A 57,671-nucleotide genomic window follows, 5' to 3' on the forward strand; every position below is an offset into this window, starting at 1 on the left:
TCGAACTCATGGAGACTCACCACAACCGCAAAGTCGACGCCCCGTCGGGAACGGCCAGCAGCATCCTCGACGTAATTCAGGAAGAGCGCGACGTGGAACCAGTGTACGGCCGCGAAGGGCACGCCCCCCGTGAAGACGACGAAATCGGCGTGTTCGCTCGCCGGGCCGGCGACGTTCGCGGGGAGCACGAACTCGTACTGGCCGGCAATGACGAAGTCCTCTCGCTCTCACACCGGGCCGAAGACCGCGGCGTGTTCTCCGCCGGCGCACTCGATGCGGCGGCGTGGCTCGTCGGCCGTGGCGCTGGCTGGTACGAGTTCGGCGACGTTGTCGACGCGTAGCACGGTTGACGCTGTGATCTTCATACCCGATTATACAGCCTAGTACACTACGATAAATATTAGAATTACCCTTATACGTCGCTCTCTGCAACAATCTGGTATGGCTACGAACCAATCCGTCCGACTCCCCGCGTCCGACTGTCCCCGATGTGCAACCTCGTTCGAAGCAACGGCCCCGCGAATCAGTATGTGCCCGGAGTGTGGCTACATTCCCGGTCACGGGGCCGACTGAAGCGGTACTAGCTGCCGCCGGAGCACTGGTGTCTGACTGCGAACCGTTTCGGTCGCAGTACTCGCGGTCGACCGCATTGAGGCATCACCCGGAACAGTGGGGCTTCATGCGGATGGGACGGCGATACGAAGGCTACAGCCGCTCGAACGTCCACTTCTGGTTGTCGCCACCGACGTAGCTGTACTGCTGGACGTTCGCGCCGCTGGTAGACACTCTGAGTCGAAACCCCGACAAGTAATACCATCCGCGAAATAGTGAACCCCATGAGCCTCAAAGCGGACATCGACGACCTCTGGGAGCGGAAACAGGACGGCCTCTCAGCGACCGACGCGACTGACGACCATCTCGACGTACTTGCGGAGTTCCTCACGGCGCTGGAAGCCGGTGAGGTCCGCGCCGCGGAGAAGTCCGGCGGCGAGTGGGAGGCAAACGCCTGGGTCAAACAGGGGATTCTGCTGAACTTCGGCCTCCGCGAGACCGTCGCTCGCGAGTACGGCGGCGTTGACTACCACGATGTACTCCCGCTGCGAGAGACCGCGGACCTCGGCGAGCGCGGGACTCGCAACACGCCGGACGGGACGACCATCCGCCGGGGCGCGTACCTCGGCGAGGACTGTATCATGATGTCGCCCTCCTTCGTCAACATCGGGGCGCACGTCGGCGACGGCACGCTCGTCGACTCCTGTGATACCGTCGGCTCCTGCGCACAGATCGGCGAGAACGTCAAACTCGGCGCAAATACGCTTATCGGCGGCGTGCTCGAACCGGTCGAAAACGCGCCGGTTATCGTCGAGGACGAGGTGTCGCTGGGCGCTGGCTGCCGTGTCACCAGCGGGTTCGTCGTCGGCGAAGGGTCTATTGTCGGCGAGAACACGCTCCTGACACCCCGGATTCCGGTGTACGACCTCGTCGAGGATGAAGTACTGTACGGCGAACTGCCGCCGGAGCGGCGCGCGTTCCAGCGCTTCGTCGACTCCTCGGTCGGTGAGAACGACCTGATCCCCGGCGGGGCGTACAAGCCTGCTGTCGTGGCGACCGATGTGGAGAAGGAGACGCTGGAAGCGACAGAGAGAGAAGACGCGCTTCGGGAGTAGCGAGGCGCGAGCGCCTCGAACAACGAGCGGGGAACGGAGTGACCCGCGAGTAGCGGGGTTCTGAGCGAAGCGAAGAACCTCGGCGGAACGGCGACCGGGGGGAGCCGTGGAGCAGCGAGGGGTACGCGAACCGCGGCTCTCGACAGAGCAACCGTCGTGAGCCGTGAAGTATCGTCTCCGGGTGACGGTGGGCATCGTCACCGGATGTGTTGCTATGGCCGCGCGAACAAGCACTCGTTACCGCGGCGTGAACAATCGTCTGTATATTTGTTACCATACTACAAACCATGTCGCATGAGCCAGAGACATACCGTCTCTCGCCTCTCTGCGGTGACGAAGTACAGATGGGTCGCTGGCGGTGTGAGCGGGCTGGTCGCTGGCGTCGGCATGGGCGTCGTGTTCCACGCCGGAGCGAACCTCATGCCGTTTATCGGGGCGCTGTACGGCTGGCCGACCGTGGTCGGCGGATGGGTCGTCCACCTGTTGAACAGCGCCCTCGCCGGCCTGCTGTTCGCGTTCGTCGTTTCCCGGCCGGTGTTTCACAGCCAGATCGAGTCCGTCGGGGAGAGCGTCGCGGCCGGCGTGGTCTTCGCAGCCGCGATTGGTCTGCTCTCGACAGGGTTCTTGCTCCCAGTCTCGATGAGTGCGCTGGGGGTCCAGTCGTTCCCGGAGCCGCTGGTCCCGCTGCCAGGTATGCTCGGGAGCGTCCTCGTCGTGGCGTCGGTCGGCGTCGCCCACCTCGCCTACGGGCTGCTCCTCGGCTGGACCTACGCCGCGGCCAGGGGTCGCAGGGCTCCCGACAGCGTGGCGAGCGAGGCGTGACCGTCGTCGCAACTCCGTCAGCCGGCGTTCACGCCGCAGCGGTGTCGCCGGCGCTCTCATCAAGCGTCGTTTGCCGGCCTCCAGATGGCTCCGCGCCGCGGTTTCGGTATGACTCTCGGAGCGTGAGCGCCAGGGCACCGAGGCCGAGCAGGAACGCGACCAGTTCGAGCAGGCCGCCAAGGACTGGAATCGCGCCGAGGAGAGCGAAGCCGACGAGGCCGACGACGAGCGCGAGCCAGCGGTTTTCCCGGTCGGCGAGCGAGAGCGCCCACGACCCGATGGCGAACTGGCCGTAGACGACCGCGACCCACGCCGTGACCCCGAAGGCGACGGCACCGACGAGCGAGAGCGGGATGCCGACGATGGTGAACAGGAGGACAACGAGGACGACGGGAACGGCGACGAGTGCCAGCAGGCCGACGCCGCCGGACTTGGCCGGGCGCTCCGCGACGTGGCCGGCGACGCGCGCCGAGAACGACGGGAAGATAGCCAGTAGGATCACGCCCAGCAGGAGGTTCACGAACAGGCCGTAGACGACGCCGACCCACGACGGCAGCGCGAACTCACCGAACTCCGGACCGGCGCTGGCGCCGATGCTTTCGTCCCGGACCACACTTCCACCGACCGCGGCCTCGGGGGCGCGGGTGAACGTTGCGGCGTCGTAGCGGACATCGCCGCCGACCGACGCCGTCGGCCCGAGGACAAACTCCTCCGCGCCGGCTTGGACGGTCCCGTCGACTGTCCCGCGAAGCGCGAGGTAGCTCGCGCCCACATCGAGGTTTCCGTCGATCTGTGCCGTCTCACCGATCTCGACTGTGCCGCCGGCGACGCTCACGTCGCCGCCGACGGTGCCGTCGATGCGGACGGTCCCCGCTGCAGCTTCGATGTTGCCGCCCACCTCGCCGGTCTCGGTGACGTGGACGGTTCCCGCTGCGGTTGCGATGTCGCCGGTCACCGTCCCGCGGACGATGACCGTTCCGGCGACCCCCTCGACACTGTCGTACGTCTCGTCAGGTCCGATGACTATCGTTCCACTTGCTCCCTGATACGACTGCGCGGCGACGGTACCAGTCACAGCTGAGAGCAAAACGAGCGAGACGACCGCGAGCGTCGCGACCCGGATGCCACCGCTTGAAAGTCTGGAAGACATACGGCCCAATTATATTGGAAAGATAATAAATATAGGTTGATATTATCGGGCAACGAGAATACTACCCAAGGAGTGTGAATCGGGCTGTACCCGTCCGATCCAAGCGGTCGGTTCGAAACGCGGCGGTGTCGTCGCCAGTGGAGGAGATGACGCTGGAAACGACGAGGACAGGAGCCACACTCAAAGTGTGGCGGAAGCGCGCGAAGCACCGGAACTCAGAACGTGGGCATCGGCTGCTGGGGCTGGACCCGAGCGAGTATTTCTGTATTGACTATCCGACATTTGGGGATAGGTCGACAGTGGTTCCCGACGACGTTCTTCGGGGGTATCCCGGGCGACAGGTCGATTGTAATTTAGCACTGTGTTTGGCACAGCGAAACCAATACTAGTTTCACTACTTCTAAAAACCAGCATTTTGTAATTGCTACTGGCTACACCACCATGCAGATTTAAGTGTTAACGGCATGGAATATTGGTCGTAGATATGTCTAGTGACAGCAAGCAACAAAGCGCCACAGAGCGGAAGTCAGCGATAAAGAAGCGGCACGAACAGGCGGCAAACGAGGTGCTGCCGGATCGGCGGGAACTGTACATCGGTGGCGAATGGGTCCAGAGCAGCGGCGGGGAGACATTCGAAACAATAGACCCGACAACCGGTGAAACGCTTGCAGAAGTGCAAGCCGGCACAGCCGAGGATATTGATAGCGCGGTTGCGGCCGCGTGGAACGCATACGATGAGACGTATAGCGAGCTATCCACAGGCGAACGTCAGGCGATGCTGGACGGTATCGCAGACGCCATTGCGGAGCGAAGCGAGGAGTTCGCAAAGCTCGAAAGTTTAGATAACGGGAAACCGATTACCGAGGCTCGGATCGATATTGACCTCGTTATCGACCACTTCCGGTATTTCGCAGGTCTCGCCCGGTCGGGCGAGGGACGGACTATTGAAACCGACGATAGCCGCCACGTCCAGACACTCCGGGAGCCGTACGGGGTTGTCGGACAGATAATCCCGTGGAACTTCCCGCTCCTGATGGCGGCCTGGAAGCTCGCGCCGGCGTTGTCGGCTGGGAACACGGTCGTACTGAAGCCCGCTGAGGAGACGCCGCTGAGTATTCTCAAACTGATGGAAATCACGGAGGACGTGATTCCAGACGGCGTCGTTAACGTCGTCACCGGGTTCGGCCCGGAAGCAGGAGAGCCACTCTCGAAACACCCTGACATCCGGAAACTAGCATTCACTGGATCGACAGAAATCGGGAGTAAAGTAATGCAAAGCGCCGCCGAAAGCATCACCGACGTGACGCTGGAGCTGGGCGGAAAAAGTCCGCTCGTTGTGTTCCCTGATGCAGACCTGGAACAGGCCGTCCAGACGACGATTACGTCGATCTTCTTTAATACTGGTGAGTGCTGCTGTGCCGGGTCACGGTTGTTCGTGCACGAAGATATCAAAGACGAGTTCCTGGATGAGCTTGCGGCTGCAGCTGAGGACCTGACTGTTGACGACCCACTGCTTGAGTCGACAGACCTCGGCCCGAAAGTGACCGCGGAGCAGGTCGAGCGGACGCTGGGCTACATCGAGGAGGCAGAACGAGAGGGGGCAGCCTTCGTCACTGGGGGAAGTCAGCCGGACGACGAGGCCCTTTCGGATGGGTGCTTCGTCGCGCCGACGCTCATTGACGAGATTGACCACGACAGCAAAGCGGTCCAGGAGGAAATATTCGGCCCGGTTCAGGAAGTATTCAGCTGGAGCGAGTACGATGAGATGATCGAACTGGCTAACGATGTCGACTACGGCCTCGCAGCAGGAGTCCTCACAGAAGACCTCTCGAAGGCACACCAGTGTGCAAAAGACATCGAGGCGGGGAACATCTGGGTCAACACCTACAACGACTTCCCGGCAGGCCAGCCGTTCGGCGGATACAAACAGTCGGGAATCGGTCGAGAGATCGGGCAGGAGACAATCGACCACTACACGCAGACGAAGACGGTGAATATCTCACTCGATTGATGTGACCGTCCCGTTCCCGCATGTCCCGCCCGGACAGATCGAGGCCACCAACGTGTCCATCGCCCCCGACGGGACGAAATACATCGTCCCGTCAGGGATGCACGAGCGACTGTACCGGGCGGTGGTGCCCGACGCTGCTGAGGGAACACTGGACCCCAAAACCGAACTGGCGCTGGCGGGGTGGGTGTCACTGCACACGGATGGGCTGACCAGACGGGTGTACATCGACGCTCCGGATGACTTCGCCGAAGCTGCCGTCGTAAAGCGGTTCGCCCGGTCACACGACGCCGAATCGATTGTCATGGCACGCCACCCAAGCGGCGACGTGACCCGCTGGCAGTCGCCAGGCGCTGTGTCCGTTACCGAACAGTGAACTCGGCAGTCAGCAGTCTGTGCTGTCGCTCAGGGTCAGTCCACCTTACTTAGTACGGCCTTGGATGGACGCTCGCGGCTGGCAACAACGTTGTTTTCAGTCCAGCTACCGACCTGTGGCTATGGATGAGCGAATCGACCCGGACGAACTGCTCGCTGCTGTCGGCTTTGATGCGGACGAGAGCGTGCTAACGCGTCGTCAGGCGGAGGTGCTTGCGCTCCGCGAACATGATATTCGTCAGAGTGATATCGGGGAGTTGCTCGGCACGTCACGTGCGAATATTTCAAGTATCGAGCGCAATGCGAGAGAAAACGTCGAAAAAGCACGCCAGACGGTCGCCTTCGCAAACACCCTGACCGCACCCGTTTGTGTTGACATCGAGGCCGGGACCGATATCTACGATATTCCACCGACGGTGTATGCCGCCTGTGATGAGGCCGGTGTGGAGGTCAATTACGGCTCCTCGAATCTGTTGCAACTCATCGATGACGCCGTCGATGGGGCGATTCAGCAAGACACGGTGCAGGTGCCACTCCGCATCGATGTGACAAACGACGGTGTCGTACACGTTCGAGGGCAGTCGGCAGAACGCACAGAGTGACCGGGGATAGCGTCCGGCAACAGTACTGTTTGCGTGAATCGAAGTACATGGCGCACGTACCAACGCATCGTTGAGTCCCGACAGACGATTGTTGCGTGCAGCGCCGGCCCCAGCTAGGCGTCAGCCAATAGCGAGATGGCCAGTTGGGGCGCTCCGTGTATCGAAACGGAACCCTTGTTAGCCGCCGACACCGTGGTTTCCCCAATGAGCCACGACTCGCCGCCGGTCCGCCGCCTCGCGGACTGGGACCACGAGCGTCTGGAGGCGGTAGCTGCCGAGCACGGCACGCCGCTGTACGTCGTTGACCTCGACCGCGTCGCCGAGAACTACGAGCGGTTCGCCGCGGCGTTTCCCGACGCCCACGTCATGTACGCCGCGAAGGCCCACACCGGTCAGGCCGTCCTGTCGAAACTGCTTGAGACAGGCGCTGACATCGAGTGTGCCGCCTGGGGGGAACTCCAGCGGGCTATCGACGCCGGCGCAGACCCGAACACGCTCCAGTACACGGCCGTCAATCCGCCGGACCGCGACCTCGACCGTGCCGTCGAACTGGCGGCAGAGCACCCCGGGCTGACGATTACGGGGGGCGCGCGGGACACCTTCGACCGCCTCGAAGAGCGGGGCTACGACGGCCGGGTCGCCATCCGCATCAATCCCGGTATCGGGACGGGCCACCACGAGAAGGTCGCGACGGGGAAAGACGCTAAGTTCGGCATTCCCTACGACGAGGTGCCCGAGGTCGCGGCCGACGTGCGCGAGCGGTTCGACCTCGTCGGCCTGCACGCCCACGCCGGCAGCGGCGTCCTTCACGACGACCTCGACGACCACTGTCGGGCCATCGGGAAGGTCGCCGACATGGGCCGAGAAGTCATCGCCGACGGCGCGGAACTGGACTTCGTCGACTTCGGCGGCGGCTTCGGCGTGCCGTACCGAGAAGACGTCGAGCCACTGGACATGGAGGTCGTGGGCGAGAAGGTCCGCGAGGCGGTCGGGGACCTCGACGCGCAGGTCAAACTCGAACCCGGCCGCTACGTCGTCGCCGACGCCGAGTGCATCCTCACCGAGGTCAACACGGTCAAGGAGACGCCGGCGGCGACGGTCGTCGGCGTCGACGCCTCGCTGGCGACGCTCATCCGGCCAGCGATGTTCGGTTCCTACCACCCGATTCGGAACGTCACCGCGCCGGACCGGGAAGCCGAACCGGTGTCCGTTGGTGGTCCGTGCTGTACGAGCGCCGACGTGTTCTGCACTGACCGACCGCTCGCTCGACCCGAGCGAACTGACCTGCTGGCAATCGGCAACGCCGGTGCGTACGGCTACGAACTGGCGAACCAGTTCCACTCCCAGCCACGGCCGGCAGAAGTTGCCTTCGAGGGCGGCGAGACGCGAGTCGTGCGGGAACGCGAGACGCTGGCGGACGTGACCCGCATGGAACGGTAATGGCGTTCGACATCCCATCGTTCCACCGGCGGGCCGTCGAAACGCGGTCAGACGAGCACGTCGACGACATGCGCTCGCTGCTGGTCGACACGCTGGAAGACGCCGGCGAGTACCCGGAGATAGACGACCTCGGGAACGTCGTCGTCTCGCGGGGCGACGACGACGGAACGCATATCCTGCTCAATACGCACATCGACACCGTGCCGCCGCATCTGCCCTACGAGCGGCGGACGGAGCCGCCGGGGCCAGACGAGAGTATTGATGGCTCTGGCGGTGACGGGGACGGCGACATCGTCTGTGGCCGCGGAGCCTGCGACGCGAAAGGGCCGCTCGCGGCACTCCTCGATGCGTTCCTCACCGTGACGCCCGACGACGGCCGGGTCACACTGGCGATTTCTACCGACGAGGAGACGACACAGACCGGCGGCGCACACCTCGCTGACACCATCGACGCTGACGGCTACATCGTCGGCGAGCCGACTGGCCTCGATGTGTGTACGGCCGCCCGCGGCCAGTTCGAGGGGACGGTCACCATCCACGGCGAGAGTGCCCACGCCGCCGACCCCGGCAGCGGCCACAACGCGATTCGGGCTGCCGCGCCGATACTGCAGGCGATGGAGAGTTACGAGGAAAAGAAAGGGCCGGGCGAACACGAAACGCTCGGTTACCCCATTCTCACCCCGTCGATGGTGGAGGGCGGCGAGGCGACCAATCAGGTCCCAGCCGAATGCACTATCACGTTCGACCGGCGGAGCGTCCCGCCGGAGACCAGCGAGTCATTCTGTGCGGACCTGCAGGCCCACCTCGAACAGTGGCTCCCGGAATCGATGGGCCTCACCGTGGACCTCATCCGCCCGGATACGCCGTTTCCCGAGGCGTTTGCGACCGACACCGACGCCGAACTGGTCCGCACACTGCAGGAAGCTAGCGGCGGCGCGGTCCGGCAGTTCGGGGCCGCGACAGAAGCCTCGTATTTTGCAAACAACGGGCCGACTGTGGTGTTCGGCCCCGGCGACCTGAGCGACGAAACAGGTGCTGTCGCGCACTCGAAACGCGAGTACGTCCGGCTCTCGGAAGTTCGAACCGCCGCACGAGCTGTGCGGGAGACAGTCGAACGGCTGGTCTAAGCCACGGCCTCGCCGACGGACTGGCCTACGCTGACCGCCGCTGAACGAGGTCAGAGAGCGCCGTGGTCGCGTCTTCGTCTGTCACGCTGTCGAACTCCTCGTAGTAGTCCGAAGTCGCCTGAAACGCCGCCGGTTTTAGCGGGACGACGACGTCGTCGGCCCACCGCCGCACCTCATCAAGCACGTCCGGCGGTGCGACGGGGGCAGCGGCGATAACCTCGTTCGCACCTGCCTTTCGCAGACGCTGAATTGCGACACGCATCGCCGCCCCCGTCGGAATCCCATCATCGACCAGCAGAACCCGTTTGCCGGCCACGTCAAGCGGCCCCCACGTCTCGCCGTAGTTGACCGCTCGTGACTCAACAGTGTCGCTCGCGTGCGTCTTCGCCTCCTGCACGTACTCCCAGTTCACGTCGAGGAACCGCATCATCGGGCTGTTAATCCACGAGAAGCCGCCCGGCGCGACGGCCCCAATAGTCAACTCAGGGTGGTTTGGCGCGCGTATACGTTGTATGACGATGACATCCATTGGAAGTCCGGTCGCGTCAGCGACCACGTTGCCGACCGGGACGCCGTTCGGTGCGAGCGTGACAACGACATCGCCGGCGACATCCCGCTGGCGCAGCGCGGCTACAAGCTGTTGCGCCGCATCCGAGCGGTCTGTGAACATACCACATTATATGGAATCGTACATCCTAATCGTTCCGGTTAGCTGTCTTCGTGGCTGACGGCCGGCTGAGCAGTCGGTCGCAGTCCTCGTTCTCAGTCCTGCGGTGCCGGCTGGTCCGACTCCTGCCCGAGGTCTAGCGTCTCCTCGACCTGCGTGTACGTCAGGACAAGTCCAACGAACGCGAGCGCGGCACCCGCGGTGAAGGGCGTACTGAACGACCCAAAGTTGTACAGCAGGCCCGACGCCAGCGGCCCAATAGCGACGCCGAGGCCGAACGCCATCGTCAGGACAGACAGCGTCGTTCCGGACCCGCGGGCACCGGCCAGATCACCGGCAAGAGCGAGCGACGGGGCAAACACCAGCGCAACGGCGATGCCCTGAACGAACCGTGCCAGGAGCATGAGCCACGGACCTGTTACGATTCCCTGTGCGAACACCGACGGGACGAGGATGACGAACCCGGCGACGATGAACGGCCGGCGTCCGAACCGGTCGCTCGCCCGCCCGATGGGCACCTGAAAGACGACGTTCGCGATGACGACGGCGGCGAACTGGACGCTGAAAAACAGGGTCGACTCATTCAGCCGCATTCGAACCGGGCCTTCGAGCGTGGCAAACAGCGCGATGGTGGACGCCATCATGAACGTGCCGACACCGAGGACGAACACCGAATCCAGCCCCTCGCCGTCCCGGTCCAGAATCGCTATCGAGAGGTCTTTTCCGGCCTCTGCCTCGAACGGCGGGTCCTGAATCAGCGCCCACACGAGGGCAAGGCTCACAACAGCGCCCAACACGGCGATAGCGAAGGCGGCGGTGAAGCCGGATATCGCGGTCCCGGCGATCCGGTAGGTCACCACGTCGTTCGCGGCGAGTCCGCCGGTGATGACGACGCCAGCGATTATCGGCCCGAAGCCGAAGCCGATGAGCCGGAAGGTGTTGAACACGCCGAAGTTCCCGCCCCGCTCGGCGTCACTCGCGGCGTAGTCGTTGACCAGCGCGACCGTCGCTGGAATCGTAAAGGCTGCGCCAAGGCCCTGGAACGCCCGCGCGGCAAGGACTGTCCAGTACGAAGAGAGGAACGGGTACGCCGCGCTCCCGATAGCGAACAGTACCAGTCCGGTAAGGACGAAAACCCGGCGCTTGCCGGTCCGGTCTGAGAGTCGCCCGGTAAACGGCTGGCCAAAACTGTTCAGCAGACCGAACAGGGAGAGCACCAGTCCGATCAGCGTCTCCGTCTGAAGCGTGAACCCGAGTATCTGCTGGCCGGCAATACCGGCGAGCGACACCTGTCCGCTGGCGATGTACAGGGGGAGAACGATGATGAGAAACGAGTTCCCCAGCGCGTCCGCCATCCGGGCGAACGCGAGCGTCAGAACCCGCGTGTCAGTGCCGAAGACCATCTATCGCCAACGAAGGCGGCCACACTCGTGATAGTTGCGTTTACCGCGGGGGGACGTGTCGACCCGAAAACGGTGTCGACCAGACAGCGCTCCTCAACTGTTGTCGGCCTGCTGCTCCGCGATGCCCGTGTAATCGGTCGGCGTCAGCGCTTCCAGTTCGGCCCGCACCTCGTCGCTCACGTCGAGGTCGGCGAACATATCGTGGAAGTCCTCAATAGTAACCTCGCGGCCCCGCGTCGCCTTCTTCACCTGTTCGTAGGCGTCAGCGTACCCTTCGCGGCGAAGAATCGTCTGGACGGCTTCGCCGATGATCTCTGGCGTCCCAGCCAGGTCGTCGGCCATTACCTGCTCGTTGGGGACGACCTTCGCCAGCCCGTTCTGGCACTTGCTGTAGCCGATGAGACAGTGGGCGAAGGCGGCCCCGATGTTGCGCTTGACCGTCGAGTCAGAGAGGTCCCGCTGGAGCCGGGAGTTTGTGACGTAGTCGCCGAGGAAGCGAAGGTCTGAGTTCGCTTTCGAGAGGTTCCCCTCGCTGTTCTCGAAGTCGATGGGGTTGACCTTGTGAGGCATCGTCGAGGACCCAGTCTCGCCCTCAACGGCCTCCTGCCCGAGATAGCGGTCCGAGACGTACAGCCACACGTCGAGGTCGAGGTCAAGCAAGATGTTGTTCGCGCCCCGGAACGCGTCGAACAGGACCGCGAGGTCGTCACAGGGGTTGACCTGTGTCGTCAGCGGTTCGTGTTCCAGTCCGAGGCCGCCGACGAAGGACTCTGCGAACGTCGGCCAGTCCACGTCAGGGTAGGCGGCGACGTGGGCCGCGTAGGTTCCCGACGCACCGGCGAGCTTTCCGGAGAGGCCCTCAGCAGCACGCTCCACACGACCGATGGCCTGCCCCAGCCGCGAGGCGTAGACCGCCATCTCCTTGCCGAACGTCGTCGGCGTCGCAGGCTGGCCGTGTGTGCGGGCCAGCATCGGCACGTCAGCGTAGGTGTGGGCCATCTCCACCAGCGTATCCCGAATCTCGCGGAGTTCGGGAATCAGCACCTCCTGAGCGGCGGGCTTGACCAGCAGCCGCTGGGCGAGGTTGTTCACGTCCTCGCTGGTCAGCCCGAAGTGAATCCAGTTGGCGGCATCGAGGTCGTCGGGCATACCCAGTCGGATGAAGTACTCGATGGCCTTCACGTCGTGATTGGTCGCCGAATACTCCCCGTACCCCTCAGTTTCGAGTTGCTTGACGACGCTCGCGTCCTCGTCGTCGAACTCCTCGTACAGCGCCCGGAGTGTCGCGCGCTGACCATCGTCGATTGACAATGGTGTGGCGTCGAGGTCGGCAAGCGCGATGAGATACTCGACTTCGACTTCCACGCGGGCGCGCATCAGCGCCCGCTCGCTAGCGTACGGGACGAGCGGTTCGGTGTAGCGGGCGTATCGGCCATCGAGCGGCGAAACAGCGGCCAGTGGCCCTCTCTCGGTCATACCCGAGTGTGCGCGGGAGGCGCGAAAAAGCGTGTCGTTCTCCCGCAACCGCGACGCGGTGTAGTTGCGACGCGTGGCGTGACGGTGGAACGGGGCAGAAACGGGGGTTCGGTAAAAAAGGGGCGCGTCGTTAATTGCTGAACTCGTTGCAGACCGGGATACCGACCGTGTTGTAGTCACTCATCGCGGCCAGTTCGTCGGGCACTTGATGGATGTCGACCGTGTCCTCGACCAGCGCGGTCGGGTCGAGCTTGCTCGATTCCACCATGTCCAGCATTTCGCTGTACCGCGATGGCTGGAGCCCGAGTGACCCCTTGAAATCGATTTCTTTGGCGACGAACTCGTCGGTCGGGAGCGACACCATCCCCGCCTCCTCGCTGGTGGTTAGTCCGATCTGGACGTGCGTCCCGCCTTTGCGGAGCGAGTTTACGGCGTTCTGGCAGGTCGTTGCGATACCGAGGGCGTCTGCGGATACGTCGGCCCCGCCGTCAGTGATGTCCCTGACCGCCTTTGCGGGGTCGTCGACCTCCTGTGCGTTGACAGTGGCGACAGCGCCAAGCTCTTCGGCGCGGTCCAGTTTCTCGTCCATCAGGTCGACGCCGATGACGTTGCCGCCGAGAGCGTTCGCGATATGGACCGCCGAGAGCCCGATGCCACCACAGCCGTGGATGACGACGTCGTCACCAGCACTGACCGGTGCCCGGTGGGCCATCGCGTGGAAGGAAGTCATGAACCGACAGCCCATGCCGGCGGCTGACTCCGCATCGATGTCGTCCGGGAGCGGAACGGCATTGAGGTCGGCGTTGGGAATGTGGACCTCCTCGGCGAACGCGCCGGGTGCCTGGTTCATGAACCCGAGACCGATGTGGTTCTCGCAGATGTTTTCCCGCCCGTTTCGACAGAGGTCGCAGTTCCCGCAGGCGAAGTTGAACGGAATGGCGACCTCCTGTCCCTCCTCGATGTTTTCGACGTCTTCGCCGACAGAGACAATCCGGCCTGTCGGCTCGTGACCGAGGACGTGTGGCGGGTCAGGCCGGTACCCGAACCAGTCCCAGTCCCCCTGCCAGCAGTGCCAGTCGGACCGACAGATACCACAGCCGATGACCTCGGCGACGACACCGTCCGGCTCCGGTTCGGGGCGTTCGACTTCTTGTACTGTTAGCGGCTCCTGAAACTCTTCTAGTAGTACTGCTTGCATTACACTATTAACATAGGATATCTTACTAATGAATATTATGGTTTTTGAGCTACAATATCTTCGCGAGCGAGGAGGTCTGCACCCCTGATACTGTGGTTACTCGGCTGCGTCAATCTAAGTCCAGAATAATTTCAGATAACTGCCGCTGCTGCCGAAGCCGATGACACATATCAAGTAGCCATATTTTCGTCCACATCGAAATACCTTCGACAGAGAGTGAAGAGATGGTCCCGCTAGCGGCCAATCCTCAACTCAGCCAGCCGTAGTCGCCGTCGGCATCGCCAAAGCGGCCATCCGGTGGGTCAAAGCGATAGAGGTCCTGTCCAAGTGCGACCCACGCGAGGCCGTAGACGGTTGCCGCCGCTGGCTGGACTTCGAACCCGAGGAACGCGATAGTCCCGAGGCCAAGCAACACGCCCAGCCACGGCGGCTGGATGCGCGTCCTGACGAGACCGACGGTGACCAGTAACGACCCGCTGACCAGCACGAGTACGCCGACCGCGATGACCGCCTCGCCACCACCGGAGAGGAGGCGGACCAGTTGTCCGACGGCGAAAACGAGGCCGCCGAGGCCGCCGGCCCACGCACCGATGGTCCCTGGCCGCTTCATCCGTGCGCCGTAGAAATCCTCAATGGCATAGTGACCGGCTACGACACCGAGTGCGGAGAGGGCGGTTCCGGCGAGGATGGAGGTACTCATTTCGGTCTGACCGGTCGCGGACAGCACCACGGCCCAGCCAACCCAGACGACACCACCGACGGCGGCGACCGCACCCGCGCGCTGACACCGTAGCTTCGCCATACGGGCGAGTTGGCGGCGGGCTACAAATGCGCACCGAACCGGTACACGCCGAGAATACAGACATAGCTAATGTGGCGTGGTCGCACACAACAGTCCAGCCGGGGGTTTCGCAACAACTTTGCACGGTCCGGTCGGTCAGTCCCACATGAAACTCGCCGGTATGGCCAGTAACCGCGGCCGAAATCTCATGAACATCGCGGACCGCGCCCCGGGCGGGGCGGAGTTCGCCGTCGTTCTGACTAACGACGCAGATGCGCCGGTACTCGAAGCAGCCGCCGAACGCGGCATCCCGACCGAAGTCGTCGAGCGCGACGCGGACGAATCGCGCGAGTCCCACGAGGAGCGCGTTCTCGACGCCCTTTCGGAGTACGACTTCGACCTCGTCACGCTGGACGGCTATATGCGCGTCCTCAGCGAGACGTTCCTCGAAGGGACACCGACCGCGTTGAACGTCCATCCGAGTCTCCTGCCGAATTTCACCGGGGCGAACGCCCACGAGCAGGTCCTCGACGCCGGCGTGAAGGTGACGGGCTGTACCGTCCACGTCCTTGATGAAAGCGTCGACGGCGGCCCCATCGTCACGCAGGAACCGATTCCCGTCTTCGAAGGTGACGACGAGGACAGTCTCAAAGAGCGCGTGCTCTATGAAGGCGAGTTCACCGCCTACCCGCGCGTCATCGAGTGGTTCGCCGAGGACCGCGTCACCATCGACTGGGATGAAGGGACGGTCTCAGTAGAGGGCGACGAGGGCGGAGACTTCCCTGCCCGCCGCATCGTCTCGGATGACCTCGCATCGAGTCTGCGCTATGGGGAGAACCCCCATCAGAACGCCGCGCTGTACACTGACACGACCGTCTCGGAGGCCAGCGTCGTCCACGCCGACCAGCTGAACGAGGGCGCGAAGGCGCTGTCGTACAACAACTACAATGACGCCGACGGCGCGCTGAACCTCATCAAGGAGTTCGAGGAACCTGCCGCCGCGGTCATCAAACACACCAACCCGGCCGGCTGTGCGACCGCCGACTCCGTGGCCGACGCCTACGAGAAGGCGCTGTCGACGGACCCGATGAGCGCCTTCGGCGGCATCGTCGCGCTGAACCGCGAGTGTGACGCCGCCACCGCCGAGCAGATTATCGACTCCTTCAAGGAGGTCGTCGTCGCGCCCGGTTACACCGACGCCGCGCTCGACGTGCTGTTCGAGAAGGACAATCTCCGCGTTCTCGATGTGAACGAGAACTTCGAGGTTACCGACAGCCTGACCGAAAAGCCCCTCGTTGGGGGCCGACTCGTTCAGGAGCGGGACACCCAGCACCTCTCAGTCGACGATCTTGAAGTCGTCACCGAGCGCGAGCCGACCGACGAGCAGATCGAGTCGATGCTGTTCGCCTGGCACACACTCAAACACGTCAAGTCCAACGGCATTCTCTGCGCTGACGGGACGGAAACGGTCGGCATCGGCATGGGGCAAGTGTCCCGGGTCGACGCCGTCCGACTAGCCGCGATGAAGGCCGACGAGCACGCAGAAGGGAAAGACGCCGAGGGCGCTGTGATGGCCTCGGACGCCTTCTTCCCGTTCCCGGACGGTATCGAGGAGGCCGCCGACGCCGGTATCGAAGCGGTCATCCAGCCCGGCGGCTCGAAGAACGACGAGAGCGTCATCGAGGCCGCGGACGAACACGACATCGCGATGGTGTTCACCGGTCAGCGGTCGTTCAGACACGACTGAGCAGTAACGAGGGGGTGTCCGAACCTCGATAGACGAGTGCAGCGAGTCTATCGGTGGTTCCGTCACGACTGATGGCGGACTTTTTCCGGGGCGTTGCCGGGCTGACTATCGGCAACGAAAGAGGTTTGATACCGGATACTGAATCAGCGACCGATGGCAGATAATGAAGACAGGGAGGAGGCTGTCCGCGACGCTGTGGACGTCTCTCGAAGCGGTGCGCCGGCGGGTGGGAGTGTCATCCGGGACCGGTTCTCCGCCGACGAGATATTCCAGCGCATCATTGTCGCGGCAGACGAGGAGGTAACAGTTGGGACCCGCGAGCTGTTCTTCGCCGGGATCGCTGGCGGGTTCGCTATCACCGTGACGTTCATGCTGTACGCGTCGCTGTACGCGAAAACCGGTGGCGACCCGATATTGAGCGCGCTCCTGTATCCGCTCGGGTTTGTTTTCATCATTCTCGGGGATTATCAGCTCTACACCGAAAATACGCTCCCGCCGGTCGCGCTCGTCCTCGAACGGCTGGCGAGCCTCCCCTCGTTGCTTCGCATCTGGGGTGTCGTCCTGATTTCGAACGTCTTTGGCGGGATGCTCGGCGCGCTCGCGCTGGCGACGACCAACGTTCTCTCCGCCGACGCGGCGGCGGCTGCCGCCGGGTTCGCGCAGAAAGCTATCGAGACATCCCAGATAACGCTGTTCTCGAAGGCAGTGTTCGCCGGCCTCATCGTCGCCGGCGTCGTCTGGGTCGATTACTCGCTACGGGACAGCATCTCGCGGCTCGTGTTGATATACATCTCGTTTCTGGCGATTCCGTTCGGAAACCTCTACCACGTCGTCGTCTCCGCGACGGAGATGTTCTATCTGGTGTTCATCGGCGAACTGGCGCTATCTGTCGGCCTCTGGCAGTTCGTTCTGCCGGTACTCCTCGGCAACTCCGTCGGTGGCGTCGTCCTCGTGACCGTCGTCAACTACTTCCATACGACTGAACGGCGACTCGAAACGGCGCGGGACGAAGGACCCAAGCGCCAGCTCACTCTCCGAGAGTGGGTCTGGGGCGGATGGTCCGCCTCCGGCCGCTCATACGTCCCGGCAACTGACGAAGTTCCCAGAACCGATCCGGAGTCACGAGAGAACGAGCGCTGACACAAACCATTTTAACGCCCTCCGGCTATCGTTGGTGTGAACTGGGTGAAAGATAACCGGCTGCTGCTTCTGTTTGCCGCCGTCGTTCTGACGACACTGGGGACCGTCGGGATTGGGATCGTTGGTGTCGTGGCAACACTCGGGGCGCTTCTCGGTGGCGGCGCGGTTGTCCAGACGTTTGCCACGTTCCTGCTTGGCACATTGTTGCTCGTGGGCGTCGATATCGTTTTGTCGGTCGCGCTGGTCCGTGCGCTGGCCCGGCGGGCGTCGGTTCCGAAGAGCCAGCGCGTCGCTGGTGGTCTCGGCCGTCTAGAATCGATTATTCCACCGCTGGCGTCGCTTGGGCTCTCCGATGTGTTCGCGCCACCGGAGCCGACGGTTGAGGAGCGACACGAGGCGCTGACGCGTCGGTACGTCGAAGGGGAACTCTCCGAGGCCGAATACGAGCGGGAACTGCAGGCGCTTCTCGGCGAGGGCGAGAGGACGGGGACGGAACTGCTGGATGACGACATCGCGACTGACCTGTCGCGGCCCACGGCGACCGACACCGAATACGAGCCGGCACGGGAATAGCACTGAGCGGGTTTTACATGGTCGCCCGACGACAGGTCAGGTATGGACGCACCCACGTTTCTTGAAGTCGAGGTGGAACGGGACGCCGTCGCCTCGGTGCTTGACGCTGTTCCCGGCGTCGCTGTTGTCGACGACGCCACTGCTGTCCCATCACCGGGACCAGCAGAGCCGGATGAGGCCGAGGATTCCGGCCCCAGTCTCACGGACCGCCTCGGGTCGCTGTGGCGACAGTGGGGGCTGCTCGGCACGGGGCTGTCCCTCATCGCGCTGGGCGGGGCTACGGTCGGCCTCTGGTGGTACCGTCGCCGCAACGCTGACGAAACCGATGTTGGTAGTGCTGACGAATATGCGTCGGAATGGGACACGGAAGGCCCGGATGCGACGGCATCACCGGCCGAGTCAGCCGTTGACACGCCATCGCCAACCGAAACGGAGTTCGAGCCGACAGCAGCGGTAGAAGAGGCCGAGGACACGCAGACCCCGGAGACCAAGGAGACAACGCTGGCCGCAGAGATGCCACAAACTGAGTCCGGGCATCGACAGCAGGACCGCGGGAGAGAGACCGAGCCGGCTGGCGTCACCGGGTCTGAGATGGGAGCGGAGACGCTGGAGCGAGAGAAACCGGAGCACGATGAGACAGACACGGATGAACGGCCGGAAGCGAAGATCGACCCGGCACCGCTGCTTGGGGCCGCGTTCCTGATTCTGTCGAGCGCGCTCGGTCGGTGGGCCACGCGCGACCGGAACGAACAGGCGTAATTGTCGCTCGCAGGGCACCGAAGGCCGACGGCTGGCGGGCTGTTCGGGGCGCCTTCACGCCGGAGACACGTGCCAGTCCGACAGGCTAAAGCGAGCGGCTCCGATAGCCCGACCATGGAGTTCCACGAGGCCGCGAACTTCCTCTTCGAGTTGCGCCGGTTCGCCCCGCGAGCCGGTACTGATGCCACGCAGGACCTGCTATCGTCGCTCGGTGACCCACAGGAGGGGCTTCGCTGCGTCCAGATTGCGGGGTCCAACGGAAAGGGGTCTACCGCACGGATGGTCGAACGAACGCTACGGGAAGCCGGCCTCGATGTCGGACTGTACACGTCCCCACATCTCGACGACGTGCGTGAGCGAATCCGTATCAACGGCCGGAAGCTCTCCGAAGCCGCCCTCGTCGAGTTCGTCGAGTCGGTCAGAGCGGACATGACCGAACAGGCCGCGGCCAGCGACTCGCCCACCTTCTTCGAGACGATGACCGCGCTGGCACTGTGGGAGTTCGACCGTCAGGACATCGACATCGCAGTGCTGGAAGTCGGTATCGGCGGCCGATACGACGCCACGAGCGTGGTCGACCCGGTCGCCAGCGCTGTCACGTCCGTGACGCTCGAACACACCCACATCCTCGGCGACACCGTCGAAGAAATCGCGCACGACAAGGCCCACGTCGCCCCAGAGGACGCCCCACTGGTGGCTGGGACGACTGGCGACGCGCTGGCCGCCGTCCGCGAGGTCGCCGACGACGTTGTGACTGTCGGCGAGGGCGACGATGCCGACGTGACGGCCACGTACGACGGTCGTGAAGGGCTGGAAGGGGCAGTCTCAGTCGACGGTTCCGGCTGGCGCGTCGATACTTACCTCCCGCTGCTGGGCGCACATCAGGCACAGAACGCCGGAATCGCAGCCACGCTGTGCCAGCAAGTCGCGGACATCTCACAGACGGACCTCGAACGCGGCCTGCGAAACGCCCACTGGCCCGGTCGGTTCGAGGTGATGAACGAGTCGCCGCTGGTCGTCCTCGATGGGGCTCATAACCCCGGAAGCATCGAGCGCACCGCGGAGACGCTATCCTCGTTCGACTACGACGACCTCCACGTCGTCATCGGTGCGATGGTCGACAAGGACCACGAGCGCATCGCCGCGGCGCTGCCGGACCCGGACCACGTTGTCGCTTGCCAACCCAACGTCGACCGGGCGGAGTCCCACCACGTCGTTGCGGCCGCGGTGGAGAACGCGACCGACGCCACGGTCGAGACGCGCAGCGACGTTACAGGAGCGCTCGATATCGCACTCGAGGCCGCAGATTCTGGCGATGCCGTCCTTGTGGTGGGGTCGCTGTACGCCGTGCGGGAGGCCCGGACTAATTGGTCACGGTCGCTAGTCCCCAAACAGGTGGATTCGCTGGCCGAGGCTCGGGAAACCATCGAGAGCGCCCATATTATCGATACCGGGGCCTGGCGGATGCGAGGCAAGGGCGTCCACCGCGTCCTGCGTACCCGTGTCCAGCCGCGACAGGCTCAGTACCTCAAGGAGGAACTGCTGTCGCTGGGTGGGGAATGTGCCGTCTCTGGGCTGGACGGACAGGGCGAGGAAACCCTCGACGTGGTCATGATGGCGACGATGGCCCAGTACAAGCGCCTCGCGGAGAAGCTGGACGGCCAGCTCGACGGGCTCGCGTCGTTCACCGACGAACTACGAACGGCGCTGTCTATCCAGCAGCCAGAGCCAGACACGTCGACGACGTATCCCTGGGACGACGGGACAGCCGTCATGGGCATCTGCAATATCACCCCGGACTCATTCCACGACGGCGGCGAGTACAACGCTGTCGAGGACGCCGTCTCTCGCGCCGAGCGGATGGTCGAGGCGGGTGCGGATATCCTCGATATCGGCGGGGAGTCGACTCGACCCGGTGCCGAACCAGTCCCGGTCGAGGAGGAAATTGACCGCGTCGTCCCGGTTATCGAGCGGCTTTCGGAGCTAGATGTCGCCATCTCCGTCGACACGCGGAAGGCCCCTGTCGCGCGAGCGGCACTCGACGCCGGCGCGGACATCCTGAACGACGTGTCCGGCCTCGAAGACCCCGAGATGCGCCTCGTCGCCGCCGAGTACGACGTGCCGGTGGTTGTGATGCACTCCATCGAGACACCAGTCGACCCGGACAGCGACATCCACTACGACGACGTGGTCGAGGACTGCATCGACCAGCTGACCGAGCGCATTCTGCTCGCCGAAAAGGCCGGGCTCGACCGCGACCAGATTATCGTCGACCCCGGCGTCGGCTTCGGGAAATCGCCCACGGAAGATTTCAAACTGCTCGACCGCCTCCCGGAATTCGAGGCACTCGGCTGCCCGATTCTGGTTGGGCACTCCCACAAGTCGCTGTTCGGGCTGGTCGGGCAAGAAGCGGGCGACTGTCTGGAGGCGACCATCGCCGGGACGACGCTGGCGGCCGAACGGGGGGCCGACATCGTTCGCGTCCACGACGTCCCGGAGAACGTTGCTGCTGTTCGCGTCGCCGAGGCAGCCCGTGATCCACAGAAATTCGAGGACTGATTCTGACTGCTGAACAGGCGGCCGGATAATCGCCGGACGTGACTGCCGACCCCAAATTTTTGGCCCTTCTGTTTATATTTCTCAATGGTGAGAATTAGGGGCGAACATATAACCCCTATGTCTGTTGACCTTTCGCCATGGCATCTCAGCACGAGCGTACAGGCCCACGAGCGCGTATCACTGAATCTGACAGGGCAGGCGTCGACGGTGTGACGCTCACCGACCGTATCGGGCTGGACGCCGGAGAGATACGCTGGCGGAAGGAATTCACTGGATTTGATGGGTCGGACGTCGACAATCTCACCGCGATGGCAGACGAGACGAACGCCCGAGCCGAAGCTGTCGTCGACGACTTCTACGATCATCTGCAGTCATTCGACGAGACTGTCGAGATTTTTGGGCGGTCAACCAAGTCAGTCGACCAGCTCAAAAACACACAGACGCAGTACCTCCGCGACCTAGTCGCCGGGACCTACGACAAACAGTACTTCGAGAACCGGGCCCGTATCGGGAAGATTCACGATATGCTCGACCTCGGCCCGAAGATATATCTTGGGGCCTACAGCATCTATTTCGAACACTTCCTGCGGACAATCGTCGAAGACCTGCAATCAGGCGACGCTGCCCGGGACGAGGCCCTCGAAGAAATGCAGTCGCGGGCGCTCTCCGTATTCAAACTCCTGAATCTTGACCAGCAGGTCGCGATGGACACCTACATCGACTCGTACAGCCAGCGTCTGGAATCGGCAATCGATGACCAGCAAACGCTGATGCAGGAAGTCGAAAGCGGACTACAGGAGCCAATCGACGAACTGAGCGCCTCAGCCGAGGAGGTCGCACAGACGAACCAGCAAATAAACGAGACTGCCGAGAGCCAGTCCGAATCGATGGACGAAGTGGCGGGCGAGGTTGCGGATATGAGCGCGACAATCGAGGAGATTGCCTCGACCGCGGAGGAAGTCGCGAGTACCAGCACATCGGCCGAACAAAAGGCGGAGCGCGGGAACGAAGCCGCACAGCAGGCCGCGGCCATGATGAACGACGTCGACGACGCCGTCGATACGGTTTCCACAGACATCGCCGGCCTCCGAGAGCAAGCCGACGAGATCGATGACATCGTCGAAGTGATAAACGACATCGCTGACCAGACCAATATGCTCGCGCTGAACGCCTCCATCGAGGCCGCACGCGCCGGAGAGGCTGGCGATGGGTTTGCTGTCGTCGCCGACGAAATCAAGACGCTCGCCGGGGATTCACAGGAACACGCGAACCAGATCGAGGACACCGTCACGGAGATTCAGGACGAGACCGTCGACGCCGTCGAAAGTCTCGAAACCGTGACCGAGCAGGTGACTGAGGGCATCGACCAGGTCGAGACGGCAGCCGAACGGCTCGAAGAGATCGTCTCGGCGGTCAACGAGGCGTCACAGGGCATTCAGGAGGTCTCTGCGGCGACCGACGACCAGGCGGCGTCGACAGAAGAGGTCGCCAGCATGGTCGACGAACTGTCGAGCGGCATCGACGATATGTCGGCACAGCTCGACGACCTCGCGGCGACGAACGAAAGACAGACAGAGAAGATTCAGGACGTGGCCGAGACCGCACGTCGACTCGACACAGATACAGCGTAACTTCGAGCGCCAGTCAGCCACATAATCAGAGGGGTGGAACCGGGTTGTACCCGCTCACACACCACCCAAAGAGCTATTCCGGACTGTCGAGAGCACCGCGTATGAACCGACGCGACATCGTCCGTGAGGGCTATGACGATATCGCCGCAACCTACGCGGCCGAGCGTGACGGCGAGGGTCGCGAGCGCGGTCTGGTCGCGGCCCTCGCGGACCGTCTGCCCGCCGAGAGTCGGGTCCTCGATGCCGGCTGTGGCGCTGGGACGCCCGCGATGGACGTTCTCGCAGCCGACCACACTGTCACGGGGTTGGATATCTCTCGCGAGCAGCTACGAACGGCGCGCAAGCGGGTCCCCGAACCGCGGCTCTGTCAGGGAGATCTGGCAGCGCTACCGTTCCCAGCAGACACGTTCGATGCGATCGTCTCACTGCACGCGGTCATCCACGTCCCGCGAGCGGAACACGCCGCCGTCTTCGCCGAGTTCGAGCGCGTGCTCGAACCGGGCGGTCGGCTACTGACCGCGCTGGGCAACGAACAATGGGAAGGCAACAACGAGGATTGGCTGGAGACCGGGACCGAGATGGCCTGGAGCTTCCACGGCCGCAAGCGCAATCGCGAGCTACTGGCCGAGGCCGGCTTCTCCGTCACCGACGTCGAGACCGTCGACGACGAACTCGGTGGGGTGTTCGCGTTTTTCCGGGCGCGAGCGTAGCCCTATCCCTGCTCACTCCGTCTTTGCCGGTGGCTCGACGGCCTCGGCTTCTGTCTCGGTCACGCGGATGCCCTTCGAAGCGAGGTGGCGCATCTGGCGACGGACGAAGTCCTCCTCGGTCGTCCCTCGCGTCGCGAGAATGACCATCCGGGCGTCACCAGCGGGGCGCATCGTCCGCCCGGCCCGCTGTGCGCCCTGTCTACGGGACCCACCCAGTCCGGAAGCGACGAGAGCGAGTTCGGCGTCCGGCAGGTCGATACCCTCGTCGCCGACGCGGGAGACGACCAGCGTGGTCAGTTCGCCGCGGCGGAACTCATCAAACAGCTTCTCCCGGCGGGCGTGTGGCGTCTCGCCGCTGATAAACGGCGCATCGATGGCCTCACTAATAGCCTCACCCTGGTCGAGGTACTCGATGAACACTAGCGCCTTCGCGGCCGGGTTCTCGGCCAGCGCGTAGCGTATCTCGTCGATTTTTCCGGTGTTGCTGGCGGCGGCCTGTCGGCGGTCGTGGCCCGACGTGGAACTGTACTCGGACTGTTCGGTTTCGTCCCCCCACGGCACGAGACGGATCTCGACCTCCGGTTCGGCGACGTAGCCCTCGTCGAACAGTTTGCCCCAGTCCGTCCCGATTGGCGGACCGATGAGCGTGAATATCTCCTCCTCGTCGTCGCTCTCTCTGGTCGGCGTGGCGGTCAATCCCAACCGGTGTTTGGTCTGGAGGTCCGCGCTCCGGCGGTGAATCGGCGAGGGGACGTGGTGGACCTCGTCGAAGACGATGAGGCCCCACTTGCGCTGGTCGAACAGCTTCCGGTGGCGGTCCATTCCGGCGGTTCGATAGGTGGCGATAGTGACGGCGCGTATCTCCTTTTCACCACCGTGGTACTCGCCGATATCGTCGTCGGTCAGGGAGGTGTGTCGGACCAGTTCGTCGCGCCACTGTGTCGCAAGTTCGCGCGAGGGGACGAGAATCAGCGTCTCGCCGCCGATGGCGGCCATCGCACCCATCGCGGCGACGGTCTTGCCCGACCCGGGCGGGCCGACGAACACGCCCGAGCCCTGTTCGGTGAACCGCTCCACCCAGTCCTGCTGGTAGTCTCGCAGGCGCAGGCGCAAATCCATCTCGATGGCGTCGCCCGTTTCAAGATCACGGTCGTCCCGGACCGGATAGCCTGCCTCGTACAGCGTGCGCTTGATTTCGGCGGTCGCGTCCTCGTTGACCCACGACTCCGAGTCCGAGATGGGGGCTCGGAGGTGGTCGTCGTCAAGTTTCGGGCGTGCGACATTGCCCATCAGGTCGTCGCTTTCAGCTTCGAGTACGACGTACCCGTCTTCGTGAGTCTTCAGGCGGAACTTCCGGGCTCGTTCCCACTGGCTCGTCACCCATTCTTCGAGGTGAGGCGAGCGCTCGCCCAGCACGTCCCGCATCGTCGTCAGAAGGTCGTCTAAGGACTCGTGGGGCGCGGCCCAGATATCCTCCTCGCGGAGTTCGTACACGTACCCGCCCGAGCGGTTGGTGTCTTGCAGGCGGGCGAACTGCGAGAGCTGTGCTCGCGTGAACTGGTCGGGATGTTCGACGACGACTTCCCGGCGGTCGGGAAACAGGACCACACGCTCGCGGTCGGTCACCTCGGCAATATCTGTCGGATACCACACGGACTCGACCTCGGACACGTCCTGACGCTCAATGTCGCCGTCGTCGGCGAGACGCTCCAGTGCCGCCCGTGCCTCGTCGGGCGTCAGATCCGTTTTGCGAGAGAACTCCGTCGCCGTCAGATGCGGACGGCCGACGGCGTCGATGGCGTCGTAGACGGCGTCGAGTTCGAGTTCCGGGGTGGAGTCAGAGTCGTCGTCTCGGTCGGCTGGCTCCTCGTCTGTCACTACCGAATGGAGGGGACCGACGCTCAAACGGGTTTCGTCTGGACCGTCCCTGACGCGGGTGTGAATACATACCTTAATATAGCGCCACCTAGACCTGCCGGCATGGTTGAGGGAATCGCGGCTGGACCGTGGTCGATCGTTCCAGCGCTCGTCGCCATCGGTCTGGCCTGGTACACCCGAGACGCGCTTATCGGGCTGTTCGTCGGTATTGTCATCACAGGCGTGCTTGTGGGCGCATTACACCCACAGGCAGTGGGGGTCCCATCGGACCTGATCACCGCTGGCGGTGAGGTGGCGACCGTCCAGCCACAGGCCGAGGACGGGAGTCCCTGGACGGTCGGCGTCGGTGGCATCGTACTTGGCGGTATCTTCGGACTGAAGCTCGTTCCGGAAATAATCGCCACGGCCCCGCTGTTCGGGGAGTGGTACGTCAAGAACGTCCTGCTCGCCATCTTTGCCATCGGTGGGCTGATCGGACTGATGATTCGAGCCGGTGCGATACAGGGCGTGCTGGAGGCCCTGGTGGCGCGGGCCGAGTCCGCCGCAGACGCCGAGAAGGCCGCGTTCCTGGCCGGTATCGCAATCCACATTGACGACTACTTCAACTGCCTCGTGGTCGGCTCGATGATGCGACCGTTGACCGACAAGTTCGACGTGTCACGCGCCAAGCTGGCCTACTACGTCGACTCAGCGGGGTCGCCGGCGTCCCGGCTCGCGTTTTACTCAACGTGGGGCGCGGCGATGGTCGGCTTCATTGGGGGCGGCCTCGTGGAGGCACAGCGTCAGGGAACGCTGCCGTCCGGGATGACAAACTTCGTGAACACCGGCGGCGAGCAAGTTACCGCGGCGACCGGGGCCGTCTGGCCGCTGTTTTTCAACACGCTGTTTACTGGCTTCTATTCGTGGATCGCGCTCGGCCTCGCCGGCCTCGTCGCGTGGCAAGTCGTGCCAAACATCTACGGGATGGGAACCGAGGAGTCCCGAGCGAGAAACGAGGGGAAGGTCGTCGGCGACGACGCCGACCCGATGATTTCCGCTGAGATGGACGAATACGAGGTATCCGAAACTGCCACGCCGGACTGGCGGAACTTCGCCTGGCCGATCCTCACGATGATTGTCGTCGGCCTCGGCGCGATGTTCTGGCGGGCCAGCCCCGTCATCTACGTCAAGGGGAAGGAAGGGATGGGGGCCACGCTGCTCCAGCTCGGCAGCTGGCAGCTAATCACGCCGCCAAGCGGTCCCTGGGCGTTCAACATCGGCGGCGTCCAGCTCGGTCTGGCCTCGTTCTCCGCGCTCATCGTCGGCTTCCTGCTGTATCGCTGGAAGGGCGACATCCCGTCGAACGACGACGCGACTGATGCGATGATGGTCGGCTTCAAGGGCATCCTCCTTGCGGCCGTCATCCTGATGTTCGCCAGTTCCATCCAGAACGCAGTGACGATACTGGGTGTTTCGTCGTTCGTGACGAACGTCTTTGGCGGCGTGCCGGCGTTCATCATTCCGGTGGGCGTCTTCCTTGTGACTTCCTTCGTCAGTTTCTCCGACGGGTCATCGTGGTCGACCTACGGCATCATGTTCCCCATCGCCATCCCGCTGGCGTTCTCGACGGGCGCGAACCTCCCGCTGGTCCTCGGCGCGGTGTTCAGCGGCGGCATCTTCGGTGACCACACCTCGCCAATCAGCGACACGACCGTCTTGGCCTCCTCAACGAGCGGGAGCGACCACATGGTCCACGTCAGGAGCCAGGCACCTTACGCCCTCATGGCGGCGGGTATCGCGGCCGTGCTGTTCCTCGTGTTCGGACTGGTGCTTCCAGAAGGGTTCCGCGTCATCCCGTACTGACGGGCGGCGATTTGTCCCCGTCCTCACCGCGTCTGAGCCCCGTGCCGATTAGAAAAGACCGGCATCCTCAATTTGCTTCTCGTAAAGGTCCTCGTACCTCGCCCGGACCTGCGCGTGGTCGAACTCGGCGCAGGACTCGTCGACGGTCCGGCGTTCGAAGCCGGCCGATTCGGTGATTTTGTCGGCGATTTCCTGCGGGTTCGTCACTCGGAACGCACGGTCGCGCTGCTCGATGAGTTCGTGAGCAGACGACTCGGCCTGGTACTCCACGATGCCGATACAGCCACAGGCCATCGCCCAGAGGAGATCTGTGGCGAAGCACTCCCGGAACGCTGTCTGGACAAACACGTGCGCACCCTTATAAATCGAGACGCGCTCTTCAGTGTCGCACGCGCCAGCGAAGGTCACGCGGTCGTCGATACGGAGGTCGGCCGCCTCCTGTTCGTAGTGCGCTCGTTCCGGCCCGTCCCCGATAATCGTCGCCGACCAGCCCTTCTGCCTGAGTTCCGCCAGACCCAGCAGTAGCGATTCGACGTTCGCACTGCCGTCCAGTCGGTGGGCGTACACCACGTCGATTTCCTCGCCAGCATCGACTTCACTGACGAGGTCCATGTCGATGCTCTGTGGGAGTATCGCAGTCTGGTCCGCGGTCGCCCCCCGTTCGCGGACCCGCGTACGGACGAGTTCGGAGGGGGTGATGAGACAGTCGGACGCCTGGAGTGCAAGGCCAGCCCGGCGGTTTTCGGGCACATTCTCGTCCCCGAACCACTCCGTGAGAAGCGGCGCACGCGAAAGCGTTGCACCGGTCTTGGCCGCGAGCGCGACTGACGCTGGCGTCGGGTGAACGTGAACGACATCCGGGCGGTATCGTGCCAACATGACCGGGAGGCGGACACAGAAGGAAGGGACAGTCGGCGAGACGGTAACGGCGCGGTACGTGATGCCGTCACGCTCGCGCTGATTGTCGAACCCCGGCCACCACTGCGAACAGAACACGGTCACGTCGTGGCCGGCAGCGGCGAGTTCGGTAGCCACCCGCTCCAGCCGGGTCCGGCCCACTGTGTCCCGGTACTGACTCGTCTCCATGGCGACGACCGCGACACGCATACAGGGGCGACGACGTGGCCGCTCAAAAAGCCCCCGTTTGTAACAAAAGGTTTTGCCCGTGCCTGCCCTCCCTCCCGTTGTGACCGCGTACGACCTTTCGCGCTATCTCAACGTCCGGAGCGCCTACGGCAGCTCGTTCGCGCCGGACGGGACGCTCGCTTTCCTGATGAACACGACCGGCGTTGCCCAGCTCTGGTCGCTTCCCGAACCCCACGGCTGGCCCGAACAGTTGACGTTCTACGACGACACTGTGAGCTTCGTCGACTTCTCGCCCGAGCGCCAGGAACTCGTCTTCGGCATGGACGAGGGCGGCAACGAGCGGGCGCAGCTATACCGGCTCGACGCGGACGGGCACATCCACGAACTCACTGGGATGCCCGACGCGAAACACCGCTGGGGCGGCTGGTCGCCCGATGGTGAGCGGTTCGCGTTCGCGTCGAACCGCCGAAATGAGGCTGTCTTTGACATCTACGTACAGGACCGCGACGCGACCGGCGACGATGCGGAACTAATCTGGAAGGGCGACGGCTGGTTCTCCGTCGGCGGCTTTTCGCCCGACGGTGAGCGACTGCTAGTCAGCGAGGCCCACTCCAGTTTCGACCAGGACATCTACGTGCTTGACATCGACAGCGGGAACCGCAGCCATCTCACGCCACACGAGGGGAAGGTCCGCTACACGAGCGCGTCGTGGGGACCGGAGGGCGAGGCGGTGTATCTCGTCACCGACGCCGAAAGCGACACGCTCGAACTCGCCCGCCTCTCGCTTGAAGGCGACCTCGACATCGTGCGCTCGGACGACCAGTGGAACATCGACGGTGTCGCACTTGATAAGGACAGTGGCCGTCTCGTGTACTCGCGCAACGTCGACGGCTACAACGAACTCACCGTCGGCGAACTGACAGGGCCAACAACCATTGAGACGTTCCCGACGCCGGACCTGCCGGGCGGGCTGGCCGGGGGCGTTTCGTGGGGACCCGATGCCGAACGGTTCGCCGTCAGCGTCACCGGGCGGCAGGTCAACACCAACGTGTTCGTCGTAGAGGCCGAAACCGGCGAGAGCGAGCAGTGGACGGCCGCCTCGACGGCTGGCATCCCGCGCGAGACGTTCATCGCGCCAGAGGTCGTTCGGTTCGATTCGTTCGACGGGCGCGAGATTCCGGCGCTGTTCTCGCTGCCAGAAAGTGCAGCTAACGGAAATGATGCGGACGGCGACACGCCTGTCATCGTCGACATCCACGGCGGCCCGGAGAGCCAGCGTCGCCCCTCGTTCTCCGGTCTGACCCAGTACTTCCTCTCGCGGGGGTACGCCGTCTTCGAGCCCAACGTCCGCGGGTCGACCGGTTACGGGAAGGCCTACACGCACCTCGACGACGTGGAAAGGCGGATGGACTCCGTGAAGGACCTGCGGGCGGGCGTCGACTGGCTCCATGACCACCCGGCTGTCGACCCCAACCGAATCGTGGCGATGGGTGGGTCTTACGGCGGCTTCATGGTGCTTGCGGCACTGACTGAGTACCCGGACCTCTGGGCGGCCGGCGTCGACGTAGTCGGCATCGCCAACTTCGTGACGTTTCTGGAGAACACCGGTGACTGGCGGCGGGAACTCCGCGAGGCCGAGTACGGCTCCCTTGACGAAGACCGCGAGTTCCTCGAATCTATCTCGCCCATCAACAACGTCGACCGAATCGATGCGCCGCTGTTCGTCCTCCACGGGGCCAACGACCCGCGTGTTCCGGTCGGCGAGGCCGAGCAAATCGCCGAGCAAGCGGCCGAACAGGGAGTTCCCGTGGAGAAACTCGTTTTCGATGACGAGGGACACGGCATCAGCAAGCGGGAGAACCGCATTGAGGCGTACACCGCTGTCGTCGAATTCCTCGACGACCACGTCTGAGCGAGTCATACTAACGTTGTCGCGGGTCCACTGTACGCGTGTTGTCACCGGTGCACCGGGTAGTTTCAAACTATGAGAGCGTTCAGGCGGATTTATTACGCTGCCGAAGCACCGTTTCGTATGGAGATAGCCGAGCGCTCGCGAGCGCGGGTGCAGGAACGCCTCGCCCGACTCGAACAGGAGTTCGGCTCGACGCCGGTGGACCAGACCACCTTTTCGGTGGGCTCGGAGGCGTACCAGCGTGCTGTCGAGCGCTCACGGGAGGGGCAGGTCGACGTGCACGCGTTCGTCCACAACGAGTCGGGCGACGTGTTGCTGAGCGACGCTGACGGGTCCTGGGAGATCCCGCAAGGCCAGACACAGGGGGCCGAGCGGCCGGCGACAGCGGTCGAGCGGGTCGTCACCGAAACGGCCGGCGTCGCGTGTACGATTCGGGACGCGGTTCGAGCGACCATCTGTGGCGTGCGAAACGAGGCGGACCCGGACGCCGAGACGGTGTACCGGCTCAGTATCGTGTTCGACGCGGAGATCAAAAGCACCGCGGCCGAAAGCAGTGGCGCTGAGACGACCGGCGAGGCTGAAGCGTCGATCCGGTGGGACGACGCGGGCGATATCGCGGTGGCGGAACTGGTTTAGATAACGCCGGTGACTGTCGCCGCTTCGATGGCCGCTTCTTCACTCATTCCGTCCCCGAGCACCGTGTAGCGGTCGCGGATCTGATGGGCTGTGGTCAGCGCTTCGATCACCGTCTCGTCGTCGATGCCGAGTTCGTCTGCCGTCGTCGGCGCGCCGATGGCGGCCAGTGCGTCTCTGGCGTCTTTCCACTTGCCTTTCTGGCCGCTGTGGAGGTACTCGGTCATGATCGAGCCGACACCGACCTGATGGCCGTGGAGCGCGCCGTCCGGGACGAGTCGGTCCAGCTGGTGCGAAAACAGGTGTTCCGCTCCGCTTGCTGGACGCGAGGAATCGGCGATAGACATCGCAACGCCTGAGGAGACGAGCGCTTTGACGACAATCCAGGATGACTCCTCAAGCCCCTGTTTTATCGAGTCGGCGCTCTCAACGAGCATCTCGGCGGTCATCTGAGAGAGCGCGCCAGCGTACTCGGAGTAGTGGACGTTTTTGAGTCGGTGGGCGAGCTGCCAGTCCCGAACCGCGGTGTAGTTCGAGATGATGTCGGCACAGCCAGCAGTGGTCAGCCGCCAGGGGGCCTCGGCCAGTACCTCGGTGTCGGCGATGACCGCCAGTGGCGGCTCGGCGGCGACGCTGTGGCGCGTATCCCCCTCAGGAACTGAGCCCCGACCAGAGACGATGCCGTCGTGGCTCGCGGCCGTCGGCACCGAGACAAACCCCAATCCGAGGTCGTCGGCCGCCATCTTCGTGATATCGATAGCTTTCCCGCCGCCGACACCAAGCAGGAAGCCCGCGTCGATCTCCGAGGCGTGGTCGATGACCTGCTGGACGGCGTCGAAACTGGCTTCCTCAATGACGATTTCGGAGGGGTCATACCCCTCGTCCTCGAACTGTTCGACGACCCGCTTGCCAGCGACATCGTGTGGCGTCGGACTGGAAACGATGAGCGGCCGGCCAGTCAAGTGGAGTTCACTCACGGCCTCGATTGTCCGGCTGAGGACACCGTGCCCGACCACGACGTTCCGGGGGAGACGGATCCAGGTGCGTTTCTCGAACATGGTTGCCTGTCTCCGGGCACGCGTGAAAACAGTTTAGGTGCGCAGCATCAGTCAGGGCGCCGAAACCGAACCGGCGGCAAATCTTTTGACAAAGATTACACACCAGTTTTCCAAAAACAATTATTAACATCCACGGTTGGGTGCGCCTGTCATGGCACATGACACGACTGATGACGGCATGCAAGCGTCTCGGCGGACGTTTCTGAAAGCGACCGGTGTGGCCACGGCAGCGGCTGCCACCGGCGCAGGTGTTGGAACCGCCGCGGCGCAACCGGACGTCGATTCGCTCGTCGGCGACCTCACACTGGAGCAGAAAGCGGCCCAGATGACGCAGGTCGCGATTAGCTCCTTCGAGGCGGAACCCGAGGAATCGAACGTCCCCGACAGCTTCGGGGTTGACACGGTCGGCGAGTATTTCAGCGAACTCGGCGTCGGGTCGATCCTCTCAGGTGGGGCCGAACCGCCGAGCTTCGACGGCGAGACCGTGGTTCAGGGAATCAATGCCCTACAGGAGTACAACCTGGAAAACGCCGACCACGACATCCCATTCCTTTACGGCGTCGACGCGACACACGGGAACGGCCTGCTGGCAGGGGCAACGGTGTTCCCCCAGCGGCTGAACATGGGTGCGACGCGCGACCTGAGCTTGATCGAGGCGGCCGAACGGCACACGAGCGACGCGACAGCGTCGATGGGCGCACACTGGACCTTCGCGCCAACGACTGATCTACAGCGGGACCCCCGCTGGGGCCGTTTCTTCGAGGGCATCAGCGAGGACCCGAAACTCGAAGCGGATGTCTCGCGGGTACGAGCACGGGCGCTTGAGGACGACGACCGGCTGACGGCGTGTGTCAAACACTTCGCGGCCTACTCGATCCCGAACAACGGCAACGACCGCGCACCGGCCTCGACGTCGCTGCGTGACCTCCGGACGAACATCCTCCCGCCGTATCGGGAGGCACTGAAATCCGAACCCGGGACGGTAATGGTCAACAGCGGGTCGATAAACGGGATTCCGGCCCACGCCTCTCACTGGCTGTTGACGACGCTACTTCGGGACACCTACGGCTATGAGGGAATGGTCGTCTCAGACTGGGACGACCTGAACCGGATGATCACGAACCACGACTACGCACCCGACTTCGAGACGGCGACCGAGATGGCGATCAACGCCGGCGTCGACATGTACATGATCGGTAACGGCGGTGACGCGCCGGGCCCGGTTCAGTTCATCGACACCGTGGTCAGCCTCGTCGAGGACGGTGCGATTCCGATGGAGCGCATCGACGAGGCAGTCCGGCGGATCCTCGAACTAAAGGCCGACCTCGGCCTGTTCGAGCAGCCGACAGTCGACGAGTCCCGCATCGAGACCGTGCTCGGCGGCGCACAGGAGACCGCCGAGACGATGGCAAAGGAGTCGATGGTCCTCCTGAAAAATACTGATGACACGCTCCCGCTATCCGGCGACGAGAGCGTCCTGCTGACAGGCCCCGGCGTCGACAGCAACGGCAACAACACCCGCGCGCTGATGCAACACGGCGGCTGGACGCTCGGCTGGCAGGGGGCCAGCGCCGGCGGCCCGTTCCCGCGCCAGAACCTCCTCGAAGCGGAACTCCGCGCTCGCGTCGGCAGTCTCACGCACGTTCCCACCTCGTACGAGAACACCACCTGGTGGGCCGGCGAGGGCGACGGCGAGAACCAGCAGAGCGACGAGAACGGCAACTTCGACTTTCCCGCCGAGCAGCGGTCACGGGTCGAGTCGGCTGGACCTGAATCCGATGTCGTCGTCGTCGTGCTCGGCGAGGGAACCCACAACGAAGGGTTCGGTGACCGGGACGAACTGGTGCTCGACGAGTCCCAGCAGGCGCTTCTCGACACCGTCGTCGAGTCCACCGACGATTCGACGCCGATCATCGGCGTCATGCTTGCCGGTTCGCCACGGGGGTCTCCAGAAACGTTTAGCCAGCTTGACGCCCTCCTGTTTGCCGGCCAGCCCGGCAGCGACGGCGGGGTCGCTATCGCCGAGACGCTGGTCGGCGAGTACAATCCCTCTGGGAAGCTCCCGTTCAGCTGGCCAGAGAACGTTGGTACCACACCCGTGCAGTACACCCGTTACGACCCAACATCGACAGGCGGGACAGATAACACCGCAATCTACGAGTACGGCCACGGGCTCTCCTACACCGACTTCGAGTACGGGAGCGTCTCGGTCACTCAGGCCACTGTCGGCAGCCCGGCGAACCAGTCCGAGGTGACCGTCAGCGTCGAGGTGACAAACACCGGCCGGATGGCCGGCGAGCACATCGTCGAGGTGTTCAACACCCAGTCCTATGGCTCAGTGCTCCAGCCGAGACGCCGGCTGCTCGGTTACGAGCGCGTCTCGCTGGGCCCCGGCGAGTTGACCACAGTCGACGTGACTGTCGACCTGACGGCGCTGGAGGTCGTTCCCGGTGACGTGCTCGGACTTGGCCCGAAGGTCGTCGAAGCCGGTGAGTACGAACTTACTGTCGGCCAAGACGGCCCGACGGCCACGCTTACGGTCCAGAACACGGCGAGCATCACCGATCCCGACCCCGTTCCGGGCCTCCCGGACGGGTCAGGGAGTACCCCCGGTCGGGGCAATAGTGGGAACAATGGTAACGGCAACAACACCAGCCGCGACCCCACCATGGAAGACGTCGTTGACCTGCTCGACGAGGTTCGTGGGAGACCCTGAGACAGGTCCCGCGACCTACGCCGCGGTGTTCCCGCCGGCGCATCGGACCCCGAATACCCACTACGCACAGACACATGCCGGCCCGCTCCCACACCCACCAATCATTATGTATGTTCGATTAGATTAGCTGAAACAGCGATCCAGTGACAGAGAATCAGCCAGCACGGTTTCAGCAGGACATCCATGCCTGACTCCACACGCCAACCCAGCGCGCCCGTTCGGGACCGACTCCAGCAGTATGGCCTCTCCGAGACGGAGGCGGAAACGTACCTCGCCGTGGTCGAAAAGGGACCGGCAACAGCCCGAACGGTGGCCGAAACGGCGGGGGTCTCCAAAAGCTACGTGTACGACATCTGTGATTCGCTGGCCGTGGACGGCTTCGTCAGCGTCGACGACCATCGGACGCCGACGGTCATCCGCGCGACGCCCCCATCGGAGGCTTTCGGCGCGCTAAAACGCGAACTGGACACACTGGAGGCGGCAGTACAGACCCGATACGAGGACACCGCGGCCGAGAATAACACCTTCGAGGTGGTCAAGTCCCGACCGACCATCGTCAAACGGCTGGAGCAACACATCGAAGCGGCCGACTGCGAGGTTATCCTTCAGATCCCGGCCCGACGACTCCCCGATATCCGCGACCCGCTCCGCCGTGCCCGGGAGCGGGGCATCCTCGTGCTCCTGACACTGTCGAGTTACGACCGGGCGACGATGGAGTTGGACCTGAAGGAGATCGCCAACGCCGTCCGAATCGGCCTCGACGGCGCGCCTTCGTTGCTTGCGACGGACCAGCAGCGCGGGTTCGTCTCTCCGTCGACGATGCTCAGCTGGGACCACGACGAGACGAACGCGATCACGTTTACGCAAGAGGCTGTCGCAGCAGTGTTGGTTGGTTCCTACCTGGGCAATTACTGGCCGATAGGCGAGGAGGTCCTCGTTTCGCGACCCCCGTCACTCCCGGCTCGGTACGATATGTTCCGCCCCGTCGTGTTCACGACCACGCTTGCGCTCCGGGCTGGTGAGTCCGTCGTCGCCGACCTGTACGCACGGCCGACGGGCTCCGACGACGACTTCGAAGTGATATCCGGCGAGGTGGTCGATGTCCGACAGAACCTCGTTGCGCCCCACAACAGCGATTTCGGGTTCGAGAATTCGCTGGTCGTGGATACCGGAGACAGCCGCATCACCGTCGGCGGATACGGTGCGTTCTTAGAGGACTACGAGGTCAAGCACACGACGCTCCGCCGGGCGTAGTTGTCACTCGGTTAGGCGGTCAATAAGCGCTGCTTCCGTGTCACGGTCAGGTCCGAACTCACGGCCGGTTCGGTCGTTCTCCAGATGTTCGGCGACGGTCACCGCCAATGCCGTTTCGTGGGGGGTCGACGACCAGCCCAGGTTTCGGAGCTTCGCCGTCGACAGCAGATGCGGTGAGTCTCGGTAGATGGGGAAATCGTCGGGGGCAAGCCCCGCCGCCCTGAGTTCGCGCTCGCCGACGCCAATGGTCTCGACATCCGTCTCGTGCACTCTGGCAAGCAGGTCGACCCACTCCCGGAGCGTCGGCGCGTGCTCGTCGCCGACGTTGTAGGCCTCGCCAGCCGTCCCTCGCTCCGCGACGAGACGGAGCGCACTCGCCACGTCCTCGACGTAGGCCATCTGCCACAGGCTGAGGCCGTCGCTGGGAACGACGATCCGGTCGTATTCGGCCACGCGGTCGACCCAGTAGGCGAACCGCTCGGTGTAGTCGTAGGGACCGTACACGACAGTCGGCCTGACGCTCATCGCCTGTACGCCGTCCTCCGCGGCAGCGAACACTTCGCGGTCGCCTTCGGCCTTCCGTGGCCCGTAGGTCTCCGCGCTGTCAGTTGTGGCCTGCTCGGCAGTACAGCCTGCAAGCGGCGTCTCCCCCTCCCGCTTGGGCGTCCGTTCAGCCCCGTAGGCCGCGCCGCTTGAGATATACACGTACGCGCCGACATCGGCAAACACGTCGGTCGCCACTCGGACATCCTCCGGAAAGTACGCCACGCAGTCGACGACTACGTCCGGGTTGACCCGCTCGCGAGCAGTTTCGAGTGTGTCCTGCTCACGTCGGTCACCTTCGATGTGGGCAACCTCAGCGTTCGTGAACGGATTCTGACGCCGTCCGCGGGTGAGCATTGTCACGTCGTAGCCTGCGTCGCGGAACTCGGTGACTGTGTGCCGACCGATGAACCGACCGCCGCCGATGACGAGGACACTGTCCATACGCCGTTCTCGGACGGGACCAGCAAAACAGTGTGGCTCACCGCCAGCGTCTGCCGCGGTCTGACAGTCAACACCGAGTGTTTGCTGGAGAGGCATGACGACCGACCCTCTCCAGAGAACAGCACGGCTGAAAAAACGAATGAGGTGCGCCCTCGCGTCTGTGGTCAGTTGCCGGCCGTCGCGTTCGTCACGTTCGTCGAGAACCCTGTATCGGCGCTTGACGTGTTCCCGCCCCTGCTCCGGCCAGTCTGCAGGATGATGGGTGTTCCTTCGTCGTCAGTCGCCAGAATGACCTTATCCGAATCGTCGATGCTCTGGACGTACTGCTGTTTCAGCACAACTGGGTTCTCCCGAAGCGCCTCACCGCGAATCTCGATAACTCGGGCGTCGGCTTCGGCCTGAATCTCCTGCCGTTCCTTTTCGCGTTCGGCCTGTTGAATCTCGAATTTCTTCTCTTCGACGCGTTGCTTTGCGATTTCCTTGTCGTTGAGCGCCTGATCGTACGAGTCCGGGAGGTCAACGGTACGAACCTGTACTTCTTCGAGGACGAGCGCTTCGCCCTCGAACGCGGATTCGAGTTTCTGCTGTGCCGCCGCGCCGAGTCGCTCGCGGCCGTCGTTGGTGTATATCTCGCTCGTCTGGATACCTGCGGCCTCATTCCGGAGTTGCGACCGGACAGACGGTCGAATAAGTCGCTCCTCCGCCTGGCCGACGGTTCGCCATTGGGTGACGAACCCTGACGCGTCCGCTTCTTCGATCTTGTACCGGACGGTGATGTCGATGTCGACCGTCGTCCCATTGATCGTCTGAACGGTCACCGCATCGGCTTGTGACGGTCTGTCGCCTTCGCCCTCAGTGTTGGCCATGGTGTAGGTCCGGGGTCGGATTTCCACGTCCTGAACCGAGTCCTTGACTGGCACGATGATGTGTGCGCCCGGCTGGAGTTGATCGCCGGTTACCGCGCCGAACGATTTCTGGACGCCGACATGGCCTTCGGGGACCTGATGATAGCCACCGAACAGCGCCGTTGCGACAGCGAGGGCGACAACAACGCTGACGGCAATGCGGAGGCCACGGCCGACATCGATATCGATGTCCGACCCGGAATCGGGGTCAGGACCGGGGATGTCACTCATGCTGTGCTCCGATGCGATACGACGGGTGGTTGTACGGGGACCATGTCCAGCACTTTGGCCCGACAGCTATAGGACCAGCGATTGATTGTCACGGTGTCACATTACGACCACAGAACGCGGCTCTATTGTGGCGGAAAAACAGCGCCCTTGACGACGGACAAAACGTCGAACAGTGGCGCTTCAGTCGTCTGTCGAGGCGGCGAAGTCAGCCTCGGCGGCTTCGGCGCTCGCCGCGGCCTTGGCCGGCGGCTCGTTGCGCACGTCGTCGCGCTCGCGGTCGGCGATGACCTCAGCGTAAGCGTCGGGCATCACCTTCGTGAAGTTCTCAACTTCGGCGTCCCAGTCATCAAGCAACTCCGCCGCTCGGTCGGAGTCGGTGTAGGCGGCGTGGTTTTCGACGAGTCGAGTAATCATCTGGCGGTCCTTGCCTTCGAGCGTATCGGCCAGGGACACCATGCCGGTGTTTGCCTTCGCTGCGAACTCGCCGTCGGGGTCGTAGACGTACGCGACGCCGCCGGACATCCCGGCCGCGAAGTTCTTGCCCGTCTCGCCCAGCACGACGATAGCGCCGCCGGTCATGTACTCACAGCCGTGGTCACCGACACCCTCGACGACGCCTTTGACCCCGGAGTTTCGGACGGCGAAGCGCTCGCCGGCCATGCCGTTGACGTAGGCCTCGCCCTGCGTCGCGCCGTACAGCGCGACGTTGCCGATGACGATGTTCTCCGACGGATCGAAGGGGGCCTGATCCGGCGTGTTCACGATGAGCTTCCCACCGGAGAGCCCCTTGCCGACGTAGTCGTTGGCCGTCCCGGTCAGTTCCATCGTCACGCCCTGTGCGAGGAACGCGCCGAAGGACTGGCCGGCCGTGCCGTCGAAGTCGACCCGGATAGTGTCGTCCGCGAGGCCGTCACTTGCGTGCTCGCGGGAGATGCGGTTCGAGAGCGTCGCCCCGACCGCACGGTCGACGTTGGTGATATCGGTGTCGATAGCGACCGGGTCGCCGCTGTAGATGGCGTCCTCGGCGGCGTCGATGAGGTCCCAGTCGAGTTGTTCGTCGACCTCGTGGGTCTGCTCGCGCTGCTTGTAGCGGCCGTCGTTGTCGGCCGGCTCAGCGATGACTCCCGAGAGGTCGAGCTTCTGGGCCTTGGGCTGGCTCACGTCGTCGCGCTGCTTGAGTACGCTCGGTCGGCCGATCATCTCGTCGATAGTCTCGAAGCCGAGTTCGGCCATGATCTCGCGCAGTTCCTGAGCCACGAACGTCATGTAGTTGATGACGTGCTGTGGCTCGCCGGGGAAGCGCTCGCGGAGGTTCTCGTTCTGCGTGGCGATGCCGACCGGGCAGGTGTTTTCGTGGCACTGCCGAGCCATCACACAGCCCGAGGTGACCATCGAGGCTGTCCCGAAGGTGTACCCCTCGGCACCGAGCAGGGCGGCGACGGCCACGTCACGGCCGGTCTTCATGCCGCCGTCGGTGGTCACCTTGATGCGCGAGCGCAGGCCGGTGGCCCGGAGCATCTGGTTGGCCTCCGAAACACCTAGCTCCCAGGGGAGCCCGGCGTTCTTGATTGAGGTCTTCGGCGACGCACCGGTCCCGCCGTCGTGGCCCGAGATGTGGACCACGTCGGCGTTAGCCTTGGCGACGCCAGCCGCGATGGTCCCGATACCGTCTTCGGAGACCAGCTTGACGTTGATGTCAGCCTCGGGGTTTGAGGCCTTGAGGTCGTGGATGAGTTGCTTCAGGTCCTCGATGGAGTAGATATCGTGCAGCGGCGGCGGCGAAATGAGGCCGACGCCCGGCGTCGCGTACCGCACGTGGGCAATCATCTCGTTGACCTTCTTGCCGGGCAGGTGGCCACCCTCACCGGGCTTGGAGCCCTGTGCCATCTTGATCTGGAGTTCGTCAGCCGACGCGAGGTAGTCGGAGGTAACGCCAAAGCGGCCGGAAGCGACCTGCTTGGTCGTACACTCCTTCTCGGTGTCGAACCGTTCGGGCGGTTCGCCGCCTTCGCCGGTGTTGGCGTTGGCCCCGAGCCGGTTCATTGCGATGGCGTTGTTCTCGTGCATCTCGGGCGATAGCGACCCGAGCGACATCGCCGCGGTCTCGAAGCGCTCGACAATGTCGTCGACCGGCTCGACATCCTCGATGGGGATGGACTCGCGGTCGGAGTCGAATTCGAGTAGGCCACGCAGCGTCTGGAGTTCCTCGTTCTGGTCGTTGACCAGTTCGGCGAACTCTTTGTACGTATCGTAGTCGCCCATCCGGACGGCTTGCTGGATCTTGCCGACCGTGTTGGGGTTCCACTGGTGGTGGATGCCGTTCGAGCGGAACTCGTACTCGCCCTGTCGCGGCATATCGGGCTCTTCCTCGCTCCAGGCGACATCATGGCGCTGGGTGAGGTCGTCCTCGATTTCCTCGATGCCGATACCGTCGGTCCGGCAGGTCGTCCCCTCGAAGTACTCGGCGATGAAGTCCGAGGAGAGGCCGACGGCCTCGAAGATCTGGGCACCCTGATAGGACTCGACCGTGGAGATACCCATCTTGGCCATCGTCTTCAGCAGGCCGTCCTCAACGGCAGTGATGTAGGCATCGATGGCATCAGCCAGGTCCGCGCCGTCCGGTCCGGCCACCAGGTCCTCGATGGTCTGGTAGGCCAGGTACGGGTTGACCGCGCCGGCTCCGTAGCCGATGAGCGTCGCGAAGTGATGGACCGCACGCGGGTCACCGGACTCGACGACGAGCCCGACGTGGTTGCGGAGACCGTTGCGGACGAGATGGTGGTGGATGCCACCGACGGCAAGGAGGCTCGGAATCGGCACGCGGCCTTCGCTGGCCGCACGGTCCGAGAGCACGAGAATGTCGTGTTCCCGTGCTGCGGCGTCGGCTTCGGCCCGCACGTCTTCGACGGCCTGGCGAAGGTCGCCGCCCTCTTTGTAGGTGATATCGATGACCTTCGTGGACATGCCGTTGGCGTTCAGGTCCTTGATGGACTGCGTCTCCTCGTCAGTGAGGATTGGCGAGTCAAGCACGAGCTGGCGGGCGTGGCCCTGGCTCTCGTCGAGGATGTTACGCTGATGGCCCAGCCGGGACTCCAGCGAGGTAACGAGTTCCTCGCGGATGTAGTCAAGCGGCGGGTTCGTCACCTGAGCGAATAGCTGCTTGAAGTAGGTGAACAGCGGGCGGTTGAACTGCGAGAGAACCGACAGTGGCGTGTCATCGCCCATAGAGCCGACGGGGTCTTTCCCCTTCTCGGCCATCGGCTCAATGAGGTGGTCGACCTCGTCGTACGTGTAGCCGTACATGGCCTGCTGGCTCCGGAGCGCGTCCGACGGGTCCCGAGGTGCGTTGTCCTCGCGGTTGGCAACCTCGTCGATGTCGACCTGTTCTTCGGCGACCCACTCACCGTACTTGTCGTCGGCGATGTCGTCGAACACTTCCTCGTCGGGGATGACGCGACCCTCTTCGGGGTCAGCGAGGAAACACTGTCCAGGCTGGAGACGCCCGCGTTCCTGAATCTCGCTGGGGTCGTGTTCCAGTGCGCCGGCTTCAGAAGACATCACGAGCGTGTTGTCCTCCAGTACATCGTAACGGCACGGACGGAGGCCGTTCCGGTCCAGCACAGCGCCGATACGGTCGCCGTCGGTGGCTGCGACGAGGGCCGGGCCGTCCCAGGGTTCGACCAGCGAGGCGTGGTAGTCATAGAAATCACGCCGGTCGCCAGTCACGTCGTTCATCTCGCCGCGCCAGGCCTCGGGGATGAGCATCCGGAGGGCGTGGGGGAGGTCGCGGCCACCCTGAAGCAGGAGTTCGAGCGCGTTGTCGACGCTCGCGGTGTCTGATTGCTCGGGGTCGTCGATGATGGGCTTGATCTTCTCCAGATCGCCCTCGAACTCGTCGCTCTGGATGTCGGTTTCCCGAGCGCGCATCCAGTTGATGTTCCCCTGAATCGTGTTGAACTCGCCGTTGTGGATGACGCGACGATACGGATGGGCGAGGTGCCATGCGCCCAACGTGTTCGTCGAGAATCGGGCGTGGACCATCGCGAACGTCGACTGCATCTGCTCGTCTTCGAGGTCAGGGTAGTAGTCTTCGAGTTGTTCGGCCTTGAGCAGGCCCTTGTACACCACGACATCGGTTGCAAGCGAGACGACGTAGAATCGTTCGTGGCCCGGCGGCTTTTTTTCCTCGACGGTGTTTTCGAGCGCCCGGCGGCCGATGTATAGCTGGTTCTCGAAGGCGTCCCCGGTTTTTCCTGTCGCGGAGGTAACAAAGAACTGAACGATGTCGGGCTCGGATTCGAGCGCCGTCGCGCCAAGATCGCTGTTGTCCGTGGGAACGTCGCGCCAGTCGAGGACATCGAGGCCCTCAGCGGCGAGTTCCGTCTCGACGAGGTCTTTCAGACTCTCGGCGACCTCGTCGTCTTGCGGGAGAAAGAGCGTGCCGACGGCGTACTCGCCAGCGGGTGGCAGGTCGGCGTCGACTTCGGCAGCGAAAAACTCGTGTGGAATCTGGAGCATGATGCCTGCTCCGTCGCCCGTATCTTGCTCTGCTCCTGTCGTCCCTCGATGTTCGAGGTTGTCGAGGAGTTCGAGTCCGTCCGATACAACCCAGTGGTCGCTCTGGCCGTCGAGGTCCATGACGACTCCGACACCACAGTTCGACCGTTCGTCCGTGGGATCTGCAAGCCCGGCGTCGCCTGCAGAGAGACCTGTCTGTCGCTCAACCATGTGTTTCACGACTGGGGATGCCACTATAAGAGGGTAATCCTAATGGTATTAGTGTTGTTTAACCCCACATTAGGGAATATATATTTATAACGATTGTTCGAACTGTATCATCATTTATAAACAGTCGTCTGCAGGCCGGCGGTTCACTTGGTGTTCAGCCGAGCACGGGTGCAGATGACTGCTCGATACCAGAAACGTAGGCCGTCATGTCAGTTGTCGTTAACATTCCAACGACTCCTTCCGTCTCATCAACGACAGGAAGGTGGTGGACACTGTGGTCCAACATCACGCTTGCGGCCGCCTCAACCGGGTCGTTTGCCGTTACTGTAACCAGATCCGTCGTCATGAATTCGGACACGTCTAACCCCGCCGTATCGCCACCCTTTGCGGCGATTTCGACAAAGTCCGTGGAGGTGAGAATCCCCAGCAACGCTCCGTCAGCGTCGACGACAACAACAGAACTGATGTTCTCGTCAAGCATCCGCTTGGCGACCGCTTTCGCGTTCGCGTCGGCGGCAACAGTGGTGACAGGCGATGACATAATTCGTCCGACAAACACGTCGTCCATGACAGTCGATAACATAGGCCGAGATATAACCGTGTTGGTTCCGGATATCTATCCATTTCACCTGCTGAGAAGTATATAAGGTCTTAATATTCTGCGCTCGCCACAACGTATGCACCCCTTCAACTATTGGCCTCCTGTCTCCGAGATCCCACTCCAACTGGTCGGTTGCATCAGGGCTGTCGGCCTTCCATTGCTGTCGTAAACTGTCTGTAGAACTGTATTTCCTACGACGGTATCTGTTCGCCGTTTGGCGTTTGTATGACTGTAGTCTGACGGCGATTTATATACATAGGGACAGCAGTGATTATCGGGGGCACGGAGAAAAATGTCACACGCTCCCCGACCCCATCCTTCCTTCATACTGCTAGCTGTACCTTCGTGAGAACGCATACTCCCTCAGCGGTGGCAATATGCTTCACGGCAGTATCAGCCGGCATCTATCTATACAAGCCCATCGTATATGAATTAAACCATGTCTGGTCATGCTCCCAGCGTCGCTATCGCCTGTCAGGGCGGCGGCAGCCACACCGCGTTCACCGCCGGCGCGCTGAAGCGACTGCTACCCGCTGTCGACGCTAATTACGAACTCGTGGGACTGAGCGGAACCTCCGGTGGCGCACTCTGTGCGGTCACCGCGTGGTACGGCCTGCTCAGCGCCGGCCCTGACCGCGCGGCCGACATGCTGGATGATGTCTGGTGCGACGTCGCCGCGACCGACCCTGGCGAGTTTCTAGTCAATGAGTCGCTCGTTTGGCGCTCGCGCCTCCAACAGCTCATGTTCCCCATCCCGGAGGTCTCGCCGTACGCAGTGCCGGGCAATGCCGGCCAAGATTGGTATCTGGACCTGCTCGACCGACACATCGACTTCGACGACTTCGACTCGCTCGCGGCTGCGACCCCGCCGCACGTGACCATCGGTGCGGTTGACCTCAACAGCGGCAAGTTCGAAACCTTCTCAGACGACGCCATCACCCCGGAGACGGTGCTCGCATCCGCCGCGTATCCGCTGCTGTACGAGGCCGTCGAGATGAACGACCACTGGCACTGGGACGGCCTGTTCTCGCAGAACCCGCCAGTCAAGGAGTTCCTGACCAGCGAGCGGCCAAAGCCCGACGAACTCTGGGTCATCCAGATCGAGCCACAGACCTACGACGGCGTCCCGACCTCGCTGGCGGAAATCACCGACCGCCGGCAGGAACTGTCCGGAAACATCTCGCTGAATCAGGAACTGGACTTTATCGAAACAGTGAACGACTGGGTACGAGCTGGCTATCTCCCCGACGAATACAGACACGTCGAGATCCGACACCTGCGACTCGCCAGGAAGCACATTCCGTCTTCGAAGGTGGACCGTGACCCGCGGTTCATCGAGGACCTACTCGAACGCGGCGAGCGCGAGGCCGACGACTTCCTGAACCGGGTCGCCTGATGCCCACTCGCTCCGCTCGGGCCCGTTCAGTAGCTCTTGGCGAAGTAGGCCGTCTCGTTCCGACCTTTTACTTCCTCGGGTGCGCTCGTGATACGCTCGCACCGCTCGTCGCAAAACGTCGGCGAAAACTGCGGTCCCTCGCTCCGCTCGGGCCCATTCAGTAGCTCTTGGCGAAGTAGGCCGTCTCCTCGGCGTCCTCACCACAGATGGCGCAGTCCTCGTGGATCGGCTCCTCGTCGCGGTCAAGGGGCACCATCACGATTTCGGCCGCGATAGCGTCCTTGATCGGCTCCTCGCAGTCCTCGTCGCCACACCAACCACATTTCACGTAGCCGCCGTGCTGGCCGATAGTGCCGAGGATTTCCTCGCGGGACTCAGCCTCACGGATTTCGCCTTCCAGCGTCTCCTCAGCGCTGGCATATAGCTTGGCGTGGACGGTGTCGAGGTGGTCGGTAACGGTGTCGGCGATGCCGTCGCGGTCGACCGTCTCGGTTTCGCCGTCGGGCCGGTGGACCAGCGTGGCCTCACCGTCCTCAACCTCGTGGGGGCCGATTTCGACACGGAGGGGAACGCCGTGGAGTTCGTGTTCGTTGTACTTGAATCCGGGATTGCGGTGTTCGCGGTCGTCAAGTTCGACCCGGACGCCGGCCTCGTCAAGTTCGGCGGCGAGGTCGGCGGCGTAGTCGATGACATCGTCCTTGTTGTCCTCCTGCCAGATGGGGACGACGACGACCTGATCAGGCGCGAGCGCTGGTGGAAGGACCAGCCCCTGGTCGTCGGAGTGGGTCATGATGAGCGCACCCATCGCGCGCCAGGACAGTCCCCACGAGGTCGTGTGGGCCGTGTTCTCCTCCTCGTCGGCGTCGGCGTAGGTGATGTCGAACGCCTCGCCGAAGGAGGTCCCGAGGTAGTGGGAGGTGGCGGCCTGCACGGTCTTGCCGTCGGGCATCAACGTCTCGATGGTAGTCGTCGTGTGCGCGCCGGGGAATTTATCGTGAGGGGGCTTGCGGCCCTTCAGCGGCGGCATCGCCATGACCTCCTCGTAGAGGCGGGCGTACTGGTCCAGACGGGTCATCGTCTCCTCCCACGCGCCGTTCTCGTCGGCGTGGGCGGTGTGACCCTCCTGCCAGAGGAACTCCTTGGTGCGGAAGAACGGCTTCGTCTCCGTTGCTTCCCACCGGACGACCGAACACCACTGGTTCAGTCGCATCGGGAGGTCCCGGTGCGATCGAGTCCACTGTGCCATGAACGGCGCGATGATGGACTCGCTGGTAGGCCGAACCGCGAGACGCTCTTCGAGTTCATTGTGGCCGCCGTGGGTTACCCACGCCACCTCGGGGTCGAACCCTTCGACAACGTCTTTCTCTTTCTCAAGATAGCTCTCGGGGATAAACAGTGGGAAGTAGGCGTTCTGCACGCCAGTGTCCTTGAACCAGCCGTCGAGGTTGTTCTGGATACGCTCCCAGATAGCGTAGCCGCGTGGGCGCGTAACGATGAACCCGCCCATAGGGGCGTAGTCCGCGAGGCCGGCCTTCTGGACGACCTCGGCGTACCACTCGCCGGGTGAATGCTCCTTGCTCTCGGTGATGCCGAGTTCCTGCTCGCCACTCATTAGGTGTGTCGTGGCCCACGGCGCTAATAAACTCCCCGAAGGGTGGTGAGCCGCTGGCACGCCAACCGACCCAGTTCGATACCCCACTCCGCGCCGCGAGGACCGTTGTATCGGGGCCGGTATCAGGCCTGTTCAGCCCGAATGGAGAGGGCATCTCCGGGCCCAGGAGTGCCGAAAATTGACGCCGCGGACCCGCCGCGAAGGAACAGTTCCTGATACGGGTCGTCCCCGCCTGCTGACCCCGGGACGATAGCGAGGGACCCTTCTGGAACGTTCGACACAGCGTCCCTGACGACGGCCTCACAGGACTCGCCGTTGAGTTCGACAGTGACTGTGTCGCTCTCCGGTGTGAACGCTGAGTGGCGGATCGAGGTCTTGACGTTCCCGTAGCCGTCGACGTGACAGACCACGGACTCGGGCGGGGCCGGCACGTCGTCGAGTGACCGCTCCGCCCCGAGAGATGAGTGATTCCCGTTTGCGATTTCGGCGACGCGGCGCGGGAACGCGTCCCGCGAGCGGAACTGACCGGTGTCCGCCGGCAGTTCGATCTCACGGAAGGTCGTGGCGTGGTCGGCAATAAACGAGAGGTTGTAGCCGGCATCGACGGCGACGACGGGGACGCCGTTGTCCAGTTCGAGATAACAGAGCGCCCCGCCGGTGTCGGCTCGCTCTGGCGTCGACTCTGTCGTTCGTGGTGCCGTGTTCGAGTAAATCAGCAGGTCGTCGAACGTCGGATTGTGGACGCCGAGTTGCGCGATCCAGAATCCAGTGGCGACCGTCGAGAATGGCTTGACTTCGGTCGACTGAACGGTCATCGTCGGGTCAGCGGCAGTGAGACGATGGACGACTTCTGAGAAGGCCGGGTCGGCCGGGCCGTAGTCCGCGATAAGATGAACGAACGTGCTCATGTGAAGCTCCGGTCACCACCACGTCGGTACGCCTGTATAATCTTGTGCCTTGGTACCAGATGCAGAACTATCGAGCGTCCCTGACGACGCCGACTCAGGCACCGATTGTCGTCAGGGAGGCGATGGAGTCGGCGACGCGGCGTTCCATCCCTGTCCCAGCGAATCCCGGCACGGGGTCGACACCCTGTGCGTAGAACTCCGATTCGCTTTCGACAAACTCGACGCAGAGTGCCCGCGCGCCGAAGCGGTCTAGCAACTCCCGGACGCGGGCCGCAAGCGTCACCTCGACGGTCTCCTCGCTGATGATACGGTCCAGCCCGGACACTTCCGACCGGACCTGAATCGCTCGCAGATGGGTTTCGCGGCCGTCGTTGACGGCGAAGTACTTGTACTCCACCGGCTCCTTCTGAACACAGGCCTGGTAGAAATCACCCTCGTCACTGTTTACCGGCACACCGTCCCAAGAGTAGCGAGTGCGGGGGATGTAATCGCAGTCGGGCTTCTCGAACCAGACGGTCGGCACCTGACAGCCGACCTGCTCCAGTCCGTGCAGGGCGACGAGTCGGCAGGCAAGCGCCGTCGTCGGCAGGAACCCGTTCCACGTCTCAACGCCAACGCTGTCGGCGTACCGAAGGGCGCTGAATGACTCCGGCCCGAGCGTTGTATTGACGAGTGCAGATAGGTCGTCGATATCGGCTTTGGCCACCGGGTTTCCGGGGCGGAGAAACTGGATGTCGAACCCCCGAGCGGAGAGCCGCTCTGCGACGGCACCAAACACCGGGTGTTCAGGCTCGCAGATGAAGCCGATGCAGTCCATACCGCCACGTCTCAGCGGTCCGATAAAAAAGTCGCGCAAAACCGAACGACTGAGGCACCGTGGTTGCGAAGTGACGGCCTGATGAACCTGCTCAGTATTGGAGGGCATTCCGGTGCCGAGAGCTGGGACATCGTCGCCGTCGTTGTCCTCTCTGCCGTGGCCGGTGCAGTCCTGTGCGGACTCGCCCTGGCCGCGTACCGACAGCGCGGGACGCGTGCATATCTGCTGATTGCGCTCGCACTCACCGCGCTGTTCGTCCGCCCACTCATTGCGCTGCTATCTGGGTTTTCAGTGGTTTCAGCACCGACCCACCATCTCCTCGAACACGCGCTCGATACCGTCTTTGTCGTGCTCGTCCTCGGTGCAGTGTACTACGCCCGGACAGTCGAGAAACGCCTCGATGAGGAGGGACTATGAGCGACACCAGAGTTCGGATTTACCGGCATATCAAGTCGAATCCGGGCGTTCACTTCCGAGAACTAACACGGGGGCTGGACCTCGCAACGGGACAGGTTCAGTACCATCTGGCTCGACTCGACCGCGTTCACAGCGAGTCGGTCAACGGGCGGACGCACTACTACACGTCGTCGTTTGACTCCTGGGAGCGCCACGCCATCGCTTTCCTCCGGCGGGAGACGGCGAGGGATATTCTCGTTACGCTCATAGAGCGCGAAACCGCTCGCCCCGACGAGGTAGCCGACCACCTTGATATCGCCCGGAGTACGCTCGAACACCACCTGCGCGGTCTGGTCGAATACGACATCGTCGAAAAGCGTCGAGAGAGTGGTCGGGTGACGCTGGCGCTCTGCCGGCCGGACCTGACGGTCGAACTGCTCGCGGTAGTTGAGCCCACGGTATCCAGCCGCCTGTCGGGCCGCTTCACCCGGCTACTCGACCGGCTGTTCGAGAGCGAGTAGCCCGGTTTCCGCGGGCAGTGGGTGCTTTCGAGTCCTGTACCACAACCCAATTGGACCGGCAGTCCATAGAGTGGGTGATGACTGAACGTGGGATTTCCCGACGCGAGTTCGCCAAGAGCGCCGTGGCCATCGGCGGCACCGCGGCGCTGGCCGCCTGTCTCGACCGCGGGTCGGGAACAATACCCAGGGGAACCGACGACCTCTCGTCACTTCCGGACCGCCAGCACGCCTGGGACGCGTCGCTGGCGACCGACGACGCGGGGAACCACCGACTGTCGCGACACCACGTCCTCCTATTGCTTGACTACGCCAGCGACGGACCGCCGACCGATGCCGACCGCGAGCAGGTCGAATCGGCGCTTCGAGACCTCGAACGGGCCTACGAGTGGAGCAACGAGGGACTGCTGTTCACGCTCGGATACAGTCCGGCCTACTTCGACCGCTTTGAGGCCGACGTAGCCGGTGTCGACCTGCCCGAACCAATGGCGCTTGCCCCCTTCGAGGACCCAGAACTCGACACACCAGACGCACTGCTACACCTCGCGAGCGATGACGAGCGGGCCGTTATCGCCGCCGAGGAAGCGCTGAAAGGCAACCGAGACACGGTGAACGACCACGAGATGAGCGCTACCTTCAAGGGTGTCCTGCGCGAGGCGGAGCGTCGGACGGGATTCGTCGGCGCCGGTCTGCCCGCCGAGAATCAAGACGTCGACGGGGTTCCGGACTCCGAACCGGTCCCCGAAGAGGCCCCGCTGTTCATGGGATTCAAATCCGGGTTCAAGGAGAACCAGGCTTCCGAGGACCGGGTAACGGTTGATTCGGGGCCGTTCGCCGGCGGCGCGACCCAGCACCTCTCGAAAATCCGGCTGCAACTCCAGCAGTGGTACGAACAGGACTCCCGAGACCAGCGCGTCTCGAAGATGTTCTGTCCGGCCCACGCCGCCGAGGACAAGGTCGAAGGCGTCGGCGAGAACCTCGGCACTGACAACGGTGCCGGTGAGTGCCCAGAAGACGTGGTCGACAGCGGCCGGCGAGAGGGCGTTGTCGGCCACGCACAGAAGATGTCCCGCGTCAGAGAAGACGGAACACCGACGCTCCTCCGCCGGGACTTTAGTTCGACCGACGGCGGTGAAGCGGGATTGCACTTCCTCTCGCTACAGCGTTCTATCGCCGACTTCGTCGCGACAAAACAGGCGATGAACGGCACCGATGTCGCGAACGACTCCGCTGTCGGGCAGCGAGTGAACAACGGTATCCTCCAGTATATGACGGTCACGCGACGCGGGAACTACCTGCTCCCGCCACGCTCGCTGCGTTCCCTGCCCCGAGCGAACCCGGACACGTGAGCGGTAGGCGGAGCCACGCAGTCCTGCTTTCGGCCGCCGTACCAGAACGGTCTTTCAGATGAGGACCCAAAGACGGGCCATGAATCGACGACAGTTCCTCGCCAGTGCCGGCCTCGCCGGCACGACGGTCCTGGCGGGGTGTGGCTCGCTGAGTTCCCAGTCGACACGCGCTCCACCGCTGGTCGAGAACCGCCCTGACGCCACGTACCGCCCAACCCACGCAGAGGGGATGGGGATGGCCGGCATAGCGCAGGCGGGCGAGTACATGGTCGGACTGAGCTACTCCTTTCCCCACCGGTTCTGGACAGTAACCGGGACGACAGCCGAAAAGGTCGACATCCGGAGCGAGGACAGCGTCCACCTGATGGCGACTATCTGGGACCCCGAAACGGAAATGGTACTCCCAGTGTCCGCCGGCCTCTCAATCACAATCGAGCGCGACGGCGAGACAGTCGCCGACAAGTCCCCGTGGCCGATGATCTCCCAGAACATGGGGTTTCACTACGGCGACAACTACGCACTCGGCGGCGACGGCGTCTATCAGCTCTCGGTTCGCGTCAACGGGATGGGCGAGCGCCGGCTGGGTGCCCTCGAAGGCCGATTCAACGAGGCCGGCGAGGCGACGGTCGAATTCGACTTCGCCCAGAACACGCGCGACCAGCTCTCCTTTGAGGAGTTCCCAGACTCACAGGGCGAACGCGCGGCGGTCGACCTGATGAACATGGATATGGTGCCAACCTCGCAGGTCCCCGAAGTGTCGGCCCTGCCCGGAACGGTCCTCGGGACGGACAAAGGGAGTGACGGCGTCTACGCCGTTACGTGGCTGCAGGACGCGGCGTTCCTTGCCGACGGTGAGTCGTACCTCGCCGTCTCGGCTCGGACGCCGTACAACCGCGTTCCCCTCCCGATGATGTCCCTCGACGGAACCGTAGAGGCCGACAGCGAGACGCTGTTTGAAGACGCGCTGACCGCCGCGGTCCACCCCGAACTCGGATATCACTACGGCGCAATCGTCGAGACAGCAGCGCAAGCGCCGTCCGTCAGTGTCGACGTCGTCGCCCCGCCACAGGTGTCTCGTCACGAGGGATACGAGACAGCGTTCCTGACGGCGCCTTCGTTCTCGTTTGCCAGCGGCTAACCGCGATTAATCCATCCATTCGACGTAGTCCGGACACTCGTCGCATTCCACGCGGGTCGCCCATCTCTCACCGCGGTCGTGGTTCAACGGCGCCACCTTGGTGACGTTGACGTTCACTGAGCCGCATTTTGGACACTGTCCTGGTATTTTGGAGTTGGACATCGTCTGGTTTCCTCTTGGCTAATACACAATTCTCAGTTGTCAGTAATGTTATTTTCCCCCTGAATTACACCCAGGCCGGCAGCGTACAACTCACAGCACAGTCAACACTGACTGTAGAACAGAACCGGCCAGTTGCGGTTCTCGGAGGCTACATGGTCAGTACAATGGTAACTACCCAATAGGGAGACGGAGAGGGATGTGAACGGCCGCTCCAGCAATACCCAGAGGCTGCAGTAGACTGCAACACCACGCTTACGGCCCCCTTTCAGTCAGTCGAACCACTCGGTGTAATCGTGACAATCGCGGCACTCGGCACGGATGCTCCACTCGTCTCCGCGCTCGTGAAAGGACGGTGCAACCCTGTGTATCCGGACAGCGACTACTCCGCACTCTGGACACTGACTCGGAACCGGCTCACCAAACATGCATTGGGACTATCTGTATAGTCACAATCCCATTCTTGGTTCATATTTTCTCCCTAAAATAACATAATACTCGTTATATTTAGGATTTAAATGGCAGAAAACATAACAGACAGATACAGCAACAGTATACCCGATTTCACTCCACAGCGAACGGATTCTCAGTCTGTTGCCACGGCCAACCCGGGACGCGTGTCTGGACCCCAGCCGCGAGCGCAGCATCAAGATCGTCAGCACCCGCAGTGGCTGTGTCATCGCCGTGGGTTCGTACGTCCGCAAGGTGGAAGGTCGCCTCTGCAAGCAGTCGGAGCGGTTGCTCACCGGCGATCATAGCCGCCAACTCGCGGCCGAGGAGTTCGTCGACGACAAAACCCGGGTAATCGTCAGTAACGTCCAGTCCTCGGAGCAAACGGACCAGCGCGGCGACGTTGACCGCCCGGTCGCCGTCGGCAAACACCTCGTCGATAGCAGCCGTGTAGGCGTCGTCTGTGAGCGTGTCAACGTCAACACCGAACTGCGAACCCAGATAGGCTCGCGTTTCGTTTACTAGCGGGACAACGTCGTCGCCCCGCTCCTGCACCCAGTCGTACTCTTCGTGGACAGTTTCAGGCGTCAGTCGCATGCTGGGGTCTCACGTGGAGGCCGCTTACCGCTTGTGGGCGCACAGAGCGGCGACTGCGGGACAGTTCCGACCTCCGTATTGCGAAGGCTTTTATAACACGAGGGGAATACTGAGAAATAGAGGACGGTTTTCCGGACATCTCTCCACGTCCGGAGGCAACTCACCGATAACTGATGACTTTATTAGAGAGCGTACATCCCGCGGCACCAGGTCGGCCCGCACCAGCCGTGGACGGCCCCGCTACCGGGATGACCCGTTTTGAGCTATGAGCACTGTAGACAAGCAACTCGAAGACGTGAAGGCAACGATCGACGAGGAAGTCCCGCGCCGTATCTCCGTCTCGGATGTCACGTACGAGGGACCGGAACTCGTCATATACACGCGTGACCCGAAGGAGTTCGCTGCGAACAGCGACCTCGTTCGCCGGCTCGCATCGAAGCTCCGGAAACGCATCACGGTCCGACCGGACCCGGACGTACTGGCCCCGCCAGCCGAGGCCGAAGAGGCGATCCGGGAGCTCATCCCCGAGGAAGCCGGCGTCATGGACCTGAATTTCCACGCTGACACCGGTGAAGTCGTCGTCCAGGCACAGAAGCCCGGCGTCGTCATCGGTCGACGCGGCTCGACCCTGCGTGAGATCACGCAGGAGGTCGGGTGGACACCCGAGGTCGTTCGGACGCCACCCATCGAGTCCTCGACAGTCGAGAACGTCCGGAACTTCCTCAAACAGGAGCGCGAGGACCGCCGTGACATCCTCGAACGCGTCGGCCGGCAGATCCACCGCGAGCCGATGTCGGACGACGAGTACGTCCGCATTACGACGCTGGGCTGCTGTCGGGAGGTCGGCCGCGCTGCGTTCATCCTCTCGACGCCGGACACGCGAATCCTCATCGACTGCGGTAACAAGCCCGGTGCCAACGGCGAGCAGCCGTATCTGGACATTCCGGAGGCGTTCGGTGCCGGGACCAACGGCATCGACGCCGTCGTCCTGACCCACGCACATCTCGACCACTCAGCGCTGGTCCCGCTCCTGTTCGAGTACGGCTACGACGGCCCCATCTACTGCACTGAGCCGACACGGGACCTGATGGGACTCCTGACACTCGATCACCTCGACACCGCCGCGGACGACGGCCGCACCCCGCCGTACGACTCCGAGATGGTCCGTGAGGCGATCAAACACACCATCCCGCTGGAGTACGGTGACGTGACGGATATCGCGCCCGACATCAAGCTGACACTGCACAACGCCGGCCACATTTTGGGCTCATCAGTGTGTCACTTCCACGTCGGCGACGGGCTGTACAACGTCGCCTTCTCCGGCGATATCCACTACGACGACACGCGTCTGTTCGACGGCGCTGTCAACGACTTCCCCCGGGTCGAAACGCTCGTGCTGGAGTCGACCTACGGCGGCCGCAACGACTACCAGACCGACCAGGAAGACTCGGAGCGAAAGCTCAAGCAGATCATCCAGAACGCCTACGACCGCAACGGGAAGGTCCTCATTCCGACCTTCGCCGTGGGGCGGTCCCAGGAACTCATGCTCGTCCTCGAAGAGGCGATGCGGAACGGCGACATCCCCGAGATGCCGGTCCATCTTGATGGAATGATCTGGGAGGCGACAGCCGTTCACACGACCTACCCCGAGTATCTCCGCGACGGCCTGCAGGATCGCATCTTCGACGAAGACAAGAACCCGTTCTTGGCTGACCGGTTCAATCCTATCGACGGCGATGACGAGGAACGGGAAGAGATCGCCGACGGCGATTCCTGTATCATCCTCTCTACGTCCGGGATGCTCACCGGCGGCCCGGTTATGTCCTGGCTCGACCAGCTCGGCCCGGACCCGGATTCGACGCTCACTTTCGTCGACTATCAGGCGGAGGGCACACTCGGCAAGCGAATCCAGCGCGGCATCGACGAGGTTCCTGTCAGCGGCAGCGGACGCAACGAGAAGGTCCCACTGGAGATGACCGTCGAAACGGTCGACGGCTTCTCCGGGCACGCCGACCGACAAGGGCTAGAGAACTTCGTGAAGACAATGAACCCCCGACCTGAGAAAATCCTCTGCGTGCACGGCGACGAATCCGCGACACAGGACCTCTCCTCGTCGCTGTACCACGACCAGAACATCCGGACCTTCGCGCCGGAGAACCTCGAAACGTTCCGCTTCCGCTGACCCGGTCGCTGCTCTCTGTTCGCGGTCAGTAGTCAGACAAACCTCTATACCGCAAGCGGGTGAAGCAGCACGTATGGACATCATCCAGTATCTCGACGAGCTCGAACCGGTCGGGATGGTACTCATCGGACTCGTGCTGTTCATCATCCCGGAACCTGCGACATCGACGCTTGGAATCAGCCTGATAGTGCTCGGCGGCGCGTGGTGGTTCTACGAGTGGAACCGCTGAAATAACTCGGATGAATCACGACCGCATTCACGCACAGGAACCGTCACACCACCGCGACCGCTGGACGGTCGGCACAATCACCGAGATAGCGGAGCGCGATGGCCACTGTGTCGTCACTGTCGAAGACGAGTCCAGTGAGCCAGCTGAGCTCGTCGTCACCATGGCCATTCGGGACCTGTTCGTCAGTCGGCTAGACATCGGCGACGACGAAAGTCCGGTCGGCGAGCGCGTCTGGTTCCGGAAACGCGGCGGGCAGTAGCGAGCCGCTGGCGCGTCCGGGATGCGACCGACGGTGACTACGACAGGTCGACGGTCCGGTCGGCCCAGTGCCGGAGTCGGTCGAGCGCGTCCCGCTCGGCCCGAGACACCGGGTCATCGACGCCCAGCTCGTCGCTGTCGAAGGCGTTGAGGACGGCTACGTCCGCCTTCTCACAGTATCCGGTGAGCCGGCTGACCGCAACGGAATCGTGCTGGAACGGAATCGTCGCGTCGTTGACGAACACCGCCCGGGGAGTCTCCGGGAGTGCGTCCAGCTGTTGCTCGGCACGGCGAGCGTTGTCCCGGGCGAGCGCGACCGCCTGCTCGGCCGTCTCGCTCTCAGCCCGCGGTGCACTGGCGTCAATGCGACCGAGCCAGACCGCCTCCGGCACAGTGGTGAAGCGGTCAAGGCGACCGCCCAGAATTGTCCCGTCGCGTTCGAGTTCGGGTGCGAAATCGAGGACGACAACACCCTCGGTGCCCTCGCTGTCAAGCCAGGCGTTGAGGGCGGCCGCGGTCGTCCGCGTCTTGCCGGCGTTGGAGGGACCAGTGACGAGCGTCGACCCCGAGAGCGGGAACTGGAGACCGGTCACGCGAGGAGTTCCTCCCGGAGGAACTTCCCGCCGAGGCCAGCCATAGCGAGACCGAGCGCGATAGCGAACGCCAGCACGAACCCTGAAAGTGGGCCGACGCCCCCGCCGAGCTGTTCGACAACGAAGTTCGCGGCCAACCCGCCCGAAACAGCGATGAGCGCCAGCCCGCCGACGTTGGCGAGCAGCGAGTTCGACTCCGGAACCGCAGCAGAGTTCAGGAGATAGAGGACAAGGGCGATGGCGAACGGCGTGCCGACCGTGCCGAGCGCGAGCACGAGGACGAGTTGGCCGAGGACGTTCCCGCCGATGAACGCGCCCGGAGCAGACAGCAGCGCAACAGCGGCGAGCAGGCCGCGGTAACGGTTATCCTCGATAGTGGTGCCCCAGCCGAGTTTGTCCGCGAGCAGGAACGGCGGGACGATGGTGTTGCCCCCGAGCGTCGACACGGCAGCACCCCACAGACCGAGCAGGAACAGCCAGCGGGCGCTGTCGCCGACTAGCGGTCCGAGGGCCTCAGCAGCGCCGACCGTCGTGAGGTCGCCAGAGGTGAGTACGCTCGCCGTCACCAGAAAGATAGCGAGGCTGTAGATGCCAAACGCCACCAGCATGGACGCCCCGACGTCGACCGTCGCGAGGTCGTAGTCGTCGCGAGTCCAACCCCGCGCCCGCATCGTGTAGGAGTGCATCGTGATGAGCGTGATGTGGACCGCGCCGCCGAGGATGCCGGCCGCGACCAGCGCGCTCCCGGACGGGACCGAGGGGACCAGTCCGGCCACCGCCGCGCCGGCGTCGATGGGCACGACGAACAGACTGGCGACGAACGCGACGACGACCAGCAGGACGAGGACTTTCGCGGCCAGTTCGAGGAAGCGATAGCCCCCGCCCGCCAGCCCTGCTGCGAGGATGAGCGCCCAGACGACGCCCCAGATGCGCGCGTCGATACCGGTTACCGTTGCCGAAACGGTAGCGACGGTCTTCATGATGACGAGCTGTGCCACGCCGGCGGCGAGTACCGCGTCCCCGACCAGTAGCCACGCCCACGTTTCGCCGAGGTGGTCCTCGACGACGGCGACAATGCCACGCTCGGTCAGCAGTCCCAGCCGCATCGCGAGATACTGCGCCAGCGCCCCCGCCCCTGCGGAGAGGACGACGACCCACAGGAGACTGTAGCCGAACGCACCCCCAGCAGTGACGAGGCTGGCTATCGTTGCCGGGCCGGCGGCGATTGCGCCCGCAATCCAGGACGGTCCCATCGCTTCGACGTAATCACTGATTGTCCCGCTGCTCACAGCCGAACTATCGACGGTTTCGGTCGAACTCATACCTCCGGCTTGGGTGAGGCCCCCTGAAAACACTGCCGACATATTGTTCGGTGGTATTCGGCAGTAATTCGACTGCTGTAC

General features: G+C 63.4%; 49 protein-coding genes. 29 read left to right on the plus strand and 20 right to left on the minus strand.

All coding sequences use genetic code 11. The features are described 5' to 3' along the window. Positions 1-341: 4-hydroxy-tetrahydrodipicolinate reductase (locus tag G9463_RS02395; protein ID WP_305037710.1), on the plus strand; the 341-nt coding region annotated here is incomplete at its 5' end. Between the two features lie 100 nt (positions 342-441). Then, positions 442-573: a hypothetical protein gene (locus tag G9463_RS24245; RefSeq protein WP_255458637.1), complete on the plus strand. Its 132-nt coding sequence runs from the start codon at positions 442-444 to the stop codon at positions 571-573. Between the two features lie 132 nt (positions 574-705). Here the strand turns inward: G9463_RS24245 and G9463_RS23950 are convergent, their stop codons facing one another. Beyond that, positions 706-807 carry an RICIN domain-containing protein gene (locus G9463_RS23950; RefSeq protein WP_165895863.1) on the minus strand — a complete coding sequence of 34 codons (102 nt, stop codon included), beginning with the start codon at positions 805-807 and terminating at the stop codon, positions 706-708. 29 nt (positions 808-836) lie between these two features. Here G9463_RS23950 and G9463_RS02405 point away from each other — a divergent pair, with 29 nt between their 5' ends. Together G9463_RS02405 and G9463_RS02410 are read left to right on the plus strand one after the other, a co-directional pair. Further along, on the plus strand, positions 837-1,667 hold the full coding sequence (locus G9463_RS02405; protein WP_165895864.1) for a 2,3,4,5-tetrahydropyridine-2,6-dicarboxylate N-succinyltransferase: 831 nt from the start codon (positions 837-839) through the stop codon (positions 1,665-1,667). 294 nt (positions 1,668-1,961) lie between these two features. Continuing rightward, on the plus strand, positions 1,962-2,489 hold the full coding sequence (locus G9463_RS02410) for a hypothetical protein (RefSeq protein ID WP_164734739.1): 528 nt from the start codon (positions 1,962-1,964) through the stop codon (positions 2,487-2,489). A gap of 28 nt (positions 2,490-2,517) precedes the next feature. Here G9463_RS02410 and G9463_RS02415 read toward each other — a convergent pair whose 3' ends face one another. Then, entirely contained in the window at positions 2,518-3,639 is a 1,122-nt protein-coding gene (locus tag G9463_RS02415; protein ID WP_165895865.1) for a polymer-forming cytoskeletal protein, read from the minus strand. Positions 3,640-4,123: 484 nt separating this feature from the next. Here G9463_RS02415 and G9463_RS02420 point away from each other — a divergent pair, with 484 nt between their 5' ends. The 5 genes from G9463_RS02420 to G9463_RS02440 all read left to right on the plus strand — a co-directional run bounded on the left by G9463_RS02420 (position 4,124) and on the right by G9463_RS02440 (position 9,191). Further along, positions 4,124-5,650 (plus strand): aldehyde dehydrogenase, encoded by a 1,527-nt coding sequence (locus tag G9463_RS02420; RefSeq protein WP_004962982.1) that lies wholly within the window; start codon positions 4,124-4,126, stop codon positions 5,648-5,650. Between the two features lies 1 nt (position 5,651). Further along, a complete protein-coding gene (locus G9463_RS02425; protein WP_165895866.1) occupies positions 5,652-6,023 on the plus strand; it encodes a hypothetical protein in 372 nt (123 codons plus the stop codon). Between the two features lie 121 nt (positions 6,024-6,144). Further along, complete coding sequence (locus G9463_RS02430) at positions 6,145-6,624, plus strand: Tfx family DNA-binding protein (protein WP_004962990.1); 480 nt, start codon at positions 6,145-6,147, stop codon at positions 6,622-6,624. Positions 6,625-6,828: 204 nt separating this feature from the next. Beyond that, positions 6,829-8,064, plus strand: a complete 1,236-nt coding sequence (gene lysA, locus G9463_RS02435; protein ID WP_165895868.1) for a diaminopimelate decarboxylase — start codon at positions 6,829-6,831, stop codon at positions 8,062-8,064. Continuing rightward, positions 8,064-9,191: a M20 family metallopeptidase gene (locus tag G9463_RS02440; RefSeq protein ID WP_165895869.1), complete on the plus strand. Its 1,128-nt coding sequence runs from the start codon at positions 8,064-8,066 to the stop codon at positions 9,189-9,191. Before lysA ends, G9463_RS02440 begins: the two co-directional genes overlap by 1 nt. Before the next feature lie 25 nt (positions 9,192-9,216). Here the strand turns inward: G9463_RS02440 and G9463_RS02445 are convergent, their stop codons facing one another. The 5 genes from G9463_RS02445 to G9463_RS02465 form a co-directional block, all read right to left on the minus strand. Further along, entirely contained in the window at positions 9,217-9,861 is a 645-nt protein-coding gene (locus G9463_RS02445; RefSeq protein ID WP_165895870.1) for a phosphoribosyltransferase, read from the minus strand. A gap of 92 nt (positions 9,862-9,953) precedes the next feature. Beyond that, entirely contained in the window at positions 9,954-11,261 is a 1,308-nt protein-coding gene (locus G9463_RS02450) for an MFS transporter (protein WP_165895871.1), read from the minus strand. Between the two features lie 93 nt (positions 11,262-11,354). Then, the gene (gene purB / locus G9463_RS02455; RefSeq protein WP_165895872.1) at positions 11,355-12,737 is read right to left on the minus strand and encodes an adenylosuccinate lyase; all 1,383 of its coding nucleotides are present in this window, start codon (positions 12,735-12,737) and stop codon (positions 11,355-11,357) included. A gap of 130 nt (positions 12,738-12,867) precedes the next feature. Then, a complete protein-coding gene (locus G9463_RS02460) occupies positions 12,868-13,935 on the minus strand; it encodes a zinc-dependent alcohol dehydrogenase family protein (protein ID WP_165895873.1) in 1,068 nt (355 codons plus the stop codon). A 247-nt stretch (positions 13,936-14,182) separates the two neighbouring features. Beyond that, positions 14,183-14,737, minus strand: a complete 555-nt coding sequence (locus G9463_RS02465; RefSeq protein WP_004963012.1) for a hypothetical protein — start codon at positions 14,735-14,737, stop codon at positions 14,183-14,185. Between the two features lie 145 nt (positions 14,738-14,882). On the opposite strand from G9463_RS02465, the gene purH reads away from it, so the two are divergent. The 7 genes from purH to G9463_RS02500 all read left to right on the plus strand — a co-directional run bounded on the left by purH (position 14,883) and on the right by G9463_RS02500 (position 23,835). Beyond that, positions 14,883-16,463, plus strand: a complete 1,581-nt coding sequence (purH, locus tag G9463_RS02470) for a bifunctional phosphoribosylaminoimidazolecarboxamide formyltransferase/IMP cyclohydrolase (protein ID WP_165895874.1) — start codon at positions 14,883-14,885, stop codon at positions 16,461-16,463. 153 nt (positions 16,464-16,616) lie between these two features. Beyond that, positions 16,617-17,603 (plus strand): formate/nitrite transporter family protein, encoded by a 987-nt coding sequence (locus tag G9463_RS02475; RefSeq protein ID WP_004963016.1) that lies wholly within the window; start codon positions 16,617-16,619, stop codon positions 17,601-17,603. 36 nt (positions 17,604-17,639) lie between these two features. After that, positions 17,640-18,176, plus strand: coding sequence for a hypothetical protein (locus G9463_RS02480; RefSeq protein WP_165895875.1), 537 nt, complete (start codon positions 17,640-17,642; stop codon positions 18,174-18,176). 42 nt (positions 18,177-18,218) lie between these two features. Beyond that, entirely contained in the window at positions 18,219-18,935 is a 717-nt protein-coding gene (locus G9463_RS02485; RefSeq protein WP_165895876.1) for a hypothetical protein, read from the plus strand. Between the two features lie 114 nt (positions 18,936-19,049). Next, positions 19,050-21,494 carry a dihydropteroate synthase gene (gene folP / locus G9463_RS02490; RefSeq protein WP_165895877.1) on the plus strand — a complete coding sequence of 815 codons (2,445 nt, stop codon included), beginning with the start codon at positions 19,050-19,052 and terminating at the stop codon, positions 21,492-21,494. Positions 21,495-21,631: 137 nt separating this feature from the next. After that, positions 21,632-23,125 (plus strand): globin-coupled sensor protein, encoded by a 1,494-nt coding sequence (locus G9463_RS02495; protein WP_121302637.1) that lies wholly within the window; start codon positions 21,632-21,634, stop codon positions 23,123-23,125. Between the two features lie 101 nt (positions 23,126-23,226). Beyond that, on the plus strand, positions 23,227-23,835 hold the full coding sequence (locus G9463_RS02500) for a class I SAM-dependent methyltransferase (protein ID WP_165895878.1): 609 nt from the start codon (positions 23,227-23,229) through the stop codon (positions 23,833-23,835). A gap of 12 nt (positions 23,836-23,847) precedes the next feature. Here G9463_RS02500 and G9463_RS02505 read toward each other — a convergent pair whose 3' ends face one another. After that, positions 23,848-25,713, minus strand: a complete 1,866-nt coding sequence (locus tag G9463_RS02505) for a DEAD/DEAH box helicase (protein ID WP_004963031.1) — start codon at positions 25,711-25,713, stop codon at positions 23,848-23,850. A 102-nt stretch (positions 25,714-25,815) separates the two neighbouring features. Between G9463_RS02505 and G9463_RS02510 the strand changes: the two genes are divergently transcribed. Continuing rightward, positions 25,816-27,555: a Na+/H+ antiporter NhaC family protein gene (locus G9463_RS02510; protein ID WP_004963035.1), complete on the plus strand. Its 1,740-nt coding sequence runs from the start codon at positions 25,816-25,818 to the stop codon at positions 27,553-27,555. A gap of 48 nt (positions 27,556-27,603) precedes the next feature. Here the strand turns inward: G9463_RS02510 and G9463_RS02515 are convergent, their stop codons facing one another. Beyond that, entirely contained in the window at positions 27,604-28,662 is a 1,059-nt protein-coding gene (locus G9463_RS02515) for a glycosyltransferase (RefSeq protein WP_011222870.1), read from the minus strand. 79 nt (positions 28,663-28,741) lie between these two features. Between G9463_RS02515 and G9463_RS02520 the strand changes: the two genes are divergently transcribed. Continuing rightward, entirely contained in the window at positions 28,742-30,553 is a 1,812-nt protein-coding gene (locus tag G9463_RS02520; RefSeq protein ID WP_165895879.1) for a S9 family peptidase, read from the plus strand. Positions 30,554-30,673: 120 nt separating this feature from the next. Then, the gene (locus tag G9463_RS02525; RefSeq protein WP_007188304.1) at positions 30,674-31,189 is read left to right on the plus strand and encodes a hypothetical protein; all 516 of its coding nucleotides are present in this window, start codon (positions 30,674-30,676) and stop codon (positions 31,187-31,189) included. Here G9463_RS02525 and G9463_RS02530 read toward each other — a convergent pair. Next, positions 31,186-32,244, minus strand: a complete 1,059-nt coding sequence (locus tag G9463_RS02530; protein ID WP_165895880.1) for an NAD(P)-dependent glycerol-1-phosphate dehydrogenase — start codon at positions 32,242-32,244, stop codon at positions 31,186-31,188. The genes G9463_RS02525 and G9463_RS02530 overlap by 4 nt on opposite strands. Before the next feature lie 151 nt (positions 32,245-32,395). Between G9463_RS02530 and G9463_RS02535 the strand changes: the two genes are divergently transcribed. Together G9463_RS02535 and G9463_RS02540 are read left to right on the plus strand one after the other, a co-directional pair. After that, complete coding sequence (locus tag G9463_RS02535) at positions 32,396-34,960, plus strand: glycoside hydrolase family 3 N-terminal domain-containing protein (RefSeq protein WP_165895881.1); 2,565 nt, start codon at positions 32,396-32,398, stop codon at positions 34,958-34,960. 183 nt (positions 34,961-35,143) lie between these two features. Further along, positions 35,144-36,214 carry a TrmB family transcriptional regulator gene (locus G9463_RS02540; RefSeq protein WP_165895882.1) on the plus strand — a complete coding sequence of 357 codons (1,071 nt, stop codon included), beginning with the start codon at positions 35,144-35,146 and terminating at the stop codon, positions 36,212-36,214. A gap of 3 nt (positions 36,215-36,217) precedes the next feature. On the opposite strand, the gene G9463_RS02545 is transcribed toward G9463_RS02540, so the two are convergent. The 4 genes from G9463_RS02545 to G9463_RS02560 form a co-directional block, all read right to left on the minus strand. Further along, positions 36,218-37,201 carry an NAD-dependent epimerase/dehydratase family protein gene (locus G9463_RS02545; RefSeq protein ID WP_193569511.1) on the minus strand — a complete coding sequence of 328 codons (984 nt, stop codon included), beginning with the start codon at positions 37,199-37,201 and terminating at the stop codon, positions 36,218-36,220. Positions 37,202-37,365: 164 nt separating this feature from the next. Continuing rightward, complete coding sequence (locus G9463_RS02550; RefSeq protein WP_165895884.1) at positions 37,366-38,337, minus strand: prohibitin family protein; 972 nt, start codon at positions 38,335-38,337, stop codon at positions 37,366-37,368. 180 nt (positions 38,338-38,517) lie between these two features. Then, a complete protein-coding gene (gene gltB, locus G9463_RS02555) occupies positions 38,518-43,065 on the minus strand; it encodes a glutamate synthase large subunit (protein WP_121302621.1) in 4,548 nt (1,515 codons plus the stop codon). 154 nt (positions 43,066-43,219) lie between these two features. Continuing rightward, complete coding sequence (locus G9463_RS02560) at positions 43,220-43,633, minus strand: CBS domain-containing protein (RefSeq protein WP_049938701.1); 414 nt, start codon at positions 43,631-43,633, stop codon at positions 43,220-43,222. Between the two features lie 472 nt (positions 43,634-44,105). Here G9463_RS02560 and G9463_RS02565 point away from each other — a divergent pair, with 472 nt between their 5' ends. Further along, the gene (locus G9463_RS02565; protein ID WP_165895885.1) at positions 44,106-45,062 is read left to right on the plus strand and encodes a patatin-like phospholipase family protein; all 957 of its coding nucleotides are present in this window, start codon (positions 44,106-44,108) and stop codon (positions 45,060-45,062) included. 157 nt (positions 45,063-45,219) lie between these two features. Here G9463_RS02565 and proS read toward each other — a convergent pair whose 3' ends face one another. The 3 genes from proS to G9463_RS02580 all read right to left on the minus strand — a co-directional run bounded on the left by proS (position 45,220) and on the right by G9463_RS02580 (position 48,399). Further along, positions 45,220-46,674, minus strand: a complete 1,455-nt coding sequence (proS, locus tag G9463_RS02570) for a proline--tRNA ligase (protein WP_165895886.1) — start codon at positions 46,672-46,674, stop codon at positions 45,220-45,222. 122 nt (positions 46,675-46,796) lie between these two features. After that, positions 46,797-47,582 (minus strand): SAM hydroxide adenosyltransferase, encoded by a 786-nt coding sequence (locus tag G9463_RS02575; protein WP_165895887.1) that lies wholly within the window; start codon positions 47,580-47,582, stop codon positions 46,797-46,799. A 94-nt stretch (positions 47,583-47,676) separates the two neighbouring features. Continuing rightward, positions 47,677-48,399 carry a hypothetical protein gene (locus tag G9463_RS02580; RefSeq protein WP_165895888.1) on the minus strand — a complete coding sequence of 241 codons (723 nt, stop codon included), beginning with the start codon at positions 48,397-48,399 and terminating at the stop codon, positions 47,677-47,679. 81 nt (positions 48,400-48,480) lie between these two features. Here G9463_RS02580 and G9463_RS02585 point away from each other — a divergent pair, with 81 nt between their 5' ends. The 4 genes from G9463_RS02585 to G9463_RS02600 all read left to right on the plus strand — a co-directional run bounded on the left by G9463_RS02585 (position 48,481) and on the right by G9463_RS02600 (position 51,800). Continuing rightward, on the plus strand, positions 48,481-48,816 hold the full coding sequence (locus G9463_RS02585) for a hypothetical protein (RefSeq protein ID WP_007188293.1): 336 nt from the start codon (positions 48,481-48,483) through the stop codon (positions 48,814-48,816). Further along, positions 48,813-49,316 carry a helix-turn-helix domain-containing protein gene (locus G9463_RS02590; RefSeq protein ID WP_165895889.1) on the plus strand — a complete coding sequence of 168 codons (504 nt, stop codon included), beginning with the start codon at positions 48,813-48,815 and terminating at the stop codon, positions 49,314-49,316. The genes G9463_RS02585 and G9463_RS02590 overlap by 4 nt, the downstream gene beginning before the upstream one ends. Positions 49,317-49,393: 77 nt before the next feature. Next, positions 49,394-50,662, plus strand: a complete 1,269-nt coding sequence (locus tag G9463_RS02595; RefSeq protein WP_165895890.1) for a Tat pathway signal protein — start codon at positions 49,394-49,396, stop codon at positions 50,660-50,662. A gap of 79 nt (positions 50,663-50,741) precedes the next feature. Continuing rightward, positions 50,742-51,800, plus strand: a complete 1,059-nt coding sequence (locus G9463_RS02600; protein ID WP_004963082.1) for a hypothetical protein — start codon at positions 50,742-50,744, stop codon at positions 51,798-51,800. 723 nt (positions 51,801-52,523) lie between these two features. Here the strand turns inward: G9463_RS02600 and G9463_RS02605 are convergent. Beyond that, entirely contained in the window at positions 52,524-53,006 is a 483-nt protein-coding gene (locus tag G9463_RS02605; RefSeq protein ID WP_004963111.1) for a hypothetical protein, read from the minus strand. Between the two features lie 265 nt (positions 53,007-53,271). Here G9463_RS02605 and G9463_RS02610 point away from each other — a divergent pair, with 265 nt between their 5' ends. The 3 genes from G9463_RS02610 (at position 53,272) to G9463_RS02620 (ending at position 55,676) form a co-directional block, all read left to right on the plus strand. Continuing rightward, the gene (locus G9463_RS02610; RefSeq protein ID WP_004963113.1) at positions 53,272-55,188 is read left to right on the plus strand and encodes a beta-CASP ribonuclease aCPSF1; all 1,917 of its coding nucleotides are present in this window, start codon (positions 53,272-53,274) and stop codon (positions 55,186-55,188) included. 73 nt (positions 55,189-55,261) lie between these two features. Beyond that, entirely contained in the window at positions 55,262-55,417 is a 156-nt protein-coding gene (locus G9463_RS02615; protein WP_165895891.1) for a hypothetical protein, read from the plus strand. A 10-nt stretch (positions 55,418-55,427) separates the two neighbouring features. After that, the gene (locus G9463_RS02620) at positions 55,428-55,676 is read left to right on the plus strand and encodes a hypothetical protein (RefSeq protein WP_004963117.1); all 249 of its coding nucleotides are present in this window, start codon (positions 55,428-55,430) and stop codon (positions 55,674-55,676) included. A gap of 37 nt (positions 55,677-55,713) precedes the next feature. On the opposite strand, the gene G9463_RS02625 is transcribed toward G9463_RS02620, so the two are convergent. After that, positions 55,714-56,268, minus strand: a complete 555-nt coding sequence (locus tag G9463_RS02625; protein WP_049938696.1) for a hypothetical protein — start codon at positions 56,266-56,268, stop codon at positions 55,714-55,716. Continuing rightward, positions 56,265-57,590 (minus strand): divalent metal cation transporter, encoded by a 1,326-nt coding sequence (locus tag G9463_RS02630; RefSeq protein ID WP_165895892.1) that lies wholly within the window; start codon positions 57,588-57,590, stop codon positions 56,265-56,267. The genes G9463_RS02625 and G9463_RS02630 overlap by 4 nt, the downstream gene beginning before the upstream one ends. Between the last annotated feature and the right edge of the window lie 81 nt (positions 57,591-57,671).

Origin of the sequence: Haloarcula sp. JP-Z28 (assembly GCF_011440255.1) — an archaeon.
GTDB lineage: Archaea > Halobacteriota > Halobacteria > Halobacteriales > Haloarculaceae > Haloarcula > Haloarcula marismortui.

Coding starts and splice junctions, on each gene's coding strand:
- G9463_RS02600 (WP_004963082.1), top strand. CDS start 50,742: ATGAATCGACGACAGTTCCTCGCCAGTGCCGGCCTCGCCGGCACGACG.
- folP (WP_165895877.1), top strand. CDS start 19,050: ATGGAGTTCCACGAGGCCGCGAACTTCCTCTTCGAGTTGCGCCGGTTC.
- gltB (WP_121302621.1), bottom strand. CDS start 43,065: ATGGTTGAGCGACAGACAGGTCTCTCTGCAGGCGACGCCGGGCTTGCA.
- G9463_RS02615 (WP_165895891.1), top strand. CDS start 55,262: ATGGACATCATCCAGTATCTCGACGAGCTCGAACCGGTCGGGATGGTA.
- G9463_RS02440 (WP_165895869.1), top strand. CDS start 8,064: ATGGCGTTCGACATCCCATCGTTCCACCGGCGGGCCGTCGAAACGCGG.
- G9463_RS02475 (WP_004963016.1), top strand. CDS start 16,617: ATGGCAGATAATGAAGACAGGGAGGAGGCTGTCCGCGACGCTGTGGAC.
- proS (WP_165895886.1), bottom strand. CDS start 46,674: ATGAGTGGCGAGCAGGAACTCGGCATCACCGAGAGCAAGGAGCATTCA.
- G9463_RS02580 (WP_165895888.1), bottom strand. CDS start 48,399: ATGGACTGCATCGGCTTCATCTGCGAGCCTGAACACCCGGTGTTTGGT.
- G9463_RS02410 (WP_164734739.1), top strand. CDS start 1,962: ATGAGCCAGAGACATACCGTCTCTCGCCTCTCTGCGGTGACGAAGTAC.
- G9463_RS02535 (WP_165895881.1), top strand. CDS start 32,396: ATGGCACATGACACGACTGATGACGGCATGCAAGCGTCTCGGCGGACG.
- G9463_RS02565 (WP_165895885.1), top strand. CDS start 44,106: ATGTCTGGTCATGCTCCCAGCGTCGCTATCGCCTGTCAGGGCGGCGGC.
- G9463_RS02610 (WP_004963113.1), top strand. CDS start 53,272: ATGAGCACTGTAGACAAGCAACTCGAAGACGTGAAGGCAACGATCGAC.
- G9463_RS02620 (WP_004963117.1), top strand. CDS start 55,428: ATGAATCACGACCGCATTCACGCACAGGAACCGTCACACCACCGCGAC.
- G9463_RS02460 (WP_165895873.1), bottom strand. CDS start 13,935: ATGCAAGCAGTACTACTAGAAGAGTTTCAGGAGCCGCTAACAGTACAA.
- G9463_RS02515 (WP_011222870.1), bottom strand. CDS start 28,662: ATGCGTGTCGCGGTCGTCGCCATGGAGACGAGTCAGTACCGGGACACA.
- G9463_RS02595 (WP_165895890.1), top strand. CDS start 49,394: ATGACTGAACGTGGGATTTCCCGACGCGAGTTCGCCAAGAGCGCCGTG.
- G9463_RS02605 (WP_004963111.1), bottom strand. CDS start 53,006: ATGCGACTGACGCCTGAAACTGTCCACGAAGAGTACGACTGGGTGCAG.
- G9463_RS02575 (WP_165895887.1), bottom strand. CDS start 47,582: ATGAGCACGTTCGTTCATCTTATCGCGGACTACGGCCCGGCCGACCCG.
- G9463_RS02530 (WP_165895880.1), bottom strand. CDS start 32,244: ATGTTCGAGAAACGCACCTGGATCCGTCTCCCCCGGAACGTCGTGGTC.
- G9463_RS02420 (WP_004962982.1), top strand. CDS start 4,124: ATGTCTAGTGACAGCAAGCAACAAAGCGCCACAGAGCGGAAGTCAGCG.
- purH (WP_165895874.1), top strand. CDS start 14,883: ATGAAACTCGCCGGTATGGCCAGTAACCGCGGCCGAAATCTCATGAAC.
- G9463_RS02500 (WP_165895878.1), top strand. CDS start 23,227: ATGAACCGACGCGACATCGTCCGTGAGGGCTATGACGATATCGCCGCA.
- G9463_RS02465 (WP_004963012.1), bottom strand. CDS start 14,737: ATGGCGAAGCTACGGTGTCAGCGCGCGGGTGCGGTCGCCGCCGTCGGT.
- G9463_RS02495 (WP_121302637.1), top strand. CDS start 21,632: ATGGCATCTCAGCACGAGCGTACAGGCCCACGAGCGCGTATCACTGAA.
- G9463_RS02550 (WP_165895884.1), bottom strand. CDS start 38,337: ATGAGTGACATCCCCGGTCCTGACCCCGATTCCGGGTCGGACATCGAT.
- G9463_RS02415 (WP_165895865.1), bottom strand. CDS start 3,639: ATGTCTTCCAGACTTTCAAGCGGTGGCATCCGGGTCGCGACGCTCGCG.
- G9463_RS02525 (WP_007188304.1), top strand. CDS start 30,674: ATGGAGATAGCCGAGCGCTCGCGAGCGCGGGTGCAGGAACGCCTCGCC.
- G9463_RS02630 (WP_165895892.1), bottom strand. CDS start 57,590: ATGAGTTCGACCGAAACCGTCGATAGTTCGGCTGTGAGCAGCGGGACA.
- G9463_RS24245 (WP_255458637.1), top strand. CDS start 442: ATGGCTACGAACCAATCCGTCCGACTCCCCGCGTCCGACTGTCCCCGA.
- G9463_RS02445 (WP_165895870.1), bottom strand. CDS start 9,861: ATGTTCACAGACCGCTCGGATGCGGCGCAACAGCTTGTAGCCGCGCTG.
- G9463_RS02405 (WP_165895864.1), top strand. CDS start 837: ATGAGCCTCAAAGCGGACATCGACGACCTCTGGGAGCGGAAACAGGAC.
- G9463_RS02450 (WP_165895871.1), bottom strand. CDS start 11,261: ATGGTCTTCGGCACTGACACGCGGGTTCTGACGCTCGCGTTCGCCCGG.
- G9463_RS02510 (WP_004963035.1), top strand. CDS start 25,816: ATGGTTGAGGGAATCGCGGCTGGACCGTGGTCGATCGTTCCAGCGCTC.
- G9463_RS02545 (WP_193569511.1), bottom strand. CDS start 37,201: ATGGACAGTGTCCTCGTCATCGGCGGCGGTCGGTTCATCGGTCGGCAC.
- lysA (WP_165895868.1), top strand. CDS start 6,829: ATGAGCCACGACTCGCCGCCGGTCCGCCGCCTCGCGGACTGGGACCAC.
- G9463_RS02540 (WP_165895882.1), top strand. CDS start 35,144: ATGCCTGACTCCACACGCCAACCCAGCGCGCCCGTTCGGGACCGACTC.
- G9463_RS02590 (WP_165895889.1), top strand. CDS start 48,813: ATGAGCGACACCAGAGTTCGGATTTACCGGCATATCAAGTCGAATCCG.
- G9463_RS02485 (WP_165895876.1), top strand. CDS start 18,219: ATGGACGCACCCACGTTTCTTGAAGTCGAGGTGGAACGGGACGCCGTC.
- G9463_RS02585 (WP_007188293.1), top strand. CDS start 48,481: ATGAACCTGCTCAGTATTGGAGGGCATTCCGGTGCCGAGAGCTGGGAC.
- G9463_RS02560 (WP_049938701.1), bottom strand. CDS start 43,633: ATGGACGACGTGTTTGTCGGACGAATTATGTCATCGCCTGTCACCACT.
- G9463_RS02430 (WP_004962990.1), top strand. CDS start 6,145: ATGGATGAGCGAATCGACCCGGACGAACTGCTCGCTGCTGTCGGCTTT.
- purB (WP_165895872.1), bottom strand. CDS start 12,737: ATGACCGAGAGAGGGCCACTGGCCGCTGTTTCGCCGCTCGATGGCCGA.